General features: G+C 66.0%; 51 protein-coding genes (2 of these 51 cut by a window edge). 14 read left to right on the forward strand and 37 right to left on the reverse strand.

Features of this window, described 5'->3' with window-relative positions:
• The 7 genes from BMY53_RS03935 to BMY53_RS03960 all read right to left on the reverse strand — a co-directional run.
• Positions 1-364, reverse strand: partial view of a FliI/YscN family ATPase gene (locus tag BMY53_RS03935; RefSeq protein ID WP_092943907.1) — the 5' end (the start) only. The gene continues 992 nt to the left of window position 1, outside the view; the window shows 364 of its 1356 coding nt (coding positions 1-364); its start codon is at positions 362-364; its stop codon lies off the left edge, out of view.
• Complete coding sequence (locus BMY53_RS03940; RefSeq protein WP_092943909.1) at positions 358-1545, reverse strand: FHA domain-containing protein; 1188 nt, start codon at positions 1543-1545, stop codon at positions 358-360. The genes BMY53_RS03935 and BMY53_RS03940 overlap by 7 nt, the downstream gene beginning before the upstream one ends.
• A 1-nt stretch (position 1546) precedes the next feature.
• Positions 1547-3712: a flagellar biosynthesis protein FlhA gene (locus BMY53_RS03945; protein ID WP_092943911.1), complete on the reverse strand. Its 2166-nt coding sequence runs from the start codon at positions 3710-3712 to the stop codon at positions 1547-1549.
• An 82-nt stretch (positions 3713-3794) separates the two neighbouring features.
• Complete coding sequence (locus tag BMY53_RS03950) at positions 3795-4988, reverse strand: hypothetical protein (RefSeq protein WP_143073911.1); 1194 nt, start codon at positions 4986-4988, stop codon at positions 3795-3797.
• Between the two features lie 51 nt (positions 4989-5039).
• A complete protein-coding gene (gene sctC / locus BMY53_RS03955) occupies positions 5040-6758 on the reverse strand; it encodes a type III secretion system outer membrane ring subunit SctC (RefSeq protein ID WP_143073912.1) in 1719 nt (572 codons plus the stop codon).
• Between the two features lie 74 nt (positions 6759-6832).
• Positions 6833-7048 carry a hypothetical protein gene (locus tag BMY53_RS25340; RefSeq protein WP_143073913.1) on the reverse strand — a complete coding sequence of 72 codons (216 nt, stop codon included), beginning with the start codon at positions 7046-7048 and terminating at the stop codon, positions 6833-6835.
• Positions 7045-7737, reverse strand: a complete 693-nt coding sequence (locus BMY53_RS03960; protein WP_143073914.1) for a FliH/SctL family protein — start codon at positions 7735-7737, stop codon at positions 7045-7047. The genes BMY53_RS25340 and BMY53_RS03960 overlap by 4 nt, the downstream gene beginning before the upstream one ends.
• A 279-nt stretch (positions 7738-8016) precedes the next feature.
• On the opposite strand from BMY53_RS03960, the gene sctQ reads away from it, so the two are divergent.
• From sctQ to BMY53_RS03980, 4 genes are all read left to right on the forward strand, one after another.
• Positions 8017-9021 (forward strand): type III secretion system cytoplasmic ring protein SctQ, encoded by a 1005-nt coding sequence (gene sctQ, locus BMY53_RS03965; protein ID WP_177200704.1) that lies wholly within the window; start codon positions 8017-8019, stop codon positions 9019-9021.
• Complete coding sequence (sctR, locus tag BMY53_RS03970) at positions 9018-9707, forward strand: type III secretion system export apparatus subunit SctR (RefSeq protein ID WP_092943921.1); 690 nt, start codon at positions 9018-9020, stop codon at positions 9705-9707. The genes sctQ and sctR overlap by 4 nt, the downstream gene beginning before the upstream one ends.
• 23 nt (positions 9708-9730) lie before the next feature.
• Positions 9731-10000 (forward strand): type III secretion system export apparatus subunit SctS, encoded by a 270-nt coding sequence (gene sctS / locus BMY53_RS03975; RefSeq protein WP_218151174.1) that lies wholly within the window; start codon positions 9731-9733, stop codon positions 9998-10000.
• A gap of 107 nt (positions 10001-10107) precedes the next feature.
• Positions 10108-10704 carry a sigma-70 family RNA polymerase sigma factor gene (locus tag BMY53_RS03980; RefSeq protein WP_177200705.1) on the forward strand — a complete coding sequence of 199 codons (597 nt, stop codon included), beginning with the start codon at positions 10108-10110 and terminating at the stop codon, positions 10702-10704.
• A gap of 18 nt (positions 10705-10722) precedes the next feature.
• On the opposite strand, the gene ubiB is transcribed toward BMY53_RS03980, so the two are convergent.
• Both ubiB and BMY53_RS03990 read right to left on the reverse strand, forming a co-directional pair.
• Positions 10723-12279, reverse strand: coding sequence for a ubiquinone biosynthesis regulatory protein kinase UbiB (gene ubiB, locus BMY53_RS03985; RefSeq protein WP_092943927.1), 1557 nt, complete (start codon positions 12277-12279; stop codon positions 10723-10725).
• Positions 12280-12295: 16 nt separating this feature from the next.
• The gene (locus BMY53_RS03990) at positions 12296-12829 is read right to left on the reverse strand and encodes a hypothetical protein (RefSeq protein ID WP_177200706.1); all 534 of its coding nucleotides are present in this window, start codon (positions 12827-12829) and stop codon (positions 12296-12298) included.
• A gap of 248 nt (positions 12830-13077) precedes the next feature.
• Here BMY53_RS03990 and BMY53_RS03995 point away from each other — a divergent pair, with 248 nt between their 5' ends.
• The 10 genes from BMY53_RS03995 to wecB all read left to right on the forward strand — a co-directional run bounded on the left by BMY53_RS03995 (position 13078) and on the right by wecB (position 24237).
• A complete protein-coding gene (locus tag BMY53_RS03995) occupies positions 13078-14472 on the forward strand; it encodes an undecaprenyl-phosphate glucose phosphotransferase (protein ID WP_092943929.1) in 1395 nt (464 codons plus the stop codon).
• A 27-nt stretch (positions 14473-14499) separates the two neighbouring features.
• Positions 14500-15720: a porin family protein gene (locus BMY53_RS04000; RefSeq protein WP_143073915.1), complete on the forward strand. Its 1221-nt coding sequence runs from the start codon at positions 14500-14502 to the stop codon at positions 15718-15720.
• Positions 15721-15748: 28 nt separating this feature from the next.
• On the forward strand, positions 15749-16768 hold the full coding sequence (gene galE, locus BMY53_RS04005; RefSeq protein WP_092943933.1) for a UDP-glucose 4-epimerase GalE: 1020 nt from the start codon (positions 15749-15751) through the stop codon (positions 16766-16768).
• 42 nt (positions 16769-16810) lie between these two features.
• Positions 16811-18220 carry a mannose-1-phosphate guanylyltransferase/mannose-6-phosphate isomerase gene (locus BMY53_RS04010; RefSeq protein WP_092945079.1) on the forward strand — a complete coding sequence of 470 codons (1410 nt, stop codon included), beginning with the start codon at positions 16811-16813 and terminating at the stop codon, positions 18218-18220.
• Between the two features lie 76 nt (positions 18221-18296).
• Positions 18297-19577, forward strand: a complete 1281-nt coding sequence (locus tag BMY53_RS04015; RefSeq protein WP_092943935.1) for a nucleotide sugar dehydrogenase — start codon at positions 18297-18299, stop codon at positions 19575-19577.
• Between the two features lie 71 nt (positions 19578-19648).
• Positions 19649-20719 (forward strand): dTDP-glucose 4,6-dehydratase, encoded by a 1071-nt coding sequence (gene rfbB, locus BMY53_RS04020; RefSeq protein ID WP_092943937.1) that lies wholly within the window; start codon positions 19649-19651, stop codon positions 20717-20719.
• An 11-nt stretch (positions 20720-20730) separates the two neighbouring features.
• Complete coding sequence (rfbD, locus tag BMY53_RS04025; protein ID WP_092943939.1) at positions 20731-21612, forward strand: dTDP-4-dehydrorhamnose reductase; 882 nt, start codon at positions 20731-20733, stop codon at positions 21610-21612.
• A gap of 9 nt (positions 21613-21621) precedes the next feature.
• Positions 21622-22530: a glucose-1-phosphate thymidylyltransferase RfbA gene (gene rfbA, locus BMY53_RS04030; protein ID WP_092943941.1), complete on the forward strand. Its 909-nt coding sequence runs from the start codon at positions 21622-21624 to the stop codon at positions 22528-22530.
• Complete coding sequence (gene rfbC / locus BMY53_RS04035) at positions 22530-23081, forward strand: dTDP-4-dehydrorhamnose 3,5-epimerase (RefSeq protein WP_092943943.1); 552 nt, start codon at positions 22530-22532, stop codon at positions 23079-23081. The genes rfbA and rfbC overlap by 1 nt, the downstream gene beginning before the upstream one ends.
• A gap of 22 nt (positions 23082-23103) precedes the next feature.
• Positions 23104-24237, forward strand: coding sequence for a non-hydrolyzing UDP-N-acetylglucosamine 2-epimerase (gene wecB / locus BMY53_RS04040; protein WP_092943945.1), 1134 nt, complete (start codon positions 23104-23106; stop codon positions 24235-24237).
• A gap of 215 nt (positions 24238-24452) precedes the next feature.
• On the opposite strand, the gene kdsA is transcribed toward wecB, so the two are convergent.
• The 28 genes from kdsA to BMY53_RS04180 all read right to left on the reverse strand — a co-directional run.
• The gene (kdsA, locus tag BMY53_RS04045) at positions 24453-25292 is read right to left on the reverse strand and encodes a 3-deoxy-8-phosphooctulonate synthase (protein WP_092943947.1); all 840 of its coding nucleotides are present in this window, start codon (positions 25290-25292) and stop codon (positions 24453-24455) included.
• Between the two features lie 274 nt (positions 25293-25566).
• Positions 25567-26907, reverse strand: a complete 1341-nt coding sequence (locus tag BMY53_RS04050) for a UDP-glucose dehydrogenase family protein (RefSeq protein ID WP_092943949.1) — start codon at positions 26905-26907, stop codon at positions 25567-25569.
• Positions 26908-27052: 145 nt separating this feature from the next.
• On the reverse strand, positions 27053-28060 hold the full coding sequence (locus BMY53_RS04055; RefSeq protein ID WP_092943951.1) for an NAD-dependent epimerase: 1008 nt from the start codon (positions 28058-28060) through the stop codon (positions 27053-27055).
• 756 nt (positions 28061-28816) lie between these two features.
• Positions 28817-29611: a glycosyltransferase family 2 protein gene (locus BMY53_RS04060; protein ID WP_092943953.1), complete on the reverse strand. Its 795-nt coding sequence runs from the start codon at positions 29609-29611 to the stop codon at positions 28817-28819.
• An 11-nt stretch (positions 29612-29622) separates the two neighbouring features.
• Positions 29623-30492, reverse strand: coding sequence for a glycosyltransferase family 2 protein (locus tag BMY53_RS04065; RefSeq protein WP_177200707.1), 870 nt, complete (start codon positions 30490-30492; stop codon positions 29623-29625).
• A gap of 53 nt (positions 30493-30545) precedes the next feature.
• Positions 30546-31514 carry an acyltransferase family protein gene (locus tag BMY53_RS04070; protein ID WP_092943957.1) on the reverse strand — a complete coding sequence of 323 codons (969 nt, stop codon included), beginning with the start codon at positions 31512-31514 and terminating at the stop codon, positions 30546-30548.
• Positions 31511-32935, reverse strand: a complete 1425-nt coding sequence (locus BMY53_RS04075) for a lipopolysaccharide biosynthesis protein (RefSeq protein ID WP_092943959.1) — start codon at positions 32933-32935, stop codon at positions 31511-31513. The genes BMY53_RS04070 and BMY53_RS04075 overlap by 4 nt, the downstream gene beginning before the upstream one ends.
• Positions 32936-32940: 5 nt before the next feature.
• Positions 32941-34089, reverse strand: coding sequence for a glycosyltransferase (locus tag BMY53_RS04080; protein WP_092943961.1), 1149 nt, complete (start codon positions 34087-34089; stop codon positions 32941-32943).
• Positions 34090-34178: 89 nt separating this feature from the next.
• Positions 34179-35258: a glycosyltransferase family A protein gene (locus BMY53_RS04085; protein ID WP_092943963.1), complete on the reverse strand. Its 1080-nt coding sequence runs from the start codon at positions 35256-35258 to the stop codon at positions 34179-34181.
• 57 nt (positions 35259-35315) lie between these two features.
• Positions 35316-36116 carry a WecB/TagA/CpsF family glycosyltransferase gene (locus tag BMY53_RS04090; protein WP_092943965.1) on the reverse strand — a complete coding sequence of 267 codons (801 nt, stop codon included), beginning with the start codon at positions 36114-36116 and terminating at the stop codon, positions 35316-35318.
• A 16-nt stretch (positions 36117-36132) separates the two neighbouring features.
• Entirely contained in the window at positions 36133-37341 is a 1209-nt protein-coding gene (locus BMY53_RS04095) for a glycosyltransferase family 2 protein (RefSeq protein ID WP_092943967.1), read from the reverse strand.
• Entirely contained in the window at positions 37334-38746 is a 1413-nt protein-coding gene (locus tag BMY53_RS04100) for a glycosyltransferase family 4 protein (RefSeq protein WP_255370023.1), read from the reverse strand. Before BMY53_RS04100 ends, BMY53_RS04095 begins: the two co-directional genes overlap by 8 nt.
• Positions 38743-40209 (reverse strand): hypothetical protein, encoded by a 1467-nt coding sequence (locus tag BMY53_RS04105; RefSeq protein WP_092943971.1) that lies wholly within the window; start codon positions 40207-40209, stop codon positions 38743-38745. Before BMY53_RS04105 ends, BMY53_RS04100 begins: the two co-directional genes overlap by 4 nt.
• Positions 40210-40331: 122 nt before the next feature.
• Positions 40332-40973 carry a serine acetyltransferase gene (locus BMY53_RS04110; RefSeq protein WP_092943973.1) on the reverse strand — a complete coding sequence of 214 codons (642 nt, stop codon included), beginning with the start codon at positions 40971-40973 and terminating at the stop codon, positions 40332-40334.
• Positions 40970-42529 (reverse strand): Atrophin-1 multi-domain protein, encoded by a 1560-nt coding sequence (locus tag BMY53_RS04115; RefSeq protein WP_255370024.1) that lies wholly within the window; start codon positions 42527-42529, stop codon positions 40970-40972. Before BMY53_RS04115 ends, BMY53_RS04110 begins: the two co-directional genes overlap by 4 nt.
• A 2-nt stretch (positions 42530-42531) precedes the next feature.
• Positions 42532-43566: an acyltransferase family protein gene (locus BMY53_RS04120; protein WP_092943975.1), complete on the reverse strand. Its 1035-nt coding sequence runs from the start codon at positions 43564-43566 to the stop codon at positions 42532-42534.
• Entirely contained in the window at positions 43563-45179 is a 1617-nt protein-coding gene (locus BMY53_RS04125; RefSeq protein ID WP_143073917.1) for an O-antigen ligase family protein, read from the reverse strand. Before BMY53_RS04125 ends, BMY53_RS04120 begins: the two co-directional genes overlap by 4 nt.
• Before the next feature lie 37 nt (positions 45180-45216).
• A complete protein-coding gene (locus tag BMY53_RS04130) occupies positions 45217-45966 on the reverse strand; it encodes an exosortase C-terminal domain/associated protein EpsI (RefSeq protein ID WP_092943979.1) in 750 nt (249 codons plus the stop codon).
• Positions 45963-46892, reverse strand: coding sequence for an exosortase B (gene xrtB / locus BMY53_RS04135; protein ID WP_092943981.1), 930 nt, complete (start codon positions 46890-46892; stop codon positions 45963-45965). Before xrtB ends, BMY53_RS04130 begins: the two co-directional genes overlap by 4 nt.
• 55 nt (positions 46893-46947) lie before the next feature.
• Positions 46948-47862: a polysaccharide biosynthesis tyrosine autokinase gene (locus BMY53_RS04140; RefSeq protein ID WP_092943983.1), complete on the reverse strand. Its 915-nt coding sequence runs from the start codon at positions 47860-47862 to the stop codon at positions 46948-46950.
• Positions 47862-49277, reverse strand: a complete 1416-nt coding sequence (gene epsF, locus BMY53_RS04145) for a chain length determinant protein EpsF (protein WP_092943985.1) — start codon at positions 49275-49277, stop codon at positions 47862-47864. The genes BMY53_RS04140 and epsF overlap by 1 nt, the downstream gene beginning before the upstream one ends.
• Positions 49278-49367: 90 nt before the next feature.
• Positions 49368-50249: a polysaccharide export protein EpsE gene (gene epsE, locus BMY53_RS04150; RefSeq protein WP_255370025.1), complete on the reverse strand. Its 882-nt coding sequence runs from the start codon at positions 50247-50249 to the stop codon at positions 49368-49370.
• Positions 50246-51223, reverse strand: a complete 978-nt coding sequence (locus BMY53_RS04155) for an EpsD family peptidyl-prolyl cis-trans isomerase (protein WP_092943987.1) — start codon at positions 51221-51223, stop codon at positions 50246-50248. Before BMY53_RS04155 ends, epsE begins: the two co-directional genes overlap by 4 nt.
• Before the next feature lie 357 nt (positions 51224-51580).
• A complete protein-coding gene (gene ubiE / locus BMY53_RS04160; RefSeq protein WP_092943989.1) occupies positions 51581-52312 on the reverse strand; it encodes a bifunctional demethylmenaquinone methyltransferase/2-methoxy-6-polyprenyl-1,4-benzoquinol methylase UbiE in 732 nt (243 codons plus the stop codon).
• 80 nt (positions 52313-52392) lie between these two features.
• Entirely contained in the window at positions 52393-52824 is a 432-nt protein-coding gene (locus tag BMY53_RS04165; RefSeq protein ID WP_092943991.1) for a gamma-butyrobetaine hydroxylase family protein, read from the reverse strand.
• A gap of 176 nt (positions 52825-53000) precedes the next feature.
• Entirely contained in the window at positions 53001-54839 is a 1839-nt protein-coding gene (locus tag BMY53_RS04170; RefSeq protein ID WP_255370026.1) for a S8 family peptidase, read from the reverse strand.
• Positions 54840-55351: 512 nt separating this feature from the next.
• Entirely contained in the window at positions 55352-56545 is a 1194-nt protein-coding gene (locus BMY53_RS04175; RefSeq protein WP_092943993.1) for an MFS transporter, read from the reverse strand.
• Positions 56542-57671 carry the 3' portion of a DNA recombination protein RmuC gene (locus tag BMY53_RS04180; RefSeq protein WP_092943995.1) on the reverse strand. 298 nt of this gene lie beyond the right edge of the window, so the window shows 1130 of its 1428 coding nt (coding positions 299-1428); its start codon lies beyond the right edge, outside the window; its stop codon occupies positions 56542-56544. Before BMY53_RS04180 ends, BMY53_RS04175 begins: the two co-directional genes overlap by 4 nt.

A 57671-nucleotide genomic window follows, 5' to 3' on the forward strand; every position in this document is an offset into this window, starting at 1 on the left:
CGTCCAGCGGCAGGCCGAACCCATCCAGAATGCGGCCCTGCAGGGCGGCCCCCACCGCCACATGATGCGAGGTCCGCAAGGGCCGCACCAGGCAGCCGGCGGAAATGCCGTCCAGCGGCGCCAGGGAGGACAGCAGGACCTGAGTCCCCTGGAAACCCACGACCTCGCACCGCCAGATCTTGCCCGGCTGGTCCGGGTCGAAGACTTCGCAGAGCTCGCCCACGCTGGTGCCCGGCACTCGCGCCTCGATCAGCATGCCGGTCACCCGATGAACCTTGCCGAAGCTGCGGGTCACCGGCACCTGCGCCATGGCGGAGCGCCACGCGCCCACCTGACGGTGGATCGGCCGCGCAAGCTTCACCATGGCAGCAAGACCCGTTCGGGCCCCTCGAACACCAGCGTGCCTGCCTTGATCTCCATCAGCCGCCAGTCGCCCTCGGCGTCGCCGGGTACCAGCACGCGCCCCGTCCCCAGCACCACGCGGCTACGAGGCCCCATGACGACCTCCCTGACTTCGAAGGGCAAAGTGATGGCCGTCGCACCACGCAGAAGGGTCACACCGGCCACACTGGCGGGCGCTTCGCGGCGCCGGGCCAGCGCAGGCGTGGCCGCCGCGACGGGGTCTACCAGGTCCATCGCGGCTGGGGCATCCTCAGTGGGCATGCCGACCGGCTCTCCAACCATCTGCGGCGCCTGCGCGGGGGGCCGATTCATGGGCGAAGGGGCGGACGACCGGACGGGCGGGCTGGCGACCGCATCGCCAAAGGCGGGCAAGCCAAGCTGCAACGCAATGGCCGCCAGGCCAAACAGGGTGAATGCCGCGCCGCCCACCAACACCAGCGTGCGCTGCAGCACCGGGCCGCGAAGTGCTCGCGTGCCAGCCTGGCCAGCGGCGCCACGACCGATTTCCGGGACCAGGGGGGCTGCGCCCTTGGGCGACACCGCCCAGGGATCGTCCAAACCCACGACATCGCCACCGGCCGGGGTATCGGGAATCCAGTCATCAAAATCGAGTTCGGCATCGGCCTCATCGGCATCGACATCGGCCGGGGGCCCATCCACGGCAACCGCGCCATCCGCGGACGCATCCTCGCCCCCCATGAGCGCGCCGCCAGCGGCGTGGCCATCGCCAGCGACCGCCGTGTCATCCGAAGCGGGCCGGTCTGCCGGATCCGTCCACGGCGTCCACGGGGCGTGGCCGGGCTGAACCTCCAGCCAGACGCCGCCCGTGCCAAACGCCTGCCCGATACCCACAACACCTGCGGCTTGTATCGGCTGGCCCGCTTCATCGGTGAGCCCGCCTTCCAGCGGCTCCAGCACCGGGCGGCCCTGCGCGTCGAGCCCGATGCGCAAGAGCACTTCCGGCATTTGCTCATCCAGCAGCAGCATGTCGCAGTCATCACCACGGCCGACGGTGATCGGTGGGTCCAACGGTAAGGCAGCACCGGCTTGAAGGCCGGTGAGTACGCGTAGTTCGAGCATCGTCACCGCCGCCCCCTCGTCGGGTTTCAGCGGGAGTGCTTCCTTGTGTTGCAGGCTGTTCATGTCAGTGGAGGTCTGAATAACCGCTGTAGCCGGCCGGGGACGCGACCACCGTGAGGACGTTCACACGGTAGTCCGGAGGCAACTCGGACATGCCGATCACCGCCATCTCCGGGATGCGGTCCGCCAGCAGCTTGCGCACATGGGCGCGGATGTCCTGGGCGCAGATGACCACGGTGGGATGGTGCTGGTCCACCGCCGTCAGATAGGCTTGCGACAGCCGGTCGACGATCCCGTCGGTGGTCTGCGCGTCCAGCGCGAGGAAGTCGCCGTAAGCGGTTTGGCGGATTGAGCTCCGCACGGTCGACTCCAGTTCACTCTCCAGCATCAGCGCCCGTAGCTCACGGCCCACCGACAGGCTTTCGCAGATTTCGCGCTGCAGCGCCGAACGGATGCATTCGGTGAGGATGGCCGGGTCGCGCTCACGCGGGCCCCAATCGATCAGCGCATTGAGGATGACCGGCAGGTTGCGAATGGACACTCGCTCACTGAGCAGGCGACGGAACACATCGGACATTCGGCTCAGCGGCAGCGCCCGCTCCAGCTCCTTGGCCACTTCCGGCATGCGGGTGGTGGTCCACGCCACGATGCGCTGGCACTCCTCAATACCGAAATAGCTGGGGCCGTTGCGCGTCAGGGTTTCATCCGTCAGCGACCGCAGGCGCTCCCAGCAATCCTGCACATCAGACGGGGGGTGTGACAGTTCGCTGATCTGTGCCTTCGACAGCCACAAGCGCACGGACCCCGCCATGCCACCGCGCAGCTCCATCTGCTCGGCGGGCAGGTCCACACCCGGGGCCTCCTCGTGCAGCCAGGAGCAGGTCATCAGGCTTTCGTCCAGCTTCAGGCCAAACACACGCACTTCGCCGTGGCAGAACTCCAGGTCGACATCGTCGAGCTTCACGGCTTCCTCCACATACACCGGAGGCATCATCAGCCCGATGCGCAGCAGCAGGTCATTGCGAACCGTGCGGCACAGGTTCGTGGCCTTGCGAGCCGCCGCAGGCTCGACGCGGTCGCTGACCCGGACCACGAAGGCCCGGATGATGTCGAATTCCTTCTCGGGCTCCACCTCCTGGGCCTTCTTCTTCTCCTCTTCTTCTCCCTTCCTCATGGTGCGCCACAAGCTGCACAGACCGACGGCGGCCGACCCGCCGGCCAGGCAGAGAAAGGCGGGCAGCGGCATGCCCGGAAGCAGGCCGAACGCAACCATGGCGCCGCTGGCGGTGACCCAGGCCTTGGGTTGCGCCAGCAATTGATCGGTGAGCTGCTTGCCAATGTTGCCGCCGGCCCCGCCGGGCTTGGACACACGCGTGACCAGCAGGCCGGCCGTCATGGACATCAGCAGCGCCGGAATCTGGGCCACCAGGCCGTCCCCGACCGTCAGGATGGCATAGACCTTGAGGGCCTCGCCAGCTGCCATGTCGCGCTGCAGCACCCCCACGGCCAGCCCGCCGATGAGGTTGACCAGCACAATCACGATACCCACGATGGCGTCGCCCTTGGCGAACTTCATCGTGCCGTCCATGGCGCCGAAGAACTGACTCTCCTCGGTCAGCATGTCCCGCTGCGCCGTGGCCTCTTCCTGAGAAATGCCCCCGGACTTTCGTTCCATGTCGATGGCCATCTGGCGGCCCGGCATGGCGTCCAGCGAAAACCGCGCGCCGACCTCCGCCACCCGTTCGGAGCCTTTGGTGATCACGATGAACTGCACCACGGTCAGCACCAGGAAGACGACCAGCCCCACCACCAGATTGCCACCCACCACGATTTCGCCGAAGGCCGCAATGATGTGCCCCGCTTCCGCGCTCAGCAGGATCTGCCGGGTGCTGGCCACGCTCAAGGCCACCCGGAACAGTGTGGTGACGAGGAAGAGCGAGGGGAAGGCGCTCAGGCCGGTGGTGTGCTTGATCTGCAGCACCAGCACGATGAGAAAGGCGGAGGTGCACAGGTTGACCGCGATCAACAGGTCCAGCATCCATAACGGCACTGGCAACAGCATGGCGAACACCACCGCCACCACCAGGATGGTGACGACGATCTCGGCGCGTTCGCCACTGGGCACCAGGCGAGACGCCAGCGCCCTGGAGGCCGCAGCGGCGCCTTCAATGCGCCCGGCCGGGGCGGCACCCGGGCCGGGCTTGGCGGTGGGGGTTCCGGAGCTGTCCATGTAGGATCAGTGCGGAAAATCTATCCTGTGTGCAGCCCTCGCCAGGGTTCCGAAGCGTCAATTCTTGACGCACCGCATGATGTCAGGCCGCAGGCGCGACGGTCGTGATGGCATCCCGCTGGAGTTTTCCGTTGACGCTGAACACGCCTTCGCGCCGGTAGTGCAGGCCCTGGGCTTCGCGCAGCCAACCCTGCACGGCCGTCTTCGCATCGATGCTGATCCACACACTTTCCGGGTACTGCCCCACCTGCTTCATGAGCTCGAGGTCGAAGCGCAGGCTCTGGGCTGGGCCAATCTGCTTGAGCACATCGCTGCGGAGCTTCTCCAGCTTGGGCCGGGGGGCGGCGGTGCGGCACATATCCATCAGAAGGCGCAGCAGCTTGCCGTTTTCGGCCGGCGGCAGCTGGAGCGCCCCGGCCAGGGTAGCGACGTGACCATCCATGGTCCGGATCACGGCCATCAGATGCGCCAGCGACACACTCAGCCCGACGAACGCCCCTGCCTGTTCGAAGCGCCCCTCCCCAGGCAGGCGCTGGACCTGGTCCGACAGGGCCTTGAGCCCCTCCGGGGTGCCGATGGCGTCCATCAGCATGCGTGCGCTCAACGGGGAGGAGAGGTACTGCAGCAGCGTGGAATCAGTGCCGGTGACCGTGCCCTCGCCGGTCTTGCTGGCACTTTCATAGATTTTGATGAGGTGCGAGACCTGCGCGGGATCCGGTGCTTCGAGGCTTCGAAGCGCCTGCACCGTCGCTGCAGTCTCCGGACTCGTCTGCGACTGGCTTAGCAGGCCCTCCGCCAAGCCCAGCACGAGAATTCGCTCTTCCGGGCGCAGCGACTGGGGCTTCAGGCGCTCCAGGGCCCCTTCGCGGTCCGTCAGGAAGTCGCGAGCGAACATACGGGCCCGCGTGTTCAGGATCTGATAGCCCTCATGCCCGGCCATGAGCCGCATCACCGCCATTACCTTCTCCACCGGCAAGGCACGCTGAACCTTCTCGGCTTCGCGGACGTGGTGATCATGCAGCTCGTCGTGGACCTCGGCCTCTTCACGTTCACTGGACTGGAAGGTAATTTCCTCGAAGGCCTCCAGACCCAGGCCGGCCGTGGGCGACCGGGTGAGCGACAGCGGCGGGAGCGTCTGCTCCTGCCGAGCCCGCTCCAGACGCCTGGCGTCCTGCACATGCCGGTTCTCCTGTGCACGCCGGGCCGGGTCCGGACGCCCAAGGTCGTGCTCCATGGGTGTCGGCAAAGTCGCGGGCATGGAACGGATGGATGTCATGTCAACTCCAGAAGAAAAGTAACGCGCGAAATTCAGGGGAAGGTGCAGGATTCAGGGCAGGACCCGCGCTGTGACGATGAACAGCCGTTCCCGTTCGTCGCTGATCACGCTCTCGCCGCGAAACAGCCAGCCCAGCAGGGGCACGCTGTCGAGTCCGGGGACCCGGCTGTGGGAGGACTCGGTGTTCTGGCGGCGATACCCGCCCACCACCAGCGATTCACCCGGACGCACCACCGCCTGAGTGCTGACCGAACTGTTGCCCACCAGCGGTGCGGAGGAATCGGCGGCGTTGTCGGCCAACGCGCCGTCCTCGATGTCGAGGGTGACCCGGATGGTGGCGTCGTTGCCACTGCCCATGACGCTGGGCGTGACCCGCAGCATGGTGCCTGCACTGACGGTTCGCAGGTCCGCCGTGCGCTCACCCACCAGCTTGACGTAGACCGACTGGCTCATGTCGAGCACCGCAGGATGGTTGTCCTGCGTGAGGAGGGATGGCCGAGACATCACCTGCGCCTGGCCGCGCGACTCCAGTGAGCGCAGCCGCAGGCTGAGGCGGTCCGTGGCCCACAGCACCATCGAGGACCCTCCCGCCACGCTGGAGCTGCCATCGCCAGCGATGTTGCCGGCGGCATTGACCTGAACGCGCGCGGCGCCGGACCCCGCAGACAGATCCACTGCCCATTCGCGCAGCGCGTTGACGTTCACGTCCAGGATGGTGACATTGATCTCGACCTGACGCGTGGCCACGTCCAGTTCATCGATCAGGGAATCGTATTCAGGCCGCCGGGAGGGCAGGTCCCACACCAGCACCGCATTCAGCGGCGGGTAGGCAGCAATCGCAGGCAGGCGAGCCAACTCGGCCGACAGCTTCGCGCCCTCACCACCGGTTCGGTCGCCGCTTTTGCGCGCCGACGGCGTCAGCAAACCCTCAGGCAGCGGGGACGACAGAAAGTCCCGCCCCCCCAGACCGCCGAGGGCGGCCAGGCTCGACAGCGGCGTTGCAGCACCCATGCCGGGGTCGGTCACACCAACACCTGGCGCCGACAATGACCCCGGCCATGAATTCGACAGGGCCCCGGTCATCGAACCCATGCTTGAACCAAGGTTCGCCCCCGGCACACCACCCGGATCCTCGCGCTGGCCCGATGCCGGCGCTATCAGTTGCTTCAAGGTAGAGGCCAGCCCGGGCTGCCGTGTCGTGATGCCGCGCACCTGCACTTCCCGATCCTGGGCAGTGGCATGCTTGAGGCGGAACACCATGAGCTTGGGACGTTCAACTGTTTCCGCCTCTTTTTTAGGCACCTCCAGCGCAGCCTTGACGGCGTTGACGTAGCTGGCCGGCCCCGACAGCAGCACCATCGGTGGGTCAGTGTCCAGCTCGCCCCAACCGAACCTGGATTCAAACAGCCCCAGCCCGACCAGCGCCTGCCGGGCTGCAGCGGCCGTCTGGCCATTGAGCACGACACGGTCGCTCACCGACGCCGACTGGGCCGACACGTAGAGGATGCCCCGATAGACATACCAGTCCATCGACAGGCTCTGCGTCAGTTGATCGAGGAAGGCGGCCGGCGCACTGCCGCGCTCCGGCAACACCAGCATGCGTCGCTGCCCCAGCTTCGGATCCGCCAGGCGCAACTCCACACCCATGGTGCTGGAGAACTGCCGCAGCACCGACTCCAGCGTGGCCTGGTCATCCGCACGATTGCTGTAGCGGATGTCCTGCCAACCAGGCGGGGTGGTGGCTTGGGCCGGCAGATGCCAGGCGGACACGAGGAGCGCTGCGGCAAGCAGCCCGCGCAAAAGCGCAGGCGGCCGCAAAACGCCGGAGCAGCAAAGGGTGTTCATCAGATCTTGCTCGTGACTTTCTTGAGCAGGCCGTGACGCAGTTGCAGTCCGATCTTGCCGGCCCAGTTCACACGGTCCATTTCCAGCTTGGCGTCGAGAAATCGACGGGTTCCCTCGGCGTCCATCACATCGATCGTCTCGAGGCGCTTCTCGATCTCGATCTGGCGCGACTGCATCTGTTGGACGAAAGGGGACAAAGGGTCGTAGTTGCTCATGCTGGTACTCCTGGGCGTTCGTGGGTGGGGTGGGGATCGATATCGACATGGGGATCGACATCGGGATCGACATCAGAGGCGGCACTGTTGGCCAGCGCGGCATGCAACGCGGTGACATTGGCCTGGAAATCGGCCTGCACCGTGCCGGCGGAATGCGTCAGCACGCAGGAGCCTCGCGCGATCGAAGCATCCGCCTCGAACGTCCATGGCGCCTCCTTGCCAGCCGGCGCCACCATCGGCAGGTCATCGGGATGGACGTGCACCACAGCTTCGTCCTTCAGTTTCATGGCGCCCCATTCATCCAGCACCAGTTCGACGCTGGATTGCACGGGCCAGGCCTCGGGCAGCGCCAACATCAGGCGCTTGAGCGCGTCGCGCGCCACCTGAGCCACCAGGTCGGAGGCTGAAGCACGCAGGTCACGCCGCTCGTTCTGAAGGGATCGCGACAGCAGCGCCACCTCCGCCAGCACACGGGCCTCGCAGGCCTCCCGCTGGCGAAACAGCTGTTCTCGCTGACGCGCCCGGGCCGCACGCAGGCGTGCCGCGCATCGAGCGCGCACCGCGCCCGTGAGGTCGGCGGCCTTCACCACCACCTGCAGGGCTTCCGCCGACAGCACGCCATCCTCATCCTCAAGGTGGTGATGGGTGCCGGCCAGCCGGTGGCGACGGGTGATCCAGTTCGGGTTCATGGTGCTGATGTAGTTGCCGAGAGCCCTCAACCGGTTCTCAAGCGAATCGCTGATCGAACGAAAACTTGTGGAACCGCATGGGCGGGATGACGCACATGAACTCTTTTGTCATCCGAACCCTACTGAACTCTCGCCGAACCCCGCGCCGAATCGGTTCCCCCACTGAGGACCTCGGCGCCCCGCCCTTTCCTTTCTTCCGCAGCCCGCCTGCGCCTGCCTATGCCATCCGCTCCTCACGGTCTCGAGAGACGTTCCTCCCACGCCGTGCGGTTGCGCGCCGTGACCAAGGCCCAGCAACACCTGTCCCAGAGGCTCATGGGTGGCGTGATGATTCCACTCGACCAACCCGACCTGCCCTGGACCCGCCTGGAGCTCACGCTGGCGCCCGGGACCACCTGGTCCGGCGAAGCTGCCGAGTCCCTGCGCCTGCAGGGCCGCTACGGGCGGCTGGAAATGGCCGATACCGCCCTGCTCACCCTGCTCAGTGGTGTGCAGTACCCCGACCAGCTATCTCCGGCGATCGCGCTTGATCTGCACCGCATGGGCCTGGCCAATATTCCAGCGCCATTGACGGAAATCATGGGTGGCCCATTCCATGTTCTTGCTCCAGATCAAGAGAAAGACGAGAAAGGAAATGACCTCCCTTGTTTACTCACCTTGACTGATATCAATGGAGAGTCACAGACGTTTTTGATCAAAGCGTCGCTCGACACCTTGCTCCGCTGGGTGGATGGCGCCGGGTGGCAGCGGCATGCCGTGGACTGGCATGCGCCGTCACTGCGTGGCAGCACCTTGGCAGGGCTTCGCTTCTCTGGCGGCATGCACCTCGGAAGACGGCAGATGCCGCTTCGGCGTCTGCGCGAATTGCGTGTGGGAGACGCCCTCCTGATTCCCTCAAAGGATGGGTTTTCGACGCCACCTCTCCGCATGATTTTGGGATCAGCGCTAGTTAACTTTAGTCAACCAGATGGCGACTCCTATGTCTTTGAAGGATGGGTTGTCGAGGCGCCTCCCCTTTCCAATCCGTCTCATGTCAAGGCAATTGAAAAGGTCCCAAACATCATGGACGCGTTGAAAGTCGATCTCGATTTCGTCGTCGGCCGGCTCTCGATGACAGTTGCCGAATTGGCCGCGGTCATCCCCGGTCGGATTCTCCCGCTTGAATTGGCGACACCCCCTCGTGTTCGCATCGTTGCGCACGGCACCGAATTGGGGTTTGGCGAATTGATTGATGTCGAAGGCCGTTTGGCGGTCGAGATCACCGAGTGGGGCACTCGGCCATGAACATCAATGCCTACGACCCGGTCACGCTCGTCATTCTGCTGGCGGGTCTGGCATTGCTTCCTTTGCTGTTGGTGTGCACCACCAGCTTTCTCAAGATCTCCATGGTGCTGCTGATCGTGCGCAACGCGCTGGGCGTGCAGCAGGTTCCACCAGGCATGGCGGTCAATGCCATTGCACTGGCGGCCACGCTGTTCGTCATGGCGCCCATCTTCAATGACATGGCCGGTCGGCTCCAGCTGGGCACACCAGCCAGCGGCTCTCCTGCAGCTGCCAGCGTCCAACGCGGGCCGGCCTCGGGCCGCATCGGGCTTGAGCAGGTGGCCTACGCCGCCGAGCCGCTGCGCGATTTCATGCTCGCCAACACCCTGCCCGAACGCCGCCAGAAGTTTGTCGATCTGGCCCGTCACCAATGGCGGCGGTCGACGTTGGTCGCACCCGGCGAACGCGACTACGTGGTGCTGATCCCCTGCTTCGTCATCTCGGAGCTGGAAATGGCGCTCAAGGCCGGTTTTGTTCTCTACGTCCCCTTCGTGGTCATCGACCTGCTGCTGTCCAACCTGCTTCTGGCGCTGGGCATGCAGATGGTGTCGCCCATGGTGGTGTCGCTACCCCTCAAGTTGCTGCTGTTCGTGGTCCTGGATGGATGGACGCGGCTGTTTGAAGGCCTGGTCAATTCCTATGCATGAAGGCATGCCTGAAAGGATCCATCGTGGTTGAAACCATTCACTTCTTCCAGAAAGGCCTGCTGGCCGTGATCTGGCTCTCGCTGCCCTCGCTGGTGGTGGCCGTGATCGCAGGGGTGATCGTCTCGCTGCTGCAGACCATCTTGTCCATGCAGGACCAGAGCATTCCCTTCGCCGTCAAGTTGATGTCGGTCGGCGTGACGCTGGCGGTCACCGGGCGATGGATGGCCCTGCAGATCCTGGCACTGGGCGACCAGGCACTGGCAGCCTTGTCCACCTTCGGAGGTCGGTCATGAACGCCGCCGCGCACCTCCCCCTGCCCTTCCGTCCCCCGCAAGCGATTACCGGCGACAGCCGGACACCGTCGGGGCCCTGCGTTCCTCAAGAGTCTTCAACACCCATCATGACTGACACCGAACACTTGGCCCGGGATCGCCAACAACAGGTCCTGTTGCACATCACCCGCATCGCCAGGGAGTCGCGCAGCGATTCGAGCAAGCTCAAGCGCTTCCTGCGCCGCTACGAACGCTCGCCTGGTGAGCTGGACGACATCATCCAGGATGCGCTGCTGGAGGCCACCCGCTGCAGTGACCGCTACATGGCCAAGTCGTCGGTGGAGACCTGGTTCTTCGGCATCGCGGCCAACGTGGCACGCAACCATGTCGCGCGAAGCGCCAAGCGCAGCAGCCAGGTGGAGAGCCTGGACGCCACACCCTATGTCGCCGATGGAGAAACCGCGCAACGCGCGTCCGAGTCGGTGATGGATGTCAGCCAGTGCGTGTCCTATCGCCAACTGGCCCGGGTGGTGGATGACACCTTGTCCACCCTGTCCCCCGACTTGCGCGGCACCTTCCACCTGGCCTGCCTGGAGGAGGAGTCCTACCGGGATGTGGCGGAGATCCAGTCGATCCCCATCGGCACAGTACGGTCACGGGTCAACCGCGTCCGCACCCTGCTCCGCTCCAAGCTCCAGCAGGGCTTCGCCGACTACGCGAGCTGAGCGGCGCAAGCGCTGCGGTCAAAGACCCAGCCAGCGGGTGACAAGCTGGGTCGCGACCAGGGCCACCATGAAGCCGGCGACGCCCCACAGCAGGGCTTGCAGCAGGTGATTGGTGCGGCGCTGCTCCTGCAGCAGCTGGCGGGCCAGCTCGTCGCGGCCACCGTCGGCGCGTTGGCGCAGGGCCTCGTGCATCAGCCGAGGGAACTCGGGCAGCATTTGCGCAAAGCGCGGTGCTTCCTTCTTCAGATGATGGACAAAGGCCCGCCAGCCGATCTGCTCATCCATCCAGCGTTCCAGGAAAGGCTTGGCCGTGGCCCAGAGGTCCAGCTCCGGATCCAGCTGTCTACCCAAACCTTCAATGTTGAGCAGCGTTTTTTGCAGCAAAACAAGCTGGGGTTGAATCTCGACGTTAAATCGTCGCGAAATCTGAAACAGGCGCATCAGCACCTGGCCCAGCGAAATGTCCTTGAGCGGCTTGTCGAAGTGGGGCTCACAGACGGTGCGGACCGCGCCCTCCAGCTCGTCCACCCGCGTCTGCGGGGGCACCCAGCCGGATTCGATGTGCAGCTCCGCCACGCGTTTGTAGTCACGCCGGAAGAAGGCAATGAAGTTCTGGGCGAGATAGTCCTTGTCCACCTCGGTCAGCGTGCCGATGATGCCGAAGTCCAGCGCCACGTAGCGGCCGAAGGTCTGCGGCTCCAGGCTCACCTGGATATTGCCGGGGTGCATGTCGGCGTGGAAGAAGCCGTCGCGGAACACCTGGGTGAAGAAGATGGTGACGCCGTCGCGCGCCAGCTTCTTGATGTCCACCCCGGCCTCGCGCAGCCGGTCCAGCTGCGAGATGGGCACCCCCCGCATGCGCTCCATGACGATGACGTCGCTGGCGCACAGCTCCCAGATCATCTCCGGCACCAGCACCAGATGCAGGTCCTGCATGTTGCGGCGCAATTGGGCGGCGTTGGCGGCTTCGCGGACCAGATCCAGCTCGTCGTGCAGGTAGGTATTGAACTCGGCCACCACCTCGCGAGGCTTGAGCCGCCGGCCATCGGCCGAGAAACGTTCCACCCAGCCCGCCAGCGTGCGCATCAGCGCCAGGTCGTCCTCGATGACGTCCAGCATGCCGGGCCGCAGCACCTTCACCGCCACCTCGCGGCCATCCGGCAGCACGGCGAAGTGCACCTGGGCGATGGACGCACTGGCGACGGGTTCCGCCTCGAAACTGGCAAAAATTTCTTCGATTCGTCGGCCGAAAGCCCGTTCGATCAGGGCGCGGGACTGTTCTGCCGGAAATGGCGGCACGTTGTCCTGCAGCCGGGACAGCTCGGCCACCATGTCTGCCGGTACCAGGTCGCGGCGGGTGGACAGCAACTGCCCGAACTTGACGAAGATCGGGCCCAGGCGCTCCAGCGCCATGCGCAGGCGCGCGCCACGCGGCGCATCCCAGGCCCGGCCGACCGAAATGAGCCTCCGCAGGAAGCGGAAGCGACGCCGCTTCAGGGTAGAGAGCGCCAGCTCATCCAGGCCGAAACGGTACAGGGTCCAGACAATGACCAGCAGGCGGGAGAAATACCTCATGATGGACAGCAGACGTTCATGCCCGTCCTGACCCGTCCGGCATGAAGCGGCCCGCCTGGCGCGCCAGCAGCGCCAGCCCCTGGGCAGCCGCCCGGCCGAAGCGGCCCAGCTGATGCGCCACGGCCGGCCCGGTGATGGCCGCCAGATCGTCTTCGATGTCCCAGCGCAGGTTGTCGATCAGCCAGTTGATCTCGCCCGCCAGTTGCGCATCCCCCTGCACCCGCACGTCCGGACGTTCCCCGGAGAGCAGCCCCAGGGCGGCGGCGGCCGGATTGGATGCTTCAAGTTGTATATCCAGGTCCGGTTCTTGCTCTGGGCTTTCCCCGTCATTCAACCGTTCCAGAAGACCGGCGGGCGTGATGCGCAGACGCAGGTCTGGCGCGGCAGGCAGCAGGCGGGGCCAACCCGCCAGGTGCAGCCGTACCGTCCGGCCGGTGTGCGGCGCCAGTCGTGTCGTCGCGATCGGCTCGCGCGACATGACATGGTTGAGCAACAGCGTGATGCGATCCTGCACTGCAGGGGCCAAAAGCTTGGACCATTCTTGAAGCATGGGGCGGATTGTAGGCAGACGCGGCCCGAAGGTAGGGGGTCATCGGTTACGAGTGATGCGTCAGATTTGAGAGAGAATTTCCGGCTCCGGCCGGGATGAGGGAGTAACCCGGCAGCCACGCCCCGCGCGTGGCCAGACCGGGAGGGTGCGGACAGCGCCGCCACGTCTGGCCAAAAGGGCAGGACGGGCGGCCAGGCTGGTGAGGCCAGTCCGTGGGCAAGAGGGAAGCAACCAAGGACCACAGGGTGATGTTTGAGGATCGGAACTACAAGAGAACCTTCTACAACGCGCCGCAATCGGTCCAGTCCTTCATCGCGGCGTTTCTTGAGCCCAGCCTGATCGTCCTGGTCTATCTGGCGGTGCTGGCCTGGTTTGGGGAGCCGGTGATGCGCTCCACCTACACGCTGTGCATGCTGGTCTTTGCGCTCACGTTTCCGGGGCGCAACCATTTCGGTGAACATCCTGCCAGTGCCGTGACCGACATCATCGGTTCATGGCTGATGCTGCTGCTCATCCTCGGCATGTTTGCCTATGCGACCAGCAGCTTCCATTATTTCGAGCGCGACGTGCTGCTGTGGTGGGCCGTGATCACCCCGCTGAGCCAGATCGTGGCGGTGGAGGTCGGGCGGCAGATCCTGCGCTGGCGCGCCCGCCAACCCTGGATCCGCCGCACCGCCATCATCGTGGGCGCGGGCCCGCTGGGCGCCAAGGTGGCCCGGGCGCTGGATGCCGGCCCGATGAAGGGCGTGGACCTGCTCGGCTTCTTCGACGACCGCCAGGACGATCGCCTGCATGGCGACACCAACGGCCGCATCCTGGGCACCCTGCCGCAGCTGAGCGACTTTGTCCGGGCGCACGGCGTGCGAGAGGTCTACATCACGCTGCCGCTGGGCTCTCAGCCGCGCATCGTGCAATTGCTGGAACAGGTGCAGGGCACCACCGCCTCGCTGTTCTTCGTGCCGGACGTCTTCGGCATCAGCATCATCCAGGGCCGCCTGCAGGACATGAACGGCGTGCCGGTGGTGGGCATCCTGGAAACGCCGTTCACGGGCGTGAATGAAGTGGTGAAGCGCATCAGCGACGTCATTCTGGCCAGCCTGATCCTGCTGCTGATCTCCCCCATCCTGCTGGGGCTGGCCATCGGCGTGAAGCTCAGTTCGCCGGGCCCGGTGATCTTCCGGCAGCGGCGCAACGGCCTGGACGGCGACGAGATCGTGGTCTACAAGTTCCGCTCGATGCGGGCCATGGACAACGGCACCGTGGTCAAGCAGGCCACCAAGGGTGACCCGCGCATCACGCCGTTCGGCGCCTTCATCCGCCGCACCTCGCTGGACGAATTGCCGCAGTTCATCAACGTGCTGCAGGGCCGCATGAGCATCGTCGGGCCGCGCCCGCACGCCGTGGCCCACAACGAGGAATACCGGCAGATCATCAAGGCCTACATGGTGCGCCACAAGGTCAAGCCGGGCATCACGGGCTGGGCCCAGGTCAACGGCCTGCGTGGCGAGACCGACACCATCGACAAGATGAAGGCACGCGTGGAGTACGACCTCGAGTACCTGCGCAACTGGTCCCTCGGGCTGGACCTGCAAATCATCGTGCGGACTGTGCGGCTGATGGTCTTTGACCGTCACGCCTACTGAAGAACAATCAGAACCAGGAGCGACGACGTGAAATCCCACCTTCCTCACCGCCCGCCCCGCCTGGCGAGCCGCCCGCACCCCACGGGGTTGCGCCCGGCCCACCTCGCGCTGGCTGGCGTGCTGGCGAGCGCCTGCGCGGGCGCGCTGGCACAGAGCAGTGGCACCCCCTGGTACCTGGGGGCCGCGCTGTCCCAGCAATATGCCAACAACGTCTTCCACAACAGCTCGGCCGAGAACAGCGACCAATACACCACGCTCACCCTGCTGGCCGGCGGCGACGTGCGGCTGGGGCGGCAGCGCGTCTATGCGGCCACCAAGTGGATGGACAGCCGCTACAACCACAACGACCAGCTGAACAACAACGGTTTTGACATCCGCACCGGCCTGGACTGGTCCACCGTGGGCGACCTCACCGGCAACCTGACCTATATCCGCAAGCGCTATCTGGCGGACTACAACAGCACCTCCGAGATCGCGCCCACCACCGATCGCAACATCCAGACCGACCAGAGCATGGAAGGCACGGTACGCCTGGGCATCCCCTCCACCACCAGCTTTGCGCTGGAGGGCGGCTATGCCTACCGCACCCGGGACTACTCGCTGGCGAGCTATGTCAGCCAGGAATACCGCCAGGGCGCGACCTCGCTGGGCCTGACCTACAGCCCCAGCGGGCTGTGGCGCTTTGGGGTGGCCGGCCGCTACACCAAGGGCCGCACCACCGACGGCAGCGACTACGAATACTCCCGCAAGGACCTGGACCTGACCGCCGGCTGGAACGCCTCCGGCTCGACCAACCTGAACGCCCGCATCAGCCGCAGCCGTGCCGACGGCTTTGACGGCGTCACGGGCGCGCTGATCTGGGACTGGCGTCCGGGGGGCCGATGGAGCCTGAGCACGCAGATCTCGCGGGATACCGGCGTGGAAACCTACTATCTGGGCGTGGCCAACGTCGTCTCCGACTACAACCGCGTCACCACCTCCGCCCAGACCCAGGCCACCTACCGCCTCACCGGCAAGCTCAACCTGACGGCCGGCGGTGGCTACTCCAAGGTCAGCCGCGACGACCGCAACCTCAACACCGGCTACAGCGACAGCAGCCGCTTCTACAACGCCGGCATCAGCTGGCAGGCGACTCGTGCGGTGACAGTGGGCTGCAACTACAGCCGCCAGATCCGGGACTCCTACAACCTGCTCTACAGCTATAACGCCTATACGGCCGGCTGCTACGTGCAGGGCGTCATCCAGTAAGACCTTGCCAAGACCACCAGGGACCTTCATGAGCAACACCATCCTGTTGACCGGCGCGACCGGCTACATCGCCTCCCACACCTGGCTGGCCTTGCTGGCGGCGGGCTACCGCGTCATCGGCGTGGACAACTTCAGCAACAGCTCGCCCAAGGTGCTGGAGCGCCTGGCCGAACTCAGCGGCCAGACCCCGCTGTTCGAGAAGCTGGACGTGTGTGACGCCGCCGCGCTGGAAACCGTCTTTGCCGACTACAAGCCGGCGGCGGTGGTGCACTTCGCGGCCTACAAGGCGGTGGGTGAATCCACGGCCAAGCCGCTGAGCTACTACCGCAACAACCTGGACGGGCTGCTGACGGTGTGCGAGGTGATGCAGCGCCACGGCTGCAAGCGCATCGTCTTCTCCTCCAGCGCCACGGTCTACGGCCAGCCGCGTTCACTGCCGCTGCGTGAAGACGCCGAGCTGACGGCGGTGAACCCCTACGGCGCCACCAAACTGATTGGCGAAGGCATCCTGCGCGACCTGGGCGCGGCGGACGCCGAATGGCAGACCGCCTGCCTGCGTTATTTCAACCCCGTGGGTGCGCATGAAAGCGGCCGCATCGGCGAAGACCCGCGCGGCATCCCCAACAACCTGATGCCCTACGTGACCCAGGTGGCAGTGGGCCGGCGTGCGAAGCTGAGCGTGTTCGGCAACGACTACGACACCCCGGACGGCACGGGCGTGCGCGACTACATCCACGTCGTGGACCTGGCCGACGGCCACGTGGCAGCGCTGAAGTTCCTGCTGGAAGGCCAGGAATCCATCTGGGTGAACCTGGGCACCGGCCAGGGCTACAGCGTGCTGGACCTGGTGAAGGCCTTTGCCAAGGCCAGCGGCCGCGAGATTCCTTACGAGATCGTTGCACGCCGCCCGGGCGACGTGGCGGCCTGTTACGCCGACCCGGCACTGGCCCGCGAGCGGCTGGGCTGGACGGCCCGATACGACCTGCAGCGCATGTGCGAGGACAGCTGGCGCTGGCAGTCCAACAATCCCAACGGCTTTGAAGGTTGAGGGAGCAGCAGCTTGAGCAAGATCGATGTACAACCGGTGATCATGGCGGGCGGCAGCGGGACACGGCTGTGGCCGCTGTCGCGGGCCGGTTATCCGAAGCAGTTCCTGATCCTGAGCGGCAACAGCAGCCTGTTCCAGCAGGCGGCGGACCGGCTGGCCACCCTGGGTGCGGAGGACATTACCGTCGCCGCGCCGCTGGTGGTGGGCAATGAAGAACACCGCTTCATGGTGCTGGACCAGTTGCGCGAGCAGCGCCTCACCCCCGGTGCCGTTCTGCTGGAGCCGGTGGGCCGCAACACCGCGCCGGCCATCACGCTGGCCGCGCTGCAGGCGCTGCAGGCCGGCTCCGACCCGGTGCTGGTGGTGACCCCGGCGGACCAGACCGTCACCGATCCGGACGCCTTCACCACCGCCTTGCAGGACGCGATCCGCCAGGCCAGCGAGGGCGCCATCGTCATCCTGGGCATCACCCCGGACCGTCCGGAGACCGGCTATGGCTACATCCGCAGCCAGGCCGAAGGCACTGGCCTGCGGGTGGAAGCCTTTGTGGAAAAGCCGGACGCCGCCACCGCGCAGCGCTACCTGGACGAAGGCGCCTATTACTGGAACAGCGGCATGTTTGTGCTGCGTGCCTCGACCTGGCTCAAGGCCTTGCAGCGGTTCCGCCCGGACATCGAAACGGCCACCCGGGCCGCTTTCGACGCCCGCGCCACGGACGGTGCGTTTGTGCGCCCCGCCAAGGACGGTTTTGCCCAGGTGCCCAGCGAATCCATCGACTACGCGGTGATGGAGCGCTGCCCCGGCAGCGAATTCCCGCTGCGCATGGTGCCGCTGGACGCGGGCTGGAACGACCTGGGGGCGTGGGAAGCAGTCTGGCAGGTGGCCCCCAAGGACGACGCCGGCAATGCCAGCCGGGGAGACGCCATCATCACCGACAGCCGCAACACGCTGGTGCATGCCACCAGCCGGCTGGTGTCGGCGGTGGGGCTGGACAACATCGTGGTGGTCGAAACCCCGGACGCCGTGCTCGTGGCCGACCGCAGCAAGAGCCAGGACGTCAAGAAGATCGTCAACCAACTCACCGCCAGCCAGCGTGGCGAACAGAACCTGCACCGCAAGGTCCATCGGCCCTGGGGCTGGTATGACAGCATCGACATGGGCGAGCGCTTCCAGGTCAAGCGCATCATGGTCAAGCCGGGCGCCTCGCTCAGCCTGCAGATGCATCATCACCGGGCGGAGCACTGGATCGTGGTGTCTGGCACGGCCGAGGTCGTGAACGGTGAAAAAACCATCCTGCTGACGGAAAACCAGTCCACCTACATCCCGTTGGGCCAGGTGCACCGTTTGTCCAATCCGGGCAAGGTGCAGCTGGAGATCATCGAAGTCCAGTCGGGTTCTTATCTGGGCGAAGATGACATAGTTCGCTATCAAGACACCTACGGCCGCAACTGAGGGATCGGCGGCGCGCCAGAAACCGGCTACAAAGCTGGCCTGGAAAAGAAGCGCACGCTTGTAAGAGGAGAAGGCCGTGGCCGTGATTGCCGTTGTAGGTCTGGGATATGTGGGGCTGCCGCTGGTGGTCGAGTTTGGCAAGCTGGGCCGCACCATTGGGTTCGACATCTCGACCGACAAGGTCGAGAAATGCCGCGCGGGCACGGACCCCTCCCGGGAGCTGACGGACGAAGAGGTCCAGGCAGCCACCCACGCCGAATACCACAGCGATCCGGCCTGCCTGGCCGAGGCGGACGTCATCATCGTGGCCGTGCCCACGCCGGTGGATGCCGCCCACATTCCTGATTTCCGCCCGCTGGTGGGCGCGTCCGGCAGTGTCGGCCGGCACATGAAGCAAGGAGCGGTGGTGGTGTTTGAATCCACCGTCTATCCAGGGGCGACCGAGGAGGTCTGCATTCCGGTGCTCGAGCGTGAATCGGGCAAGACCTGGAAGCAGGACTTCTTTGTCGGCTACAGCCCGGAGCGCATCAACCCGGGCGACAAGGAACACACCCTCACCAAGATTCTGAAGATCGTCTCCGGCGACACGCCGCAGACGCTGGACGTCGTGGCGCGCACCTACGAGGCGATCATTCGCCCAGGCGTGCACCGGGCTTCCAGCATCAAGACGGCCGAGGCCGCCAAGGTGATCGAGAACACCCAGCGCGATCTGAACATCGCGCTGATGAACGAGCTGGCCATCATCTTCGACCGCATCGGCCTGGACACCTCCGAGGTGCTGGAAGCCGCCGGCACGAAGTGGAACTTCCTCAAGTTCAAGCCGGGACTGGTGGGCGGCCACTGCATTGGCGTGGACCCGTACTACCTCACCCACAAGGCCGACATGCTGGGCTACCACCCGCAGGTCATCCTGGCGGGCCGCCGCATCAACGATGGCATGGGCAAGTTCATCGCGGAACAGACCATCAAGCAGATGATTGCGGCCGGGAGCTACATCAAGGGTGCCAAGGTCAATGTGCTGGGGCTGACCTTCAAGGAGGACTGCGGTGACCTGCGCAACTCCAAGGTCATCGACATCATCCATGAGCTGCAGAGTTATGGCGTCGAGGTCTGGGTGACCGACCCGGCCGCCGAGGCGGACGAGGCCATGCATGAGTACGGCGTGAAGCTGCACCGCTTCGAGGACCTGCCCCGCGCCGACGCCATCGTGGCGGCGGTGGCCCACCGCGAGTACCGGGCGCTGGCCCTGGACGACCTCTGCGGCAAGCTGGTAGAGGGCGGCGCCTTCATCGACGTCAAGGCGGCGTTTAACAGCGACAATCTGCGGGCAGCCGGGCTGAAGGTCTGGCGCCTGTAGGGGTCCGTCCTTCCCCGGACGCGATCCGGCAGTCCTGAACTTGTGGGCGAACTCCCAGGGAAGAACGTGTCATGACGATCCTCGTCACCGGCGGTGCCGGCTTCATCGGCAGCAATTTCGTGCTCGACTGGCTGCGGTCGTCGGACGAGCAGGTCGTCAACCTGGACGCGTTGACCTACGCGGGCAACCTGGAGAACCTGGCCAGCTTGCAGGGCGACGCGCGCCACGTCTTTGTCCAGGGCGACATCTGCGACCGTGCCCTGCTGGATCAGTTGCTGGCCACGCACCGCCCGCGCGCCATCGTGCACTTTGCGGCGGAAAGCCATGTGGACCGCTCCATCTATGGCCCGGGTGCCTTCATGCGCACCAACGTCGAAGGCACCTTCACGCTGCTGGAGGCCGTACGTGCGCACTGGAACGGGCTGGACGGGGAGTTGAAGGCGGGCTTCCGTTTTCACCATGTCTCGACCGACGAGGTCTACGGCTCCTTGAAGCCGCAAGACCCGCCCTTCGCCGAGACCAACGCCTACGAGCCCAACAGCCCCTACTCCGCCTCCAAGGCGGCGAGCGACCACCTGGTCCGTGCCTGGCACCACACGTACGGCTTGCCGGTGGTCACCACAAATTGCAGCAATAACTACGGGCCCCTGCATTTCCCGGAAAAGCTGATTCCGCTGATGATCGTCAACGCCCTGGCCGGCAAGCCGCTGCCGGTGTATGGGGACGGCCAGCAGATCCGCGACTGGCTGTATGTGACGGATCACTGTTCCGGCATCCGCGCCGTGCTGGCCGGCGGCCAGTTGGGTGAGACCTACAACATCGGCGGCTGGAACGAGAAAGCCAACATCGACATCGTGAAGACGGTCTGCGCGCTGCTGGACGAGCTGCGCCCTGACCCGGCGGGCCCATACAGCCGCCTGATCACTTACGTGACCGACCGGCCCGGTCACGACCGCCGTTATGCCATTGACGCCCGCAAGATCGAGCGTGAGCTGGGCTGGCGGCCGGCCGAGACCTTCGAGACCGGCATCCGCAAGACGGTGCAGTGGTATTTGGCGAACGAAGACTGGGTGACACGGGTGCAGTCCGGTGCCTACCGTGACTGGGTGTCCAAGCAATACGGTTCCGGACCTCAAGCCTGAGGCTGCCCATCATGAAGATTCTCCTGTTGGGCAAGAACGGTCAGTTGGGCTGGGAGTTGCAGCGTGCACTGGCACCGTTGGGCACGCTGGTGGCGCTGGACCGTCATGAGGGTGGTGACCTCGCGGACAGCGCGGCGCTGGCCGCCACCGTGAAGCGTGTGGCCCCGGACGTGATCGTCAATGCGGCGGCCTACACGGCGGTGGACAAGGCCGAATCGGACGTGGAGGCGGCTCAGCAGATCAATGCTGCTGCGGCCGGCGTGCTGGCCCGGGAGGCGAAGGCCCTGGGCGCGCTGCTGGTTCACTACAGCACCGACTATGTGTTTGATGGCAGCGGCGAGTTGCCACGGAACGAGGACGCGGCCACCGGACCGCTGAGCGTCTACGGGCGCACCAAGCTTGAAGGCGAACAGTTGATCCAGGCCAGCGGCGCGGATGCGCTGGTGCTGCGCACGAGCTGGGTGTATGCGGCCCGTGGTGGCAACTTCGCCAAGACCATGCTGCGCCTGGCGGCGGAGCGGGATCAGCTCAAGGTGGTGGCGGACCAGATCGGCGCGCCCACGGGTGCCGATCTGCTGGCCGACCTGACGGCTCATCTGGTGCGGGCCACGTGGGCGGACCGCTCGCTGGCGGGGGTGTATCACGCCGTGGCCAGCGGCGAGACCAGTTGGCACGCGTACGCGCAGCATGTGCTGCGCCGGGCGGTGGCCAAGGGTGTGGTGCTCAAGGTGGCGCCGGACCAGGTGCAGGCCATCCCGACCTCGGCCTACCCGGTGCCGGCGCCGCGGCCGTTGAATTCGCGGCTGGACAATGGCCGGCTGCAGCAGCGCTTCGGCCTGGTGCTGCCGCAGTGGCAAGCGGGCGTGGACCGCATGCTCGACGAGATTCTCTGAGGAACTTCCATGGCGACGACCTCTCCGACTTCCCCCCCGTCCCGCAAGGGCATCATCTTGGCGGGTGGTTCTGGCACGCGGCTGCATCCGGCCACGCTGGCGCTCAGCAAGCAGTTGCTGCCGGTGTATGACAAGCCGATGGTGTATTACCCGCTCAGCACCCTGATGCTGGCGGGCATGCGCGACATCCTGCTCATCAGCACGCCGCAGGACCTGCCGCGCTTTGAAGCCTTGCTGGGCGACGGTTCCCGCTGGGGCATCAATCTCCAGTACTGCGTGCAGCCCAGTCCGGACGGACTGGCGCAGGCCTTCATCCTGGGCCGTGACTTCATCCAGGGTGCGCCCAGCGCGCTGGTGCTGGGAGACAACATCTTCTATGGCCACGATCTTCTGGGCCTGTTGAGCTCGGCCAATGCGCGGACCGACTGCGCCACCGTGTTCGCCTATCACGTGCAGGATCCGGAGCGGTATGGGGTGGTGGCGTTTGATGGTGACAAGCGCGCGATCAGCATTGAAGAAAAGCCCCAGGTTCCGAAGAGCAACTATGCGGTGACGGGGCTGTATTTCTACGACCAGCAGGTCTGCGACATTGCGGCGGACATCAAGCCCAGCCCGCGCGGCGAGCTTGAGATCACGGACGTGAACGCCCGTTATCTGGCGCAACAGCAGTTGCAGGTGGAGATCATGGGCCGGGGATATGCCTGGCTGGACACTGGCACGCATGACAGCCTGCTGGAAGCGGGGCAGTTCATTGCCACGCTGGAGAAGCGCCAGGGCTTGAAGGTGGCGTGTCCGGAAGAGATTGCCTACCGGCAGGGCTGGATCACGGCGGAACAGCTGGAGCGTCTGGCGCTGCCGATGCTGAAGAATGGTTACGGCCAATACCTGAAGCAACTGCTCAACGAGAAAGTGTTTTGATGAACGTCATTCCGACTGCCTTGCCTGAGGTCTTGATTCTGGAGCCGAAGGTGTTCGGGGATGCGCGCGGCTTCTTCATGGAGAGCTGGACCGAGCCGAAGTTCAATGCGGCGGTGGGCCACGACGTGCGTTTTGTGCAGGACAACCATTCGCGTTCGAGCCGGGGAGTTCTGCGTGGCCTGCACTTCCAGTTGCCGCCGCATGCCCAGGGCAAGCTGGTGCGTTGCACGGCGGGGGCCGTCTTTGACGTGGCGGTGGACATGCGCCGTTCCAGCCCGAATTTCGGGAAGTGGGCGGGTGTGGAGCTCAGTGGCGAGAACCATCGCCAGTTGTGGATTCCGCCGGGTTTTGCGCACGGGTTCCTGGTGCTGAGCGGGACGGCGGACTTTCTCTACAAGACGACGGATCTGTACGCGCCGCAGGCGGAGGGTTCGGTGCGTTGGGATGATCCGGCGATCGGGATCGTCTGGCCCGACACGGGTGTGACGCCGAAGCTGGCGGACAAGGACGCGTTGGCGCCGTTGCTGGCGGACGCGAAGTTCTTCGACTGATTTGGACGGAGCGGTACCGGGCATGCGCACTGCACCGCTGCTTCATCTGATTGCCGGCGCGCGGCCCAACTTCATGAAGTTGGCACCGTTGGTGCGGGCCTTGCGGGCGGATGGCCATCTGGCCTGGCGGCTGGTTCACACGGGGCAGCATCACGACCACGCGATGAGTGGTGTGTTCTTCGAGGAGCTGGGGCTGCCGCCGCCCGACATGTCGCTGAACTGCCATGGCGGGAGCCATGCGCAGCTGACGGCGCGCATCATGCAGGCCTATGAGCCGGTGGTGGTGGCGGACCGGCCGGCGGCCTGTGTGGTCGTCGGCGACGTGGACTCGACCCTGGCGTGTGCATTGACGGCACGCAAGCTGGGGGTGCGGGTGGCACATGTGGAAGCGGGGCTGCGCAGCGGGGATATGTCGATGCCGGAGGAGATCAACCGGCGGGCGACGGATGCGTTGTCGGACTGGCTGTTCACGACGGAGCCCAGTGCGACGGCGCATTTGCGGCGTGAGGGTCATCCGGAGTCCCACATCCATGAGGTGGGGCATGTGATGGTGGACAACCTGCTGTATCAGCATCGGCAGGTGGTGGGGGCGGATCGGGCTGGGTGGGCGGGGCGCGCTGAGCAGGAGGCTGCGTTGGCTGCTGTTGGTCGGTACGGGGTGGTGACCTTGCATCGGCCGTCGAATGTGGACGATGCGGGGCAGTTGGCCGCATTGCTGGGGGCGCTGGGGCGACTGTCGGAGCGGTTGCCGCTGCTGTTCCCGGTGCATCCGCGGACACGGGGGCGGATCGAGGCCTTGTCGTTGGACTTGCCCTCGTCGCTGGTGCTGCTGTCCCCGTTGTCGTATCAGCCGTTTCTCTCTTTGTGGAGTGGGGCGGCGGTGGTGTTGACCGACAGCGGTGGTCTGCAGGAAGAAACCACCGCGCTGGGGGTGCCCTGCCTCACGATTCGTGAGAATACGGAGCGGCCAATCACCGTGGAGATGGGGACCAACCGGCTGGTGGGGACCGACGCCACCACCGTGCTGACGATGGCGCATGCGCTGTTGGATGCGCTGGAAGGCGGGCTCTGGGCCGGTGGTCGGCGACCGCCGCTCTGGGATGGGAGCGCCTCGTCGCGGATCGTCTCGGTGTTGAGTTCTGCGCTGGTTCTCTGACTACGCCAGAAGGCGCCACTCCGGGCACCTTTTGCTCCATGCCAGGGGCCAGTGGCCCTGGCCTTCGCTAGGCACAAACAGTCCACTGGACTGTTTGTATCCGAGCTCAGTCCTCCGCCCGCTCCGCGGTCTCCCCCGGATACTTACGCAAAAAGCACCCGGAGCGTCACCTTCCGAACAGGTGACTGCCACGAGTGCCTGTGCGCGGGTGGAGGTCAGTTCGTGTCGAGCGCCGGCATCGACTTGACGAGGTCGTCGATGGCCTTGACCTGTTGGAGGAAGGGCTTGAGTTGCGACAGGCGCAGGGCGCTGGGGCCGTCGCAGCGGGCTTCCTCGGGCTTGGGGTGTGCTTCGAGGAAGAGGCCGGCGAGGCCCACGGCCATGCCGGCGCGGGCGAGTTCGGTGACCTGGCCACGGCGGCCGCCGGAGGCGGCTGCGCCGGATTCGCGCTGTTGCAGGGCATGGGTCACGTCGAAGATCACTGGCTTGTTGCCGCTGACCTGTTTCATCACACCAAAGCCCAGCATGTCCACCACGAGGTTGTCGTAGCCGAATTGGGCACCGCGGTCGCACAGCAGCACGTTGGTGTTGCCGCCTTCTTCGAACTTCTCCACGATGTTCTTCATCTGCGGCGGGCTCACGAACTGCGGCTTCTTGATGTTGATCACCTTGCCGGTCTTGGCCAGTGCAATCACCAGGTCCGTCTGGCGCGCCAGGAACGCTGGCAACTGCAGGACGTCACACACGGCGGCCACTTCGGCGGCCTGGTGAGGCTCATGCACGTCGGTCAGCACCGGCACGTTGTGGGCCTTCTTCACCGCCTCGAAGATCTTCAGGCCCTGTTCCAGGCCTGGGCCCCGATACGACTTGATGGAAGAACGGTTGGCCTTGTCGAACGACGCCTTGAACACATAAGGAATGCCCAGTTCCTGCGTCACGCGCACGTACTCGCCGCACACGTCCACCGCGAACTGCTCGGATTCCAGCACGTTGACGCCGCCAAACAGCACGAACGGCAGCGCGTTGTCGACCTGGATGTTGTTGATCTTGACCATGGGGGTGATGACTTCCGGAATGAGACCGGAAGTATCCCATCTTGGCAGCGCCAAGGCCCCCATCCCCCCTGCCCAAGGGAAGGCACCCACCAGCACCCGAGGCAGTCAAGCAGACCGGAAGGTGACGGCCCGGGTGCCTTTTGCGGAAGTCAAGGGAGGAATGGCCCGCAGGGCGGGACAGGAGGGACAGGAGGGACATGAAGCAAAAGGTGCCCGGGCCGGCGCCTTCCAGCGCACGAACCCAAGGCACCCTCAAAAGCCCCACAAGAGCGAGTTAACGCGCCGCGATCTTCCCACTCCGCCCGATCGGGAAGTGCTCAATCCCCAGCGACTTCATCAACGCCGGCTCATACAGATTCCGGCCGTCAAACACCACCGGCTGTTTCAGATCGGTCTTGAACTTGTCGAAGTCCGGCGTCCGGAATTCCTTCCACTCCGTCACGATGATCAGCGCATCGGCCTCTGCCAGCGCGTGTTCGGCGCGTTCGCAGAAGCTCACGCCCGGGTTGGTCGACAGCAGCCGGGAGGCTTCGCTCATCGCCACCGGATCGTAGGCCGCGATCGCGGCGCCGCGCTTGGTCAGTCCTTCGATGATGGTCAGCGCCGGCGCCTCACGCATATCGTCGGTGTTGGGCTTGAATGCCAGCCCCCACAGCGCAAACCGCTTGCCCGCCAGATCTTCGCCGAAGCGCTCCACCACCTTCTCCACCAGCACCAGCTTCTGCCGGTCATTGGCGTCTTCCACCGCATTCAGCACCTGCAGCTCCTGGCCGTATTCACGGCCGGTGCGCACCAGCGCCTTCACGTCCTTCGGGAAGCACGAACCGCCATAACCGGCGCCCGCATACAGGAACTGATAACCGATGCGCGGGTCCGAACCAATCCCGCGGCGCACCAGCTCAATATCCGCCCCCACCTTCTCGGCCAGCAGTGCCAGCTCGTTCATGAAGGAGATGCGGGTGGCCAACATCGCATTGGCGGCGTACTTCGTGAACTCGGCGCTCTTCACGTCCATCACCATCAGCCGGTCGTGGCTGCGGGTGAACGGGGCATAGAGCGCGCGCATCATCAGCGTGGCCTGCTCATCGTCCGAGCCCACGATGATGCGGTCCGGCTTCATGAAGTCGTCCACCGCAGCGCCTTCCTTCAGGAACTCCGGGTTCGACACCACCGCGAAATTCGCCGTCGCGCCGCGCTTGGCCAACTCCTCGCGGATGGCAGCGTCCACCTTGCTGGCCGTGCCCACCGGCACCGTGCTCTTGTCCACCACCACCTTGTAATCGGTCATGCGCTGACCGATGGAACGCGCAGCCGCCAGCACATATTGCAGGTCGGCTGAGCCATCTTCACCCGGGGGCGTGCCCACCGCGATGAACAGGACGGTGCCGTGGTTCACCGCCACATCCACATCCGTCGTGAACTGCAGGCGGCCGGCGGCCACATTGCGCGCCACCACAGCGTCCAGGCCGGGTTCGTGGATGGGGATGCCACCCTCGTTCAGCACACGGATCTTGTCGGGATTCACGTCGAGGCACACCACGTGGTTGCCCATTTCGGCCAGACAAGCGCCCGTGACCAGGCCCACATAGCCGGTGCCAATCGTCGTTACTTTCATGCGATAACTCCCAGGGGTCATTCCAAATACTGCCCAGATTCAGAGGCCTCCGCGCCACCAGGGGCGGCCCGGAGGAATTCATTGATGCCGGCGCCCGGTGAGCAAACCGGATGCCAGCATCGCCGACAAACGTCGGCGTTCTGTCTCAGATCTTGTAATAGTCTCGATACCACGCAACAAAGCGCTTCACGCCTTCCGGCACCGGCATCGCGGGACGGAAGCCGGTCCACGCGGCCAGCTCTTCCACATCGGCGTGGGTGGCGGGCACGTCACCATCCTGCAGCGGCAGGAATTCTTTCTTCGCCTCCTGGCCCAGCGCCTGCTCGATGGCTTCGATGAAGCCCATCAGCGGAATCGGATTGTGGTTGCCGATGTTGAATACCCGGTACGGCGCGCTTGAACGGGCGGGGTCCGCCTGCACGGGATCGTAGTCGGGATCCGTGGTGGCGGTGCGGTCAAGCACCCGCACAACACCTTCAGCGATGTCGTCGATGTAGGTGAAGTCGCGAATCATCTGCCCATGGTTGAACACCTTGATCGGCTCACCGGCCAGGATGGCCTTGGTGAACAGAAACAGGGCCATATCCGGCCGGCCCCAGGGGCCGTACACGGTGAAGAACCGCAGGCCGGTGGTGGGCAGGTTGAACAGGTGGCTGTAGGTGTGCGCCATCAGCTCGTTGGCCTTCTTCGTCGCCGCATACAGGCTCACGGGATGGTCCACGCTGTGATGCTCGCTGAACGGCATCAGGGTGTTGCCGCCGTACACGCTGGAGCTGGAGGCATAGACCAGGTGGTCCACGCTGTGATGGCGGCAGCCTTCCAGGATGTTGGTGAAGCCGGAGATGTTCGACTCGATATACGCATGCGGATTCACGAGCGAATAGCGCACGCCGGCTTGTGCTGCCAGGTGCACCACGCGGTCGAAGCCATGGTCGGCAAACAGCTTGGCCATGCCTTCACGGTCGGCCACGTCCAGTTGCACAAACGAAAAGGACGGATGCGGCGTCAACCGGGCCAGACGGGCGTGTTTCAGCGTCGGGTCGTAGTAATCGTTGAGGTTGTCCACGCCCACCACCTGATCCCCACGCGCGAGCAGGATTTGGCTGACATGCATGCCGATGAAGCCGGCCGCGCCGGTAACGAGTACTTTCACGAGATCTCCCGATCGCTGCTCTCAACGACCCTATTTTCGGGCCAATAGGACTTCAACTTTCTTTCTTGGCCCCCCTCAGAGGGGTGGCTGAGAATCCTGCTTGAGTTGGCGTCGGAGCGCCCGGCGGTATGCGCCTGCCTGTGGGGGTGTGCGTCCGGAGGTCTTGCTGGGTCCGTTCCCAATAATTTGTCTCCCTTCGGGTGGTGGCTCCTGCTTGAGTTGGCGTCGGAGCGCCCGGCGGTATGCGCCTGCCTGTGGGGGTGCGAATCCGGAGGTCTTGGGGGCTCCGCCCCCAAGACTCCCTTCCGGTGCTCGGACTGCGAGGCGGCCGTCCAACTCCCTCCGCTCACCTTCGGCTCGCTACGGTCAAACATGTGCCGGCCAGTCAGATGTTGAAACGCGCTCCGCGCGCGCCTCACAGTCCTGCGCTCCTCAGCTCCTCCCACGCACCCCCACAGGCAGGCGCATACCGCCTCCCCACCCAGCAACGTACTGCCACCAGCCCACCCTCCCCACCGATCAAAACCAACACCAACACCAACACCAACACCAGTGGCAGTGGCAGTGGCAGTGGCAGTGGCAGTGGCAGTAGGAGTGGCGGTGGCGGTCCTCGCTATCGGAAGCCGACGAGCCGGGGGGTATTTGCGTAAGTCAAGGAAGGAATGGCTGGCGAAGCCAGACAGGAGGGACATGGAGCAAATACCCCCCGGCTCGGCGGCTTCCAGCGCGGACAAAGAAAGCTTCTCCATCCCCAGCTCAAAAGTATTTTGACGTGCCATGCGGCGCCCTGAACCACATCAAGAACAGCCCCCGCGCGATCTCCCAATGCATGAGAGCCCGCTTCTTCCGCCCACGAACAAAGGCCAACAGCGCCCGTCCCAACCGAGACGCGATCTTGTCGGGCCACCGATTCCGCGGATACGCAAAGTAGGCAATCGCCAACTCCTCGTTGATCACCTTGCGCTCATTGAGATGCGGGTTCTCGTACTTCACATCCAGCCGATCGCACCGCAGCACCTTCCCGTGATGCGACTTGAAATACCAGGCGGCCCACTCCTGGTCCTCGGCAGAAAACACATCGGCCCGGAACGGCCGGGCCTTCACCAGCGCGGTGGGCAGATAAGCGCAGGCGTTGGACAAACCGTTGTAGCCGTCGAACTCTGCCGGCCCGATCAGGGTGTCCCGGTTCACACCCTCATGCGCGAACCGCCAATACACCACCTCGGCCCCCACCGCCTGTGCCGCCTTCAAGCTGTCTTCAACCACGGACGGCCCCGCCAGGCACACATGCGCACTGATCAGCAACGCATGAGCTTCCTCAACCGCTGCCATCCCCACATTGATCGCCAGCGAGAAATTGAACGGCCCGTCCGGATACGGCACCACCTCGCCCAGCCGCTGCAGCTGCGCCCGCACCGCCGGGCTGCGCGACGAATCCACCAACACGATGCGCGCCGGTGGGCACGTCTGCGCCTTCAGGCCCGCCACCACCGCTTCCAACAGCGGTGTGTAGACATGCGTGCGGATCACCGCGGCATACTCAGCCCGCATACGCCGGTCTCTCAGACCTTCGCCGGTTCGCGCAGCCAGCGCCGCACCATCTGGTACCAGCCCTCGGCCCACCAACCCAGCTTCATGAACTGGCGCATGTCCGTCGCATCCGGCCGGAAGCCGTAATACTCCGAGAACACCTGCAGCAACATCAACTGCATCACCCGCCCATTGTTCTGCCCGTGCTTGGCAAACATCAGTTGGCAGGCACGCAGCACCTTCTGCTTGGACTTCGACGAAATCCGGTCCGGCCGCGGCGACACATCAAACACATAGGTCGGCAGGTCCAGCAAACGTGCCGGCCCATGCAGCTTCAGGATGCGGTAGAAGAACTCCAGGTCCTGCCACGCCGGCATCTCTTCATCAAACAAGCCCGCCGAAATAAAACGCTCCCGGGGCCCGAACAACTGATTGCCCACGTGGTTGGCGTCCAGCATCATCTCCGCCGTGCAACGCCCCACCTTGGCGCTGTACCAGGCCCGGTCGCCGCTACGGAATTCGTACTGCACATACAGCATGGACGGGTCGTCCCCCATCGACGTCAGCAGCTGCCAATAGGCCAGCAACGCCTCGATGTGGTGGGGCTTGAACTCGTCATCATCGTCCAGGCCCGTCAGGAACACACCGGTGGACGCACGGATCGCCTCATTGCGGGCCGCACACGCGCCCTTGCCCTTCTCATGCCGCAACACCTTCAACCGCGGGTCGCGCTGCGCCATCTCGGTCAGGTAAGCAGGCGTCTCGTCGGTCGAACCATCGTCCACCACCACCAGCTCCACATTCCGATAGGTCTGCCCCAGCACCGACTCCACCGCGGCGCGCATCGACGCCAGCCGGTTCTGCGTCGGCATGTAGACCGAGACCAAGGGCAATTCACTCATGAACATTTCTCACATCAAAGATCGGTGAGGCGCTGCGGCTGCGGAACCAATGTTCATCGCCCATCCAACACCGCCTTGCCCTTCGGGAACAGGTGTTCCGAAGCCCACAGTAACAGCAGGGTCAGCACCGCCGCCCCCAGCCACAACACATCGCTGCGGCGCACACCCGCCACCCGCAGCAGCTCGATGATCATCGGATGCAGCAGGTACAGGCCCAGCGCATAACGCCGGCCCCAGCCCGCCAGCCGCTCCAGCCCCGCCGAGGCCGGCAGCGCCAGCCCCAACGCCAATGCCGCAACACCGAGCACCACGGCGCCGACATGCAGTTGCATCTCCGCAGGCTCGCCACCCTTGAAGCGCACCGCCAACGCCTGCAGCACCATCAGCACCAGGCCCGCCACCAGCAGCACCGGCCACCGCCGTGCCAAGGCTTCTCGCGGCACGCTCGCAAGCTTGATGCCAAGCCACACCATCGCCACACCCGAGAGGAAGCGGCTTGCAAACATCGTGGGCCAGTCAATGCGGCCCATCGCAAACATCGAATCCAGGCCGCTGCAACCCAGCAGCACCACGCCAATGCCCCACCAGGCCGCACGCGGCTGCCACCAGTCGGGCCGGGCCGCCGCCAGCAGCAGGCCCGCCAGCGCGGCATGCATGAACCACAGGTGGCCCCACGCGCCTCGCACGATGAATTCCGGCGAAATCATGCGCTCCACCCCGCCGCGCAGCCCCAGCTGCAGCAGGTTGAGCACGCCATACAGCACCGTGCACACCAGGGTGATCTGCAACAGCCGCCCGGACGTGACCAGCGCGGTCGGCCCGATCAAGGCCCGCTGCCCGATGAAGAAGCCCATCACCAGGAAGAAGAAGGGCACCACCCAGCGGCTCATCGCCCGGCTGACCTCCATCAACGCATGCGGCCATTCCGGAAACAGCCCCACATGCAGCCCCACCACCAGCACCGCACCAAAGATGCGCAGTGCATCAATACCGGGCAGGCGCGAACCTGATCCATCACTCATGACTTGCCTTTCAGCGTCCTGAGCAGGCTCTGCGGAGACAGGCCGAATGCCAGCCCCAACACGCCCAGGTACACCGCGGCGCCAACGGCAATCAGCATGCCGAGCTGCAGCTTCAGTGGTAACACGATGTGCTCGAAACCGATGCCGGCCCCATACAGCACCAGCGCCATCACCACCGAAGACACCACCGGCGCCTTCATCTGACGCCACAGCGGGCCCGGCGTGGCCTGAAGCCAGCGGCCCATGCAGACCACCGTCACGACGAAGTTCACCGAGTTCGCCACGAAGTAACCCGCCGCTACACCCACCACGCCGTATTGCGCACCGAGGAAGAACCCCGCCAGCACCGTCGCCGTGTTGAAGATGCCCAGCTGGAACAGCGCCGCCGTACGGCCCTGCGATGTCAGCGTGCTGCCGATGGTGCTCATCAGCGACTGCATGATGCCCACCGGCGCCAGCCAGCCCAGCAGCGGCGCCACGATGGCCCACTTGGCGCTCAGCACCACAGCCACAAACGGATCACGCAGCGACCACAGCCCCACCATGATGGGCATGCTCAGCAGGGCAATGCCACCCAGCACCTTGAAGTAAACCTCACGCACCGCCGGCAGATCGTCCTGGATGCCGCTCAGGCGCGGCAGAAGGGCTCGCCCCACCACCCAGCTCATGTGCTGCACCGGGAACAGCATCAGCTTGTAGGCCATGCCGTACTGGCCCAGCGGGCCCGCCCCCAGCATGCGGCCGATGATCATGCTGTCCGCATTGCGGGCAAAGTAGTTGATGAAGTTGAAGGCCGTGAGGCTGCCGCTGAATCCCCACAGGGAGCGGAACTCCTCGCGGCTCCATTGCCGCCCCGGCTTGAAACCGGACTTGAACCACAACCAGGTGCTGCTCACGCCAATGGTGAACAGCGACGGCACCACAAACGCGTACACGCCCCAACCCGCCAGCGCACAGCCGATGGACAGGCACAGCCCGCCCACCTGCGTGAAGACATCCAGGATGGCCAGTTCACGGAAGCGCGCATGCCGCTCCATCCAGGCCTGATGCACCGCCGTCACCGCGCCCAGCGGGAAGCCGAGCGACATCAGCAGCATCACCGGGAACAGCTCCGGCTCGCGGAAGAACAGCGAGATGGGATAGGCGGCCGCCGCCAGGATCAGCCCCAGGCCGAGGCCCATGGCCACATTCAGCCAGAAAACCGTGTCCGCCAGCACAGGCGAGAGGTTCTTGCGCTGGATGATGGCCGCGCCGGTGCCCAGGTCCCGCAGCAGGCTGGCGAAGGTGAGCATTACGCCGGCCAGCGCCATGACCCCATAGGCCGACGGCGGCAGCAGCCGCGACAGCACCACCACGCTGACCAGTTGGCCCAGCACCTTGCTGGCCTGCGCCACGCTCAGCCAGCGCACGCTGTGCATCATGCCGCTCAACGCGCACCTCCCGCACGCGCGCTGTAGAAGGACTCCAGCGCCCGTTGGCAGACCTGGATGTCGAACTTGCGAGTGGCCAGTTCACGCGCGGCCCGGCCCATGGCATTGCACAACGCCGGGTCGCCCAGCAGGCGGTTGAGTTGCGCGGCCAGGGCCTCAGGATCCCCTTCGGGAAACGCGAAGCCGCTGCGGTCCGGCTCGATGCCTTCATCACGCCCGCCCATGGCCGAAGTCACCACCGGGACGCCACAGGCCTGCGCCTCCAGGATGGAGATGGGCAGCCCCTCCGCATCACCGGACTGGCTGACGACACTGGGCAGGCAGAAGATCTTGGCGGTGGCCAGCAGCTCGCGCACCACGTGGCTGGGCTGGGCGCCCAGGAAGTCCACCGGCACGTCCAGCCTTTGCGCCAGAGCCTCCATGCGTTCACGCAAGGGGCCGTCCCCCACCACCTTCACACGGGCCTGCGGGAAGCGCTGGTGCACCTGGCTCATGGCGCGGATCAACACCTCCAGGCCCTTCTTCTCCACCTGGCGGCCGACAAAGAGAATGTGCGGCTCACGCTCGCCCGCAGGCAGGCCGGAGGGCGAAAACGCCTGTGTATCCACGCCGATGAACAGCGTGTGCAGCTTCTCGGGGTCGATGCCATAGGCGGCGATGGCCTGGGCCCTCACGGCCTCGGAGACGGCGATGAAGGACACGCGCGGGTCCTGGGCCATGGCGCGCAGGCGCTGCGGATAGTCACGCATGTGCTCGCCGCCCTGCCCGCTCTCCCACCAGTCCGGCCGGGTATGGATGTCGTAGCCGTGCAGCGTGACCGCCACCGGCAGGCCCAGACCCTTGAGCCACGGCCAGGCTTGCACCGCATCAGTGGCGAAGTGCACGTGCGCCACAGCCGGCCGCTCACCATCGCCATCCGGCGCCATGAGGCGGCTCAAGGCCGCCGGCATGGGCCAGCCGAGCCGGCGGTACAGGCGCCAGCCCAGGGCCTCGGCCGCGCTGGCCGGCACCAGGTCCAGCACCTGGTAGTCCAGGCCCTCCAGCGACAGCCCGTTGGGACACAGGCGCTGCCCCACCAGGGTGGCTCGCCAGTCCCTCAGGTGCAGCGCCTGCTGGCGCACGAAGGTCTCGGAAAGCGGCAGCAATTCATCTCGAACGACAAGAACTCGTCTCAATCGGATTTCCCTCAAATCAATTCTTCATCGGGCCGCAGGCGCAGCGCCGCTGGTGTTCTTCAGGTCGGCACCGGCTCCATCTGGAGCCGTGCCCGGCCACGGATCTGCTGCTTGAGTGCATTCATCGCCGTGCGCATTTCCCAGGGGTCGGCGCGCCCGCCCAGGCCGAAACGCAGGGCCCGCGAGGCCAGCCCCAGCGGGTGGCGGTCCACAAAGGTACGGCGCCAGCGCAGTTCACGCTCGGCGGCCTCGCCCGTCCACGCCACACCGGCGCGCGCCAGCGTGTGCACCATGCGGGCATAGTCCTGCGCATAGTCGCGGCGGCCCTGCACGTCGATCAGCGCCTGGCCATGCGAGCAGAACGGCACCGGATCAAAGGCCGCCTGCCCTGCCCAGCGGGACAGCAGCCCGCCCAGATGGCGCGAGATGCGGCCGGACATCTGCAACTGGTCCCAATACTTCTGCCGGCTGACACTGCCCGAATGGAAGCGGTAGCGCAGCACGTTCTGCGGCAGGTTGACCCCCTGGCGCTGCAGCGCGATTTCGCCGAAGAGCAGGTAGTCTTCGGCCAGGTTGGGCACCTGGATGTCGGCCTGTGGATCGGTGCTGCGGAACATCGACTGGCCGTAGCGGATGCCGCGGTCCGCCACCGCCTGGCTGCGCAGGCTGATCGTGGGGTGTGCAAACACGTTGCGGAACAGCGCACAACGGGCCAGCTCCTCCTTGTCGGTCGGGTGCTTCATCACACCGATCTCGCGGCCCTGCGCGTCGATCATGATGGACTGCCCGCCCACCAGCACCACGTCGGCATCGCGCTCGAAGGCGGCATGCGTCAGTGCCATGCGTTCCGGCAGGCATTCGTCATCCGCATCCATGCGCAGCAGGTAAGGCGCCTCGACCAGACCCAGCCCCTCGTTGAGCAGACCGGCCAGGCCAGGGGCGTGCGGAAAGGGATGCAACTCGATGCGCGGGTCCTGCGCAGCCGCGCGAGCCACGATCTCGGCGGTGCGGTCGGTGGAGCCATGGTCCAGCACCACCAGCCGCCAGTCGCGTTCAGTCTGCGCCTGCACGCTGGCCAGCGCCTGGCTCAGGAAGGCCTCGCCGTTCTTCACCGGCATCAGCACATCAAACAAGGCCATGCATGCCCCTCGGTCCGTTCATTCGATTCAATCGGTTGTTCACGTGGCAGCGCCGCTTCATCGCGCCATGTGCTTCTTGGCACGCGCCGCCCGCCACAGCAGGCCCAGCGCGAAGGGGATGCCGTCCACCAGATAACGGCGCGCCAGCCGGCCGGGCTCCTGCACCAGCCGGTGCACCCATTCCAGGCCGCTGCGCTGCATCCAGCCCGGCGCACGCTGCACATCGCCGGCCACGAAGCTGAAGCTCACGCCCACGCCCAGGAACCAGGCCTGAGGCGCCAGCGGCCGCAGCCGGGCAATGGTCTTCTCCTGCTTGGGCGAGCCCAGGCCGATGAAGACGATCTGGGGCTGCCAGTCGGTCAGCAACTGCTCCAGGCGGGCCATCTCGGCCGGCTGCTGCTCAAACCCGAAGGGCGGGCACAGGCAACGCACGGTGGCCTCGCGGCCCTGCGGCACCAGCCGCGCAGCGGCGGCTTCGGCAGAACCTTCGTTGCCACCGATCAGCGCCAGGCGCAGGCCCGCGGCATGGCCGCGCTCGACCAGTTGCACAAAGAGGTCGGACCCCGTCAGGCGTGCCGGCAGGGGGGTGCCCTGCAATTGGCTGGCCCAGACGATGGGGCGGCCGTCGGCGGTGAAGACATTGGCGTCCGCCACCAGGGCCCGGAACTCGGGCTCCAGGCGCCAGCGGCGCAGGATGTCCACATTGGGGGTCACCACCCAGCCGCCGCGCCCGGCCTGGGCCTCGGTGACGATGTGGTCCGCCAGTTGCGACACGGTCGAGTTCACGAAAGGCAGCCCGTCCACCGCGATGGTGGGCAGGACAGGGGCGGGAGCATTCATCGGCAAGGTCGCACTCATGAGGTGAAAGGTCCCATCACAGGTCTCGTTTGGTCCGCACCCACTCGACCTGGCGCTTGAAGACGAAGCGCAGGTAGAGCGGCACCTTGGCCAGCAGCAGCATCGGCGCGCCCGCCAGTTCGCCCAGGCTCAGGATGTCATCAGCCCAGCGTTGCTGGGCAATGACAATGGCCGCCGCCAGCATCAGCACGCTGAGCAGGGCCACCACCAGGGGGGCCTGCCAGCCCAGCACCAGCGCCAGCACGGCCGTGACCAGCAGCCAGCCCACCTGCAGCAACGCCAGCAAAGTGAGCGGCGGCACCAGCATGTCCAGCACCTGCAGCAACAAGGCGCCACGGCCAGGGCGTAGCGACCGCCACAGCAGGCCCGGGCCCTCGCCCACCAGCATGGCCAGGTGGCCGTGCTCCCAGCGGGTGCGTTGGCTGGCAGCGCCTTCCTGGCTGTTGGCAAAGACGCTGGTGACCAGCGCGTCCTCGCACAGCAGCGGCGGCGCGCCGAGTTGGGCCAGGCGCACGCCCAGCTGCATGTCCTCGGCCAGATGGCCGCTGGCCAGCGGCGCCTTCACCGCCACGTCCCAGGGAAAGGCCATGCCGGTGCCATACAGCCCGCAGGGCAGGCCCAGCTGATGCATGCCGCGCGGGCGCACCAGGTTTTTCACACGCATGGCGAATTCGGCAATGCGCGCCTTCAGCCCGTCATTGGCCGCATGCATCAGGTAGGTGGCCTGCACCGGGCGGCCGGTGGCCGCCGCCACGCCGGCAATGCGCGGCAGCAGGCGCGGGCCCAGCTCGCAGTCAGCGTCCAGGATGACCACCACGTCGGGCGCATGACCTTCCTGGAGCGCCAGTGCCTCCAGGTGGCGCACGCCGAAATCCAGCGCAAAACCCTTGCCGCGCTGGGTGGCATTCGTACGCTCCACCACCGTGACATCGAATTCACGCGCCTGGGCGGCCGTGTCGTCGGTGCAGTTGTCCGCCACCACCAGGATGCGGTCCTTGGGGCCCAACTGCGCCATCGCCTGCATCAGCGTGGGCCGCAGGCCACGGCCTTCGTTGTGGGCCGGCATGACCACGGCAATACGCCCGGGGCGTGGATAGTCGGCGAGGGGGCGGCCCGCCACCAGGGCCAGCAGCACCTGCCCCAGCAGCAGCACGGCCGGCACCGCCAGCAGCAGGCTCAACAGCAGCACCAACAGCCACGGCAGACTGTGCAACAGCTCAAGCATGGGCGTACTCCTGGAAGAGGTCGGCCAGTCGCTCGGCCTCGACATCCACGTCATGACGCACCAGCACACGCTGGCGGGCCGCATGGCCCAGGCGTTGCAGGGTGTCGTCGTCCGCACGCAGGCAGGCCAGCATGGCAGCTGCCAGGGCCGGCGCATCACCCGCCGGCACCAGCCAGCCATTCTCTTCCGGCAGCACCAGTTCGGGAATCCCGGCGATGCCGGTGCTGACCACTGGCCGGCCCAGCGCCATGGCCTCCATCACCACCACCGGCAAGCCTTCGGCGAAGCTGGCCAGGACCAGCGCACGGGCCTCCAGCAGTTCCTGCCGGACCTGGTCGCTGCTGATCCAGCCGGTGATACGGACATGTTGCTCCAGCTTGTGGGCGCGGATGCGCTCCTCGATGGGGCCCCGCAGCTCGCCGTCGCCTGCCAGCACCAGTTCAAAGTCAGGTTCCTGCGCCGCCACCAGCGCGGCGGCTTCGATCAGCAGCAGGTGGCCCTTCTGTTCGGAAAGCCTGCCCACGCACACCAGCCGGCGGCCCGCAGGCGGCTCGGTCCGGACCTGATGGAAGGCCGGCTCCAGGCCGCAATGCACCACACGGACCTTGCCCCAGTGCTGCCGGTCGACCCAGCGGTAGAGCTGGCTGCGGCAGAACGAGGTGATGGCCACCACGAAACGCGCCCGGCGGATTTTTTCGCCCAGGTGCAGGAACTCCGGCTTGTCGAACTCCTCCGGGCCGTGCACGGTGAAGCTGTAGCCCGGCCCCCCCAGCGCCTCGACCAGCATGGCCACCTCGGCCGAGTTGGTGCCGAAGTGCGCATGCACGTGGGTGGCACCGCTCTGGCGCAGCATGCGCAAGGCCACGCAGGCCTCCGCCAGGTACACCATGTGCAGCGGCCACGGCCGGTCGGCACGCAGGCCGATGCGCAGGGCCAGCTTGAAGGCGGACCAGAACCGCCCCGGCGCACGCACGGCCTCGCCGACAAACGCGCTGGCCAGGGCACCCAGGCCGCCTTGCAGCAGGTATTGGGTCTTGGCCTTCTCGGCCTGGTCCTGCGGGTCGGGGGCGGCATCGTCCCAGCCGCGCACCGCCAGCCGCTGCACCGGCACGCCGTGCTTCTCCAGGGCGAGGATCTCGCGGCGGATGAAGGTGTGGCTGACCTTGGGGTAGTGGTTGACCAGATACGCGACCTTCACGGGACTCCTTGATGAACGGGTGGGAAACCTGTCGGGTAGCGCAGGCGGGTGGATGGCAGGGGACGCCGCCGGGCCGGCGGTGCCAGCCCGGGATGGTGAGGGGGTGTCGCCAGGGCGGTCGGTGACCTTGGTCATCACCGACGGGTCCGGCACCGTGGACAGGGGGGTGCCGGCCGAGGAGGCTGGGGGCATCGGTGCGGTGCTCATGCGGCAGACACCACCCGCAGATCGGCCCCGGCCGAGCCGCTGCCGGCCGCACGCACCGAGCTGCGCGCCACCGCGTAGCCGTCCGGCCAGTCGAAGCTGGCGGTCTTGCCATTCTCCAGCTCGCCGCTGTCCACCAGCGTCCGGCCGTTCCTGTCCTTGAGCTCCAGGCGCAAGCGCGCGTCACCGCTGCAGCGCGCCGTGAGCTTGCAGGCCTGGCCGGGCTTGGGGCGGGCCCAGTACACACCGGAGACCTGGCGGTTGCCTTCCACGGCCAGCACGGCGTCCTTGGCATCCTCGAAGGTCACGGCCTGGCGCCAGGTGTCGAAGCGCGCCTTGGCGGTGCCGCGCTGCACCCGCCAGTCGCCCCGCATGGAGATCAGGTTCAAAGACGCCTCCAGGTCGGTCGGCCGGTCATGGCCGTCCAGCCAGCCCTTGACGGATTTCACCTGTCGCAGGTTGGCGCGCAACCGCTCCAGGTCATTGGCCACCTGGCTGTTCCAGCCCCCCTTGAGCACGATGGGGAACCGGCTGCCGATCTCGGCATAGATCACGAAGGGCGTGCCGTAGTTGCGGTCCACCACGTAGCCGCCATAGCGCTTGAGCGTCTCCCCGATCTTGCGCATGCTCGCATCGCCCAGGGCGCGGATCTCGAAGTCCGACGGCAGCATCAGCAAGGCGCCTTCGGGGATCTGCCCCTTGTTCTGCTCAACCCCACGGTCGGCCGAGGTGGCCGGGAAGACATAACCCGGCGCCGGGCTCAGGCCGGAGAACGTGAGCGACAAGGCCAGCGCATGGCGGTAGACGCTGTCGCCGTCCTCGATCTCGTGGCTGCGGATCAGCCCGCCCATCGTGGGCACACCCGCGGCACGGGCGCCCTGGAAGTAGTGCGCCGGGTCGCCCCAGCCACGGCCGTCCAGCGGGGTCCAGGCGTATTGCTGGGCACGCCACTGGTCACCGTCGCGCTTGAGCTGGAAGAAGGAATGGATGACCCCGGCCTGCACGTCCACCAGGTCCGCATGGCCGTCCGATCCGGCTGCTGGCAGCACATCCGCCGGCCAGCGCGGGATGACGACCTCCGGCGTGAAGGCCTCCGCATCCGGGTCCCAGATGCCGCGCGGGTTCAGGCCCAGCACCCGCAGCGGCTTGTCGTCCGGGCTGCACAGGAACACCCCGGTGGAATATTTGTGGCTCTCGATGGCCGGGAAATAGGCGTCCTTGGGAATGGCCCAGCCCTCCAGCACCGGGTCCACCGGGCGGCAGTTCCAGGGCGAACGGGCCGAGAACGGGCGCTCGGCGGTGCCAAAGCGCAGCTCGCCGGGCTTGTCGCCCCCACTGCGTGCGGGCCGGGCGGCCTTGTCCTGCTGGCGGTCCGCCTGGGCGCTTGCCAGGCCCGGCGCCAACGCGCCCGCCACCAGCCCCAGGCTGGCGCCGCACCATTGGCGGCGATCCCACTGCGTCGTCATGTCTGGCTGTCCCTTCCCGTACTTCCCTCGATCCAAGGCGCGGCCGTCGTCGTGGAGACGACCACAGCCGCAACTGGCCACGCCGGGTGGCCGGGACCCTCCAGGGTCCCCTTTGTCTCTATTCAATCGCCGACCGGGGTCAGCGATGTTTTTATTGGTTCGCCCTCGGCAGGCGTATCCACCACTCGCGCCGGCAGGTCCGGCACCGGGGTGGTGCCGTCCAGGCCGCCGTGCACGCCGGCCGCCCGCAGGGGCAGGATTCGTGCCGGGTTGCCCACCGCCGTGGCGCCGGGAGGGACGTCCTGTAACACGACCGCCATGGCGCCAACGCGGCAACCCGCCCCCAGACGCACCCCGCCAATGACCTGCGCATAGGCGCCAAGCTCGACGCCATCCTCCAGCACCGGGCAAGGGCCGTCTTCAACACGGTTACCCAGCGTCACACCTTGACGCAAGGTGCAATGCGCGCCGATGACGGTGCCCGGGTTGATGAAGATGCCGCCGAAGTGCCAGATGCGCAATCCGGGGCCGATGCGGCAATCCTTGGGCAGGCTGATGCCGGTCAATGTTTCCACCGCCCGGAACATCAGCCAGTAGACCTTGGTCCGCCATTGCCGGCCGAAACCGGCCGGCATGGCGTCCACCCGCCGCCCGAAGCGGTAGACCCACAGGGCCCACAGCGATTGCTCCCGCCGCCAGGCGCGTGCGTCACCGCAACGCGCCAGGTCGGCCAACCAGTCCGTGTCCGCATGCCGCTGGGTCATTTCATCAGGATCTTTCCGGAAGTCGAAGTCAGTGCCTCGTTGGACACCAGGGAGCCGCCCACCGTCGAGGAGGTGCCGGCGGCACCGCTGTAGGCGTACACGGCCACGCGTGCGTAGTTGGCCGGCCAGTTGAAATTGGCCACCACGCCATTGGCCAGCTCGCCGCTGTCATACAGCTTGGTGCCGGCGTTGTCGTAGAGCGCCACACGCAGCCGACCACCGCCGGTGCAGCGCGAGGTCAGCTGGTAAGGCGTGCCCGCCACGGGTTTGGCCCAGGCCACCGCGCTGATCGTACGGAGGCTGTAGTTCACCTGTATGACATCGGCCGCCGTGGAGGGGAACACGACCGCCTGCTTCCAGGTGTCGTAAGTGCCCAGCGGTGAACTGCGCTGCAGATACCACTGCCCCCGCAGGGACAGGATATTGAGCCGCTGCTCCGGCACGATGGCCACGCCGTTGCCGTCGATCCAGCCACCCACGCTCATGACCTGGCGCAGGGCCCCGCGAAGTGTCTGCAGCTCGTTGGCCGTGGTGTTGTCCCAGCCGTTGGGCATGAGATTGAAGTTGCTGCCGTTCTCCGCGTAGATCACGAAGGGCGTACCGTCGTTGCGGTCCACCACGTAGCCACCATAACGTTTGAGCGTCTCCGCCACCTTGCGCAGCTTGAGGTTGGTGATGGTGCTGGTGTCGAAGGTCGACGGCAACATCAGCAACGAGCCTTCGGGGATGCCACCGGTGTTGGTGGTGGCGGCGTTGCTGTCCGCCGAGGTGGCTGGATAGATGTAGACGGTGGCCGCGCTGAGTGCGTTGTAGGTGAGCGAGATGGCCAGCGCGTGGCGGTAGTGATCCAGCCCGTCGTTCACTTCGGCGCTGCGGATCACACCACCGATGGCCGGCACGCCAACAGCGCGCGCGCCCTGGTAGTAATGGCCGCCCTCGCCAAAGCCGCGCCCGGCCAGCGGGGCCCAGGCGTATTGCCCGGCACGCCACACGCCGTTCACCAGCTTGAGCTGGAAGAACGAGTGCACGATGCCCATGGCCTCGTCGATGATGTCCGCATGCCCATCCGAGCCGGAGGCCGGCACGACATTGGCGGGCCAGCGCGGAATCACCACGGTGGCGCGGTAGGCCTCCGCGTCCGGATCCCAGATGCCGTTGGTACTGCCGCTGGGCGGATAGACCGTGACGCTGGGGTCGGTACTCAAGGCCTGGAACACGCCGGTGGACCAGGTGCCCTCGGCCACCGTGGGGTAATACGAGGACGTGGGGATGACAAAGGTGCCCAGCACCGGGTTCACCGGCTGCATGTACCAGGGCGAGAAGGCCGCAAACGGTGTGGCGTAGGAGCCAAACGTTCGGGCTGGCAGCGTCGTGGTTTGCGCCCAGGCCGGTAAACCGGCGCCGAGCGCACCCGCGAGTGCCCCCGCCAAGACGCCCGCTTGTGCCAGCGTGGAGAGTCGCAGCACGGTAGCACGCCTGGACCTGGGCAGTGCACCTTGCCGGCGATGCCACGCGGACACCAGTCGGGACAGGGATGACAGCGATCGTGACGACATGGTCAAACCTCCTTCAACCGCTGACCGCGCCCTGCCCCAACACGCTTGGCCAGCTCGTTGAAACGCCGCTCCACCTGGAAGGTGGATACGTGCGCAATACCGAAGACCACCAGCAACAACAGCGGACGCTTCAGATACTTGGTCCAGAGATCGCCGCTTCCCAGCCAGGTGGCCGCCAAGGGCAGGTGCCACACATACAGTGCATAGGAAATTGAAGCGATATAGGCAAGCGCCGGTCCTCCCAACCCTACCGAAAGCCGATGATTCGGCTGCGCCAAAAGCGCACCTACAAATGCCGCTGCCGCATAAGGACGGAGATAGGACAGCGGATTGAGCATGTCATGGCTGATAAAACTGCCGGCCAGCAGCAGCAACAGCAGACCAGGCACCACACCGGGGCGGGACAGCGCTTTCCGGGCCTGCGGCCACAAACGCGAATTCACCAGTAAGGCCAGGCAGGCACCGGCCAGCAAATCGTCCGCACGGAACCAGGTCACGCTGGATGCAGTGATCTCATGCGATATCCGCATCCCGGTGAAGGTGAGCAGCAAGGCCGGGAACAGCCACCAGATGGCGCGCACCCGCAGCCACAGCATCAGCGCCGCCAGCATGTAGAACTGCACCTCGACGCACAGGCTCCAGAAGTGGTCGATGGGCGGCACCAGGCGCTGGGGCGGCAGATTGGCGTAGAAGAACAAGTAGCTGAACGCGGTTTCCAGGTCCACCGGCCGGAACAGCCACACCACCACCAGGCAGATCCAGGCCGCCGGCACCACACGCAGCAGGCGCCGGGCCAGGAAACTGCTGACCGGCGGGCGTTTGAGCAACTGCCCGGTGATGAGGTAGCCGGAGAGAATGAAGAACAGCGCCATGCCGAACATGCCCAACGACTCGTTCAGCGGCACCCCCCCCACATGAAAAGGCATCAGATGGGTCCATAGCACCGCCAGGATGCTGACGGCCCGCACGCCGTCCAGGGCCGGTGATCGCTCGGAGGGGACGTGGTGGCTGGGGAGGGACGCGACAGGCGCGTTCATCGGGCTTGCACCTGCGGCCGGCCTGCCGGGCCCCTGCCGCCCTTGGGCAGGCTGCGGGTCGGTGTCAGCCCCATGGGCACCGTGGGCTGCCAGGCCGTGCCGTTGGCGTGCCGGTCTGTCTCCGCGGCCGCCTCGGCCCGGGCCCGGGCCTGTGAGCTGGGGCGAATGCCCCAGGTCCGTCGGTATCGGAATTCCCCCACCCCGTCGGGCACCAGCCGCACCGCCAGCGCACACAGGCAGCCCATGCAGAACCAGAAGTACCAGTTGTAGATGAGGTAGGCAAACATGTTGTCCGAGCTGGACACCATGAAGTTGGCCACCAGCAGGCACATGCCGATGAGCGCCAGCAGCGGCTTCACCGAGAACAGCCGCCGGATCAGGCGTGCCGTGCTCACATAGACCCACAGGTAGGCGGCCAGGCCGGTGGCCCCGAGTTCAAAGAAGGTCTGCACCACCGCGCTGTGGGCGCCCCACTTCGCAGGCCCGGCCATCGAGAAGAAGGTGGGCGACAGGTTGAAGAAGGACTCCGCGCCATACCCGACCAGGTAGCGACTGGGCGCCATCCATGTCAGGGCATCCGTCCAGAGCAGCTTGCGCCAGGCAAAGGAATTCAGCTTGGCGTACTGCACGACCTCGTTGCCCTCGGTCAGCCCCATGACCCGCTCGCGCAGCTCCGGCAGCGCCGCCCCTGCGGCAGCACCGATCAGCACGAGGTAGACCAGGTATCGCCGCTCCTTCACCAGGCCGTACACCACGAAGATGAACATCACCGAGATCCAGGCGCTGCGGGTCTTGGTGGTGTAGAGCAGCCCCGCCAGCAGCAACATGTAGCCGACCACCACCATGAGCGAGAACGGCGTCTGCCCCGTCTGGCGGCTCTTCCAGCGATAGAAGATCACGCCCAGCGACAGCACCAGGTAGAAGGCCAGGATGTTGGCGTGCGGGAACGGGCCGCCATAACGCAGGCCCGAGTTCTCCAGCGCGTCACCGCCCCCGGCGGTGCGGCCCATCGCGATGTAGGCCAGCGTGACCAGCGCCACCGGCACGGAAGACCAGGTGATGATCTTCAGCATCTTGTTGAGGTCGTTCTCGTCCATGACGAGATAGAAACTCACCAGGAACAGCGCCACCACCGAGACATAACCCAGGTAGAGCCGGATGGCGGCGATGGTGTCCGAAGAATGCAGCAGCCCAAGCGCCTGCAGGGCCAGCAGCGGCCCCCAGACCCACCAGGCGGCCTTGGGGATGCGCTTGGGGTCCCGCGAGATGATGAGCGCGGCCAGCAGGATGACCAGCGCATTGAGCAGGCCACCAAGGCCGCCCACCGCGGCCATGCGGGCCTGCTCGAAGATGGGATTGGCGCCGGCCCGAACCAGCAGCACCACGATGAGGAACGCCTCCCGGCTGTAGATGAATAGAAAGGCCGTGAGCAGCATCAGCGGCATGACCGCCAGCATCACCGGCTTCTCGGCCGAGACCCCGCCGAGGAACACGCTGGCATAACCGATCACCACCGCGCCCACGCTCAGGCCCACGAGGCCCAGGAAGCCGGTCCCGTCCATGCCGAACATCACGCCGCGCCACATGCGCAGGACGCCATTCAACCAACGCACTGATGTGTCCTTCACTTCCCGTCGCGTCCCGTCATGCTCAGCGCACCAGCAGGCTGCGAGAGCCGGCCGGCACTGCCGCCACCATGTCCTTCAGGAAGGATTCCATCAGGGCCTGCGAATCACCGGCGGCGTCCGCGCGCGCCAGGCGCTGGGAGGCCCGCACCAGCACACCGTCCGGAATGCGGCCCTTGAAGCCCTCCTGCAGGATGTACCAGCGCGCCTGCAGGCCGTCGCCGCCATACATGTTGCCGATGCGGATCCAGTAGCGCACCGACTCGAAACCACCGCCACGCCCTTCCGCCAGCAGTTGTGTGGTGGGCACCGGCTGCGCACGGGCATCGGTGGCGATGGCATGGCCGTCGCCCAGCTGGCGCACCGCAAAACCCTGCGCCGGGTAGCAGACCTCGGGCCTGTGCACCTTCACGTCCTGGCGCTGGCGTTCGCCCCAGGCCAGGGCCAGCATGATCATGTCGCCGTGGCTGTTGGCATAGGTGCGCATGACCGTCTGGTCATAGGGCTGCTCCTGCACCGTCTCCACGCCCTGCGCGACATCCACCTGCGTGGTGGTGTCGGCCACCACGCGCCAGTCGCCAAAGGCCTTGGGCACGGTCGCGTCCAGGCTGGGCGCGCCACTGATGGCCTGCAGGCGTGGCGTGGCCAGCCAGGCACAGGCGGCGGCAGCCAGCATCACCACCAGGCCGATCACGGCGCTGAAGCGCGACAGCCTGGGCATGCGGAAGGCGCCCACGGGAGCGGCGGCGTTTGAGGTCGAATTTGTACTGCTCATGCGGCCTCCTTGCGGTAGCGGCTTTCCACCCGCAACGACAAGGCGCGCAGCAGGCTGTCGGTGAGCACGATCAGCATCAGCGCGGTCAGGAACAGCGCCATGCCGGAGAACTCGTGCATGAAGCCCTGCCCCACGTCGTCACCGAAGTGGTAGGTCAGCAAGGCCAGGATCAGGATGCGGATCACGTTGGAGGAATAGGAGATCGGCACGATCAGCAATGCCAGCGTGAAGTTGCGGAACACCGATTCGTGGCGCACCACATTCATGTAGAGCAGGCCCAGCGCCTCCAGCGTGAACAGGGAGTTCAGGCCGGCGCAGGCATCCGCCACCATCAGCTGGTAGGAGCCGATCTGCAGGATCACGCCGGAGCGCGCCACCGGGTAGCCCAGGTGGTACATCAGCTGTTCCGCCCCCCAGGAGGCCGCCAGCTTCATGGGCTGGGTGATCACGTCCACGATGGAGGCCGGCAACGGCACGGCGAACAGCAGCAGGAAGAAGGCGAACCAGTAGCGCCTGGCGATGGCAGGGCCGACCAGCAGCAGCGCAATGCCCAGCAACACCGGCAGCAGCGAGCCCATCTCCAGCAGCGCGATCGACTGCGAACGGCCCAGCACATACAGGGCCGCGCCGCCCAGCAGCACCAGCCAGCCCGCCACCGGGGCGGGCCGCGGCTCAAAGCGTTCGCCCTGCTCGGCGATGCGGCGCGTCTGGAAATAGAAATACCAGGCGGACAGCGCCAGCACGATGGGGCCGTGGCTGTTGCGGTCACCGCGCCAGGGGCCATGCATGAAGTCCACGATGGTGGGCACATACATGGCGGCCAGGCCCAGGGCCAGGACCACGAGCACCAGACGGTTGGCAGCCCAGAACGGTCCGAACCGGGGCGCGATACGGCCCTGGCCGCCGGGAAGGACATTGCGCGACATGACTTTCACTGGGTTCCCTGCAAGAGCGACAAGACCGGGGCGCGTCGGCCCGGGTTCAGTACTGGTTCATGACGGTGCCCAACAACGTGGTGTTGATGCCGTCAAGACTGTCGGTGAGTTCCTGCAGCGCCAGCACACGCGAGCGGTCCTGGCGAGCCAGCACCAGCGCAGCACCGCAGCGCGAGGCCACGATGGAGGCGTCCGCGCCGTACAGGCTGGCCGAGGTATCCACCACCACGTGGTCGAACTTGCCGGCCAGCTCGCGCATCAGCATGCCAAAGGCCGGACGCTCCAGCAGTTCCACCGGATTGGGCGGCACCGCGCCGACCGGCAGGACGAACAAGCTGTTCATGCCCTCCACCTGCTGGATGACCCGGGGCTCGCTGCGGCCCGACAGGATGGACGACAGCCCCGCCTGGTTGGCCACGTCGAAGATCTCGTGCTGGCGCGGACGGCGCAGGTCCGCATCCACCAGCAGCGTGCGCCCGCCCAGTTGCGCCAGCGTGACGGCCAGGTTGGCGGTGAAGTAGCTCTTCCCGTCCATCGTGTCGGGGCTGATGATGGCCAGCGCCCGGCGCGGTTCCCCCTCGCGGTACAGCCGCATCATGATCTGGCTGCGGATGCCGCGGAAGACTTCCGCCTGGGAGGAGAACGGCTGGTTCAGCGCCACCAGTTCGGGGCTGCGGCTCTTGCGCTCGCTGGCCGCGTACGGGTAGTGGAACTGCTTGGACAGCGCTTCCAGCACGTCCTCGGCATTGGCATAGCCCAGGGCAACCGCAGCCTCGCCGAAGCGGATGCCGCGCTCACGCTGGTACTGCAGCACGCGCTCGACCTGGTCGGCGCTGAGGTTGCGGGTCTCGGCAATGATGGCGCCGATGGACCGGTCATGCAGGCCGGCACTGGGTTTGGTCGTCTGGGCGTCCACGGGTTTGCTTGAGGCGTAGTGGAGGGGTTCCTTCAGGTCGGACATCAAGCGGCTCCTCTGCTCGCAGCATGGCCCAGCAGCCGGCGCTCGGCCGTGGGCAGCAACTTGTTGGGACGCTTGTTGGGTGCGGGCAGCACCCCCAGCATCGGAATCTGCAGCAAGGCCATGACGTCGTCGGCGTCGCGGATCTTGCGGTCACGCATTTCCAGCAGCAGCGCCATGCCCACCGCCAGGATCAGGCCGGCCACGAAGGCCAGCGCGGTGTTGAGCCCGACACGCGGCGAGGCCGGACGCATCGGAGGCGTGGCTTCCGTCAGCGTGCTGACATTGCTCTGCGTGCTCTGGCTCTCCAGGTTGGTCTGGGTCAGGCGGGCGGCGATGCTGTCGTAGCCGCGCTGGGCGCTGTCGACCTCGCGGATCAGGCCGGCGGCTTCGTCGCGCGCTTCCTTGAGCTTGACCACCTTGACCCGCTGTTCGTCCAGCTGGGCGCGGATCTCGGATTCACGCTGGCGGTTGATGGTGTTGGTCACCCCCACCGCACCGGTGACACGGCGGATTTCCGTCGCCATCTTGGTGCGCAGGTCAGCCACCGAGGCCTTGGCTTCGATCACCTGCGGATGGTTGTCGCCATAACGGGTGCTCAGCTCCTGCAGGCGCGCTTCCGAGCGGCTCAGCTCGCCCTTGAGCGAGGAGACCACCGGGTTGGCCAGCACATCCGGCAGGTTTTCGCTGCCACGGGCCGCAGCGCCCTGGCGGCTGTTGGACTCGGCGGTGACGGCCTGCACGGCCACCAGTTGCGAGGACAGCTCGGACAGGCGGCTGCTTTCGATGTCCATGCGCTCGTCGGTGGCCAGGATGCCGTGCTCACGCTCATAGGCGGAGAGCTTGGAGCGGGCCACCTCAAGCTTGTCCAGGGCGGCCTTGGACTGCTGCTCGAAATAACCGGCGTATTGACGCGCCGGGTCCACGCGCAGCTCCAGGGTGGTGCCCACGTAGGCCTTCACGAAGGCATTGGCAAAGGCGGCGGCGGCTTCTGGCTGTGGCGACTTGTAGGTCACCATCAGCACATTGCTTTCCTTGGAGGGCTTGACCTCCATGTTGCCCTTCAGGCCCTGGGCCAGCCACTGCTCGATGGTGCCTTCACCGTTGGTGGCGGCCTGCCAGTTCTGGCGCACTTCCGGCAGCTCGGTCAGCTTCATGTCCTTGACCACGCGCAGGGCAACACGATCGCTGGCGATCACATCGACCTGCGTGTTCATGTAGGACGGCGAGGCCAGGCCCGGATAGATCAGGGCCGAGATCGGATCGGGCTTGGCATCGATGAGCACAGAGGCGGTGGCCACGTACTTCGGCTGCATCGAGAGGCTGACGCCGAGTGCCGTCAGGGTGGTCAGCACCACCACCAACAACACCAGCGACCAGCGGGCCCGGATGATGGAAATCAACTTGCTGGGCGTCACGACTCACTCCTTCGCCGGGCCACGCGGCCCGGCTGCTTCGGCCGGCTGAACAGGGGTCACAGGGTCCCCCCCGTCAGACGCGGCCACAGATCAGAACAGGCTTTCGCGCACGTAGATGACGTCACCGTCCTTGAGCGCTTCATCCATCGCAGGCTTGATTTCCTGCACCTTGCCATCCCCGCCCTTGCGGTGCACGCGGATGCCACGCTCCGTGCCACGCAGCGTCAGGCCACCGCCAGCGGCCAGGCCCTGCAGCAGGGTCATGCCGCGCTCCAGGCGGATCTGGCCGGGTTTCTGTACTTCACCATAGATATAGATCGTGGGGAAGCGGTCCACCCAGAGCACGTCGCCGTTCTGGATGAGGATGTCCTGCTCGCGGCCGTTGGCGCTGAACAGCGTGGGCAGGTCAATCTCGGCCCGGTAAGCCTTGCCGCCCCGCGTGCCGGAAATCACCAGCAGGTCGCCGCCGGAGGGCGCGACGCCGCGGGCGTTCGCCAGCAGGTCGGTCAGCCGGGTGTCGGCCACTTCCAGCGGGTAACGGCCCGGCTGGTTGACCGCGCCCAGGACGCTGGCCTGGTTGCCGGTGACCTTGATCACCAGGATGCTGACCTGCGGCTGCTTGACGAAGTTGCCCTTGCGCAGGCCTTCGGCGATGCGGGCTTCCGCGTCGCTGACGGACAGGCCGCCGATGCGCACCGTGCCCAGCAGCGGGAAGGAAATGGTGCCGGCTTCGGAGACCCGGGTCTCCAGCGTCATGTCCGGATTCTGGAAGACGCTGATCTTGATGGCGTCCCCGGAACCCAGCCGGTATTCAGCGGTGGCACCGCTGGCAAGACCCACCGGTGCGGGCTGGCTGGTCTGCGCCGTGGCGCCGACTGCCATCAGCAGCGCCATGGCCGTGGCCACCAGCGGCTGCACGCAGGAGCGGTTCAGGAATTGGGCAGCGCAACGCCGCGTCTGGATCATGTTCATTTGATTCCCAAGCCCTTCGAAATGGTGCTGTTGTCCAAGCCCGTGGCGCTGGAGGCCGGCTCGGTGACGGGGTCCGGCGTGAGGGCCGGCGCGGGGGTCGGCGAGGAGGCGGCCGCCTCTGCAAACTTGCCGACGTATTCGATCTTGGCGTTGTCACGCATCGCCTTGACGTCCTTGGTGATCAGCTCCATGCGGCGCTGGCCCAGCAGGAAGCCTTCGATCGCAGGACGGGCCTGCTCCAGCGTGACCGGCTGCACACGCGATCCCGCCAGATAGACCACCATCACGCCGTTGGGCATGGGGGCCTCGAAGTGCTGGCCATCCTTCATCTTGGAGAGGATGCGCAGGCTGCCGGCGGCCACTTGTTCGGCCGCACGAACCGATTGCGTGCCCACGAACTTGATGTCGCTGGCCTTGAGGTATTCAACGAATTCGGTCAAGGTCTTGGCGTCAGTCAGATGGCTGCGAATGCCCTCCAGCTGCTCAGGCTTGGCCTCGATGTTGAGTTCCTGGACGTTATAGACACGGCGTTCGGTAAAGAGTGCCGGGTTCTCGTTGAAGTACTTCGAGACGTCTTCTTCGCTGGGCTTGGTGGCCTTTTCACCCAGGCGTTCAGCATAGGCGCGAGCAATGATTTCGCGTTTGGCGGTTTCGATCTGTTGCACGACCCGCGGATCGCGGTCGAGCTTCAGGTCCTGCGCCTTCTGGACCAGCAGTTCCTGGTCGATCAACCGCTCCAGAACCTGGCGCGAGGCGGGCTCGACCTGTTCCTTCTTGATATTGGGCTGACGCTGCAGGACGTAGTTGATCTGGTGAACAGTGATCTCTTCCTTGTTCACCTTCGCCGCGGTCTGCGAGGCCTTTGCACCGCTGCCACCGCCGCAGGCGGCGAGCCCGATCGCCACCACGGTGGCGGCCGTCAGGCCCGCCCACCGAAATCCGTTGCAGTTGAACCGCTTTCTCTTCAAGTTCATGGCTTCGACTCTCGTTGTTATGCAAGTCCCGGCGACCCTCACGGGGCGACCCACGCTCTCACGTGAGCGGCGAGTGTAGCCGTGCACCATGACGGTAAACCCTGATTCCATGCGTACCCGACTCCCTCGATCCCGAGACTAGGTGGGTCCTTAGCAAGAATGACTCCTACCCCCGGCGCGGTGTGCCGCGAGGCCCCCTTGAACAAGGGGGGCGATTGGAGAGAGGGGCGCTGCAGAGCGCCCGAAAGCCCCGCTGATGGGGGATGGCGCCGACGGTGAGTCGGCGCTCGCTGGCGCTCCCGCGCCAGTGGTGAGGATAAACAGCCCGTCGCGTTTAATTACGACTGCGACAAGTCATCAGCATTTGATACCGACATGCAAGGCCACGACGCCGCCGGTCAGGTTGTGCACGTCAACATGACCGAAACCTGCGGTCTTCATCAGCGCCTTCAGTTCTGCCTGCGCCGGATGCATGCGGATGGATTCGGCCAGGTAGCGGTAGCTGTCGGCATCCCCGGCGATGAGCTGGCCCAGGCGGGGCAGCACCTTGAAGGAATACCAGTCGTAGGGCTTGCGCAGCGGCTCGGCCACGCGGGAGAACTCCAGCACCAGCAGGCGCCCGCCCGGACGCAGCACCCGGCACATCTCGGCCAGTGCCTGATCCTTGTGAGTCATGTTCCGCAGACCGAACGCCACCGACACCAGGTCGAAGCTGTTGTCCTTGTAAGGCAGGGCCTCGGCGTCACACAGGTTGGTGGGCAGCACCATGCCTTCGTCGAGCAGGCGCTCGCGACCGGTGCGCAACATGGCCTCATTGATGTCGGTATGCACCACCATGCCGCGTTCACCCACCTTCTTGGCGAAGGCTCGGGCCAGATCGCCAGTGCCGCCGGCAATGTCCAGCACCTTGTTGCCAGGCTTGAGGTTGGCCACCGCCACGGTGTAGGCCTTCCACGCGCGGTGCATGCCCATGGACATCAGGTCGTTCATGATGTCGTAACGGGAGGCGACGGAGTCGAAGACGCCGCGCACGCGCCGGGCCTTCTGGGTTTCGTCAACGGTTTCGAAACCGAAGTGGGTGGAGCTCATGGCGGATCCTGCTGAAGATGCTTGAAAAGTGGGCGGCGCTCGGGGGGCTGAGGCTCAAGGTTGAGGCTCAAGGTTGAGCCTCAGTGGCTCCCGCAGCCATGGCCTTCATGGCCGGCGGCAGCACCCTTGCCCGGCATGGGGGCGTCCCGGTCCAGGCCGGCGGCGGCCAGGCGGGCTTCGTAGTCCTGCATCAGTTGCACCTGGTCTCGGCCCAACTGGTAGAGGTAGGCCCACGTGAACAGGCCGCTTTCATGGCCGTCCGAGAACAGCGGCTGCAAGGCGTAGTGGCCGACCTGCTGGACAGCGACGATCTGCACCTCGCGCTTGCCGGTCTGCAGCACTTCCTGCCCAGGACCATGGCCCTGCACCTCGGCCGACGGGCTGCACACACGCATCAGCTCGAACGGGATACGGAAGCGCGCACCGTCGTTGAACGCCAGTTCCAACACCTTGGATTGCTGGTGGACGACGATGTCGGTAGGGAGAGGCGAAGAGGTCTCGAGGCCGGCCATGAGTGGCGGAGCGGCTGGCTCAGAAAGGGCCGCCCGGTAATGCAATAAACGGGCAGTGTACCGGGCCGACAGGAATAAAAAAAACCCGCCGACTCGCGCCGGCGGGAATTAACAGATGCCCCGTTCGGGCCCAGGGCACCCGGCTTACCAAGCGAGGTGATTGGCAAGTTCGGCCATCACCACCCAAGCGTCAGCGCATAGCTGCCGGCGCCGCCGCTGTAGTAGGTCACCCGTACATAAACGGTGCCTGCGGTCGAGGTGGTGTATGAAATGCTTTCAGTCAGCCCGGCACTCTTGGTGCCGGAGGCCAGGGTGGTCCCTGAGCTGTTGTAGACGTAGAGGTCGTAGTCCACGCCGCTGGCGTTGGGCAGCGACGCCGTCAGGGTCTGCCCGGCGGTCAGTGTCACCGCGTAGTAGTCGGTGTCGGTGGTGCTGGACAGGCTGCCGCTGATGGTGCCGCCAGGCGCCGCGATCACCTGTGCCGTGGCACGGGTGTTGTTCGAGGCCGTGGTTTCGGTGATGGCGGTGCCGCCGCCACCGCCGCCGCCCGTACCCGTCAGGATCAGGGTGATGGCTGCATTGGCATCCAGGATCCCGCTGCCGCACTGGCTGCAGGTGGCCGGGAAGGCACGGGCGCTGTTCTTCAGCGCCGCGGTGATCTCATCCGGCGTGGCCGAGGGCTTCACGCTGTAGAGCAGTGCCGCCACACCGGCCACGTGTGGCGTGGCCATCGAGGTGCCCGAGTAGTAGGCATAGCTGTCCGCACCCGGGGTGGTGGTGCCGGCATTCAAGGTGGAGTAGATGCCGTTGCCGGTGCCGGAATCCCCGCCCGGAGCCGCCAGGGCGACGATGCTGCCGTAGTTGGAGTAGGAGGCGCGACCGCCGCTGCGGTTCGTGGCCGCCACCGTCACCACGCCGGAGCAACTGGCCGGGCTGTAGTTGGCCGCGTTGGCCGCCGAGTTGCCCGCCGCCACGATGACGCTGGAACCGCGTGAACGTGCGCCGGTGACCGCCGCCTGGGTGGTGGAGTCGCAGCTGCCGCTGCCGCCCAACGACAGGTTGAGCACCTTGGCCACATTGGTGTTGGCAGGAATGCCGGACACGGTGCCGCCCGACGCCCAGGTGATGCCGTCGGCAATGTCGGAGGTGTAGCCGCCGCACTTGCCCAGCACCCGAACCGGCAGGATCTTGGCGTTGTAGGCGATCCCGGCAATACCCAGGCTGTTGTTGGCCTTGGCTGCAATGGTGCCGGAGACGTGGGTGCCGTGCCAGCTGGAGTTGGAACCCGGAATACCGGATCCGCAGGCATTGGTGGCGTAGTAGTCGCCCGGGTCCAGCGCGTCGGCATCACGCGCATTGCCGTCCACGGACACGGCCGTGTCCGCGATGAAATCGTAGCCGGCCACAGCGCCGGAACTGTTCACCGCCCACTGGCCGGCGAGGTCTGCGTGAGGACGATAGCCGGTGTCGATCACCGCCACCACCACGTTGGTACCCGTGGACTGATCCCAGGCAGCGGGGGCACGGATGCCGCCGGTGGTCTCGAACAGATCCCACTGGTTGGTGGCGTAGTACGGGTCGGTAGGCGTGGCCAGCGCATACATCTTGCGGTCGGGTTCGACGTACTCGACGTTGGCGTCGCTGGCCTTGATCTGGGTGGCGAGGTCACGCAGCTGGTCCACGCTGAGCTGGCGGTCCAGCTTGAACACGTGGGCGCCGGTGCCGGTCTGGCGCAACAGGCTGACACGGGCACCCCACGGGGCGGCCAGCTGCTGCAGGGATTGGGTACGGGTGCTGAGCGCATCGCTGGCGACCGCATGGGCCTGCACGGCGACACCCAGCTTCTGCTGGACGGCCACACTGCCGTCCTTGTACTTGACGATCAAGCGATCGGTCTGCTCAGGCAGCGGCTGCTTGGCATTCACATCGGTGGCGGGGGCGCCGGCATAGGCGGCAGAACTGACTGCAAAGACACCGAGGGCCAGCGCACGGCTGAGCTTCGTCAAACGCATCATGCTGTGATCTCCATGGTTTCTCTCCCTGAGGCACCGGATATCGGCGCCCCGCTCCCATCTCGCAGACAGGTATTGCTGCCGTTGGATGGACACCCCGCCGCAATCGGTTGATTCGTGGCGTGGATGCAGTGTAGGAAGCGGCTGGCGGGCGTGGCACAGCCACCTGCAAGACCTGACAGGAAAGGAAATCCCCTAGCAATCATTTGTTCACAAACGTGACACGGTCTCGATTTCGAGGGAGTGCGCGATGAATGAATAGCTCTGCGGGCCTTGGTTTCCGGGGCTTGGCACGCCAATGGACTGACTTGTCTGACTTTTCATTTGGCGTGCCCGGCCAGCTCGAGAAGAGGAATGGGAGGCGAAGCCAATCGGCCAACTGCCGTATTCGCAGATTGATATCGGGTGTTGAGGCCCGCTTGCGTAGTGTTTGCGCCAAATTTGCGCGGCGTTTGCGCGCGCTTTGCGCGATAAGCGCAGTGGAATGCGCTTATGGAAGTTATGCAGAGCTTCCCTTATGGGCTGTGCAATGGCACCTTGCGGGCGCTCCATTGCGCCCCCACCAGCAGCGACGCCATGAGCCACAGCGGTGCAAAGGGCACACTGGCGGTGGCCAGCATGCCAAAACCCAGCGGCATGGCCACGGTGGCGCCGTTGCTGGCCAGCATGCGCAGGCCCAGGGCCTGGCCGTGGCGATCAGCTGGTGTCACCTGGTGCAAGGTGGCCAGCACCATGGGCTGCACGGCCCCCAGCGCCATGCCCAGGATGGCCGAGCCGATCATCAGGCCCGCCGTGCCGGGCAACCAGGCGTAGACCACCAGGATGGCCATGGCCACGCTGATGGCCGTGCGCAAGGCCTTCATCTCATCCACCCGGTGGGCCCAGCGGACGATGCCCAGGCGCACCAGGGTCGCGGCCGCCGCGAAGCTGCCCAGCACCAGACCGATGCCGGAGGCCGACAGTCCCTTGGCGTGCCCGATGACCGGCACCACGAAGCTGTGCGCGTCCCAGCAGGCGGACATCGTGATATTGACCACCAACAGGTGGCGCAGCGCCGGGTCCCGCAGCAGGTCCCAGGCAGGCTTGGTATTGCGGGGCGCCTGTGCCTTGGCATGCGGCGTGTAGCGCGGCACCCGGAGCGCCATGGCCCAGGCAATGCCCGGCAGGACCACGCCCAGCACCAGGGCCCAGGCGAAGCCCGCATGATCGATCAGCAACCCTGCCATGACCGGCGCCACGGCGTTGGACAAGGCCGGGCCCAGGGCCACCCAACTGAACACCCGTTTCAGCTGGGATGGGTCCGAGACCATCAGGCCGGCCTCGCGCTGGATGGCGACCGCCGCCACCGCCACGGCGCCGCCGCACAGCAGGCACGCGACGGCAATCAGGGCGAGCGACTGCCACCACAGGGCGACCAGCGCGATGACCGCGCCCATAAAACCCATGATCGCGCCCAGACCCACCGGCCGATGGAAACCATGCCGGTCCGCCAGACGGCCGGCCCACAGGGACATCCCGATCGGCGCCACCGCAAAAAGGCTTTGCAGCACCCCCACCGTCCATTCGCCAAAACCGCGGTCCAGCACCCACAGGCTGGCGGTGACCCGCGTCACCGCCATGCAGGCATGCACGGCCACCAGGGTGGCGATGACGGCGGGAAAGGCGCGGCTGGCGCCAGAGGGCGTGGCGGCCGGGGCGTCAGGTGTCATCCGGCGGCGCCCTCCTCGTCCACCTGGCCGAGCTGCAGCACGCGGGTCATCTGGTCGTCAGGCAAAGCCTCGACGGTCTTGAGCCGGCGAGTCATGGCGCGGGTGCGGACCTCGGCCGCATCGATGGTGTTGCTGGCTTCTTCCAGCTTCTTCTTGGTCTTGGCCAACACCTCGCCGAACTTGCCAAACTCGGTCTTCACGGCGGAGAGCACCTCCCAGACCTCGGCGGAGCGTTTCTCGAGCGCCAGGGTGCGGAAGCCCATCTGCAGGCTGGAAAGCGTGGCCAGCAAGGTGGTGGGGCCCACCAGCATCACCTTGTGCTCACGCTGCAGGGATTCGGTGAGGCCGGGGCGCCGCAGGGCTTCGGCGTAGAGGCCCTCGGTGGGGAGGAACAGCAGGGCGAAGTCGGTGGTGTGGGGTGGGCCGAGGTATTTCTCGCGGATGGTCTTGGCCTCCAGGCGCAGGCGGGTCTCGATGGCGCGGCCGGCGAGTTCGGCGGCAGGCGCATCGGCGCGCTCCTGCGCATCCAGCAGGCGCTCATAGTCTTCACGGGGGAACTTGGCGTCGATCGGCAGCCACAACGGCTGGCCGTCGTCACGCTGACCCGGGAGCTTGAGAGCAAACTCGACCCGCGCGCCCGTGCCGGGAACGGTCTCGACGTTGGAGGCGTACTGCTCGGGGGTGAAGACCTGTTCGAGCAGGCCGGCCAGTTGGACCTCACCGAAGATGCCTCGGGTCTTGACGTTGGTCAGCACACGGTTGAGGGAACCCACATCGCGGGCCAGGGTCTGCATCTCGCCCAGGCCACGGTAGACCTGCTCGAGGCGCTCGGCCACCTGCTTGAAGCTTTCGCCAAGGCGCTGCTCCAGCGTGGCGTGGAGTTTTTCGTCCACGGTGGCACGCATCTGCTCCAGCTTTTTCTCGTTGTCCTGCTGGATGGATTGCAGCCGGGCTTCGACGGTGCGGCGGGTTTCGGCCAGGCCGGCTTCGTTACGCTGGGCCAGGGCCTGCAGTTGCTCGGTGAGCAGGCTGCCGAGCCGGGCGGCTGCGGCATCTTGCGCCTCACGGGCGGTGGCGGCCTGCGTGGCGAGGGATTGCTGCAGGTGGCCGAGCTGGACACGGAAGC

The sequence above is a fragment of the Roseateles sp. YR242 genome, assembly GCF_900109745.1.
Lineage (GTDB): Bacteria > Pseudomonadota > Gammaproteobacteria > Burkholderiales > Burkholderiaceae_C > Roseateles.

What these genes read in the sequence shown, in the direction of transcription:
- sctR (WP_092943921.1), top strand. Translation starts at nt 9,018, where the DNA reads ATGAACATCAATGCCTACGACCCGGTCACGCTCGTCATTCTGCTGGCG.
- BMY53_RS04085 (WP_092943963.1), bottom strand. Translation starts at nt 35,258, where the DNA reads ATGGCCTTGTTTGATGTGCTGATGCCGGTGAAGAACGGCGAGGCCTTC.
- rfbA (WP_092943941.1), top strand. Translation starts at nt 21,622, where the DNA reads ATGGCGACGACCTCTCCGACTTCCCCCCCGTCCCGCAAGGGCATCATC.
- BMY53_RS03960 (WP_143073914.1), bottom strand. Translation starts at nt 7,737, where the DNA reads ATGAACCCGAACTGGATCACCCGTCGCCACCGGCTGGCCGGCACCCAT.
- rfbC (WP_092943943.1), top strand. Translation starts at nt 22,530, where the DNA reads ATGAACGTCATTCCGACTGCCTTGCCTGAGGTCTTGATTCTGGAGCCG.
- ubiB (WP_092943927.1), bottom strand. Translation starts at nt 12,279, where the DNA reads ATGAGGTATTTCTCCCGCCTGCTGGTCATTGTCTGGACCCTGTACCGT.
- BMY53_RS03995 (WP_092943929.1), top strand. Translation starts at nt 13,078, where the DNA reads ATGTTTGAGGATCGGAACTACAAGAGAACCTTCTACAACGCGCCGCAA.
- wecB (WP_092943945.1), top strand. Translation starts at nt 23,104, where the DNA reads ATGCGCACTGCACCGCTGCTTCATCTGATTGCCGGCGCGCGGCCCAAC.
- BMY53_RS04155 (WP_092943987.1), bottom strand. Translation starts at nt 51,223, where the DNA reads ATGAACTTGAAGAGAAAGCGGTTCAACTGCAACGGATTTCGGTGGGCG.
- BMY53_RS04065 (WP_177200707.1), bottom strand. Translation starts at nt 30,492, where the DNA reads ATGAGTGAATTGCCCTTGGTCTCGGTCTACATGCCGACGCAGAACCGG.
- BMY53_RS03980 (WP_177200705.1), top strand. Translation starts at nt 10,108, where the DNA reads ATGACTGACACCGAACACTTGGCCCGGGATCGCCAACAACAGGTCCTG.
- kdsA (WP_092943947.1), bottom strand. Translation starts at nt 25,292, where the DNA reads ATGGTCAAGATCAACAACATCCAGGTCGACAACGCGCTGCCGTTCGTG.
- BMY53_RS04170 (WP_255370026.1), bottom strand. Translation starts at nt 54,839, where the DNA reads ATGATGCGTTTGACGAAGCTCAGCCGTGCGCTGGCCCTCGGTGTCTTT.
- epsE (WP_255370025.1), bottom strand. Translation starts at nt 50,249, where the DNA reads ATGAACATGATCCAGACGCGGCGTTGCGCTGCCCAATTCCTGAACCGC.
- BMY53_RS04165 (WP_092943991.1), bottom strand. Translation starts at nt 52,824, where the DNA reads ATGGCCGGCCTCGAGACCTCTTCGCCTCTCCCTACCGACATCGTCGTC.
- BMY53_RS04050 (WP_092943949.1), bottom strand. Translation starts at nt 26,907, where the DNA reads ATGAAAGTAACGACGATTGGCACCGGCTATGTGGGCCTGGTCACGGGC.
- BMY53_RS04115 (WP_255370024.1), bottom strand. Translation starts at nt 42,529, where the DNA reads ATGTCGTCACGATCGCTGTCATCCCTGTCCCGACTGGTGTCCGCGTGG.
- BMY53_RS04120 (WP_092943975.1), bottom strand. Translation starts at nt 43,566, where the DNA reads ATGAACGCGCCTGTCGCGTCCCTCCCCAGCCACCACGTCCCCTCCGAG.
- BMY53_RS04060 (WP_092943953.1), bottom strand. Translation starts at nt 29,611, where the DNA reads ATGCGGGCTGAGTATGCCGCGGTGATCCGCACGCATGTCTACACACCG.
- BMY53_RS04095 (WP_092943967.1), bottom strand. Translation starts at nt 37,341, where the DNA reads ATGCTTGAGCTGTTGCACAGTCTGCCGTGGCTGTTGGTGCTGCTGTTG.
- BMY53_RS03945 (WP_092943911.1), bottom strand. Translation starts at nt 3,712, where the DNA reads ATGGACAGCTCCGGAACCCCCACCGCCAAGCCCGGCCCGGGTGCCGCC.
- BMY53_RS04105 (WP_092943971.1), bottom strand. Translation starts at nt 40,209, where the DNA reads ATGACGACGCAGTGGGATCGCCGCCAATGGTGCGGCGCCAGCCTGGGG.
- BMY53_RS04090 (WP_092943965.1), bottom strand. Translation starts at nt 36,116, where the DNA reads ATGAGTGCGACCTTGCCGATGAATGCTCCCGCCCCTGTCCTGCCCACC.
- BMY53_RS25340 (WP_143073913.1), bottom strand. Translation starts at nt 7,048, where the DNA reads ATGAGCAACTACGACCCTTTGTCCCCTTTCGTCCAACAGATGCAGTCG.
- BMY53_RS04110 (WP_092943973.1), bottom strand. Translation starts at nt 40,973, where the DNA reads ATGACCCAGCGGCATGCGGACACGGACTGGTTGGCCGACCTGGCGCGT.
- BMY53_RS03990 (WP_177200706.1), bottom strand. Translation starts at nt 12,829, where the DNA reads ATGCTTCAAGAATGGTCCAAGCTTTTGGCCCCTGCAGTGCAGGATCGC.
- xrtB (WP_092943981.1), bottom strand. Translation starts at nt 46,892, where the DNA reads ATGTCGCGCAATGTCCTTCCCGGCGGCCAGGGCCGTATCGCGCCCCGG.
- BMY53_RS03940 (WP_092943909.1), bottom strand. Translation starts at nt 1,545, where the DNA reads ATGAACAGCCTGCAACACAAGGAAGCACTCCCGCTGAAACCCGACGAG.
- BMY53_RS04010 (WP_092945079.1), top strand. Translation starts at nt 16,811, where the DNA reads ATGGCGGGCGGCAGCGGGACACGGCTGTGGCCGCTGTCGCGGGCCGGT.
- rfbB (WP_092943937.1), top strand. Translation starts at nt 19,649, where the DNA reads ATGACGATCCTCGTCACCGGCGGTGCCGGCTTCATCGGCAGCAATTTC.
- BMY53_RS04130 (WP_092943979.1), bottom strand. Translation starts at nt 45,966, where the DNA reads ATGAGCAGTACAAATTCGACCTCAAACGCCGCCGCTCCCGTGGGCGCC.
- BMY53_RS04075 (WP_092943959.1), bottom strand. Translation starts at nt 32,935, where the DNA reads ATGATGCACAGCGTGCGCTGGCTGAGCGTGGCGCAGGCCAGCAAGGTG.
- BMY53_RS04100 (WP_255370023.1), bottom strand. Translation starts at nt 38,746, where the DNA reads ATGAGCACCGCACCGATGCCCCCAGCCTCCTCGGCCGGCACCCCCCTG.
- rfbD (WP_092943939.1), top strand. Translation starts at nt 20,731, where the DNA reads ATGAAGATTCTCCTGTTGGGCAAGAACGGTCAGTTGGGCTGGGAGTTG.
- ubiE (WP_092943989.1), bottom strand. Translation starts at nt 52,312, where the DNA reads ATGAGCTCCACCCACTTCGGTTTCGAAACCGTTGACGAAACCCAGAAG.
- BMY53_RS04140 (WP_092943983.1), bottom strand. Translation starts at nt 47,862, where the DNA reads ATGTCCGACCTGAAGGAACCCCTCCACTACGCCTCAAGCAAACCCGTG.
- BMY53_RS04070 (WP_092943957.1), bottom strand. Translation starts at nt 31,514, where the DNA reads ATGAGTGATGGATCAGGTTCGCGCCTGCCCGGTATTGATGCACTGCGC.
- BMY53_RS03950 (WP_143073911.1), bottom strand. Translation starts at nt 4,988, where the DNA reads ATGACATCCATCCGTTCCATGCCCGCGACTTTGCCGACACCCATGGAG.
- galE (WP_092943933.1), top strand. Translation starts at nt 15,749, where the DNA reads ATGAGCAACACCATCCTGTTGACCGGCGCGACCGGCTACATCGCCTCC.
- BMY53_RS04175 (WP_092943993.1), bottom strand. Translation starts at nt 56,545, where the DNA reads ATGACACCTGACGCCCCGGCCGCCACGCCCTCTGGCGCCAGCCGCGCC.